Consider the following 57671-nt stretch of genomic DNA (forward strand, 5'->3'; position numbering starts at 1 on the left):
CGATGAGGTCTCTTCTGATTTGTTAGCGCAACCAGTAGATCACACTTCATCGTGCTTTTCATTTTTCTGGGGAACCCTCAGCCCGGTGGGAGAGGGTCAGGGTGAGGGCATCAGGCCGCACGAAACTTACCTCGTCACAGCCTCTTCAACCGGCGGCTTCGCCAGCAGCGCCAGCATCGTATTCGCAATTTCGCGCTCACCCATCACCACCTGATTCGCACCCCGTTCGGTGATGTAATCCACCTCGTCGTCGTAATGGGCGCGGGCAATGATCTCAATCGTTGGGCATTTCTCCCGTGCAGTGGCCACAATCTCACCCGCTTCGTAGCCGTTTGGAATGGTCAGCAGCAGCCAGCGGGCGCAGTCCAGATGCGCCAGGTTCATAATTTCTTCGTTCGCCGCATTGCCCAGCACCGCGCGGATACCGCGCTCGCGCAGCTCATCGACGCGGGTACGCGAGGTTTCAATCACCACCAGCGGGATCCCCTGCGCCATCAGCTTCTCGCCGAGCAGGCTTCCCACGCGGCCAAAGCCGACCAGCAGGGCGTGGTTGCAAATATCCACCGGGATCTGCTTCTCTTCTTCAATGGCCTCTTCGAGCGTCTGCTCTTCAAGGGTTTCTGTTTTATCGAGATATTTTTCCAGCAGCGCGAACAGCACCGGGTTCAGCATAATCGAGAGGATCGCTCCCGCCAGCACCAGGTTCTGCCCGGCCTGCGGCAGCAGGTTGAGCGCCATCCCCAGACCCGCCAGAATAAAGGCGAACTCACCAATCTGTGCCAGGCTTGCGGCGATGGTAAGAGCGGTACGCGGCGAGTGGCCGAACATTCGCACCAGGAAAAAGGCGGCGACCGACTTACCAAAGATGATAATCGCCAGCGTCCCCAGTACGGCCAGCGGCTGCTGAACCAGAATCATCGGATCAAACAGCATCCCGACGGAGACAAAGAACAGCACCGCGAAGGCATCACGCAGGGGGAGGGTGTCGTGCGCCGCTCGGTGGCTCAGTTCGGATTCGTTCAGCACCATCCCGGCGAAGAACGCGCCAAGGGCAAAGGAGACGTCAAAGAGCTCCACTGCGCCAAAGGCAATCCCCAGCGCCAGCGCAAGGACGGAAAGGGTGAACAGTTCACGCGAGCCGGTGGCCGCGCTGCGCGACATGATCCACGGCACCAGACGGCGGCCTACCAGCATCATGATGGCGATAAACGCCACCACTTTTCCGATGGTGATGCTCATATCCAGCGCCAGCGAGGCAAAGCCGAGGGTGTCTTTTTCCATCATTCCGGCGACGGCAGGCAGCAGGACCAGCGTCAGCACCATCACCAGATCTTCAACAATCAGCCAGCCGATTGCGATTTGTCCGCGCTGGCTGTCTATCAACTGCCTCTCTTCAAGCGCGCGCAGCAGCACCACGGTACTGGCGGTTGAGAGACACAGCCCAAATACGATGCCGGTCATTAACGACCAGCCCAGTACGGCTGAAAGCGCCATGCCCAGCAGCGTCGCCACCCCTATCTGGGCGATCGCTCCCGGTATGGCGATAGACTTTACCGCCATCAGGTCCTTCAGGGAAAAATGCAGCCCCACGCCAAACATCAGCAGAATCACGCCCAGTTCCGCCAGTTCAGGTGCCAGTTTGGTATCCGCAACGAAGCCAGGCGTAAACGGTCCCGCCAGTACCCCGGCTAACAGATAGCCCACAAGAGGGGAAATACGCAGTTTATTGGCAATCATGCCGAGAATAAAAGCGAGCACAAGTCCACCAACAATGGTGGTGATAAGCGGTGTGGCGTGGTGCATTCCGTCTCCTTTCGTTGTGGGTGTTCCATTTTGGTGAAAACCAAAAACCGAGTAATAGTTTATGACAATTTTTACCCTTGTGTTTATGAATAATTGTTGAAGTTTGAATAAAACGGCAATATGCCTCAGAAAAGGCAGGTTTTGATAAATTCAGAGAAGGGATGAACAGGAAAGCCTTATGCCATCAGGGCATCAGGCTGCCAAAGTTACACTTTGGCAGCCATGAAATTACGCTTTATGACGATTATCAGGCAGGAATATGGTCAACATCCCCAGAAGTGGCAGGAAAGCGCAGATTTTATAAACCAGGAAGATACTGGTGTGGTCGGCAACCATACCTAACACGGCTGCACCAAGGCCGCCCATGCCAAAGGCGAAACCAAAGAAGAGCCCGGAAACCATACCGATACGCCCCGGTAACAACTCCTGCGCATACACCAGGATAGCCGAGAACGCCGAGGCCAGAATAAAACCAATAATCACCGTTAAAATGCCCGTCCATTCAAGGCTGGCGTAAGGCAAAATAAGGGTAAAGGGGGCAACACCAAGGATAGAGCCCCAAATAACATATTTACGGCCAATTTTATCCCCGACTGGCCCGCCAATCACCGTCCCTGCTGCGACGGCAAACAGGAAAGCAAACAGGTGGAACTGCGCGTTTTGTACCGATAATCCGAATTTTTGCATCAGGTAAAAGGTGTAATAGCTGCTGATGCTCGCCATATAGAAATATTTCGAGAAAATCAGCACCAGCAGCACGGACACGGCCAGGATCACCTTATTGCGTGGAAGGGGATTGATAACCTTCACTTTTGGTTTGCCTTTGTTTACGCGGTGCTGTGCGGCATACCAGCGGCTGATCTGGGCGAGCACAACGATCGCCAGCAGGGCGGCCAGCACAAACCAGGCGACGTTACCCTTGCCGTAGGGGGCGATGATCACTGCCGCCAGTAGCGGGCCGAGGGAACTGCCAAAATTACCGCCCACCTGGAAGAGTGATTGCGCCAGCCCGTGGCGCCCGCCGGAGGCCATACGTGCCACGCGGGAGGACTCCGGATGGAAGACCGACGAGCCGGTTCCCACCAGTGCGGCGGCAAGCAGCACCGCTTCAAAACTCCCCGCCATAGCCAGCAGCACCAGCCCGCTCAGGGTGAAGCACATGCCAATCGGCAGCGACCACGGCATCGGATATTTATCCGTCCAGTAACCGACGATAGGTTGCAGTAGCGAAGAGGCCAGCTGGAAGGTCAGGGTGATCATCCCGATCTGCACGAAGGTTAATGAAAACTCGGATTGCAGCAGCGGGTAAATCGCCAGGATCAGCGACTGGATCATGTCGTTGAGCAGATGGGAGAGGCTAATAGCGCCTAAGACTTTAAATGAGGTGCGCGAGGGTGGCGGCGACGCCGGCGCGCCCGAAACGGGCTGGGTTGATTCACTGATTGCCATAAATACCACGTCGTTAGTGATGAAAAATGCAGGGGGTAATTATTATCCAACTAACATACCTGCCAGCGACATTTGAAGAAAGTCGCAATTATGAAAACTTATTTGTCTATTCTTGTTACTCACTGTAATTTTTGCGTTTGTCTATTGGTCAGGGAGAGAGAAGATGAAGTTAATGAAGCATGGCGTCGCGTTGGCGCTGCTCGCCGCCTGGGGTCTGGCAAGCCTGCCCGCACAGGCGTATGAAAAAGACAAAACGTATAAAATTACGATCCTGCATACCAACGATCACCACGGCCATTTCTGGCGCAGCGAGTACGGCGAATATGGTCTCTCCGCGCAAAAAACGCTGGTGGATGGCATTCGTAAAGAGGTTGCCGCCGAAGGGGGCAGCGTGCTGCTGTTATCGGGGGGCGATATCAATACCGGCGTGCCGGAGTCCGATTTACAGGATGCTGAGCCTGATTTTCGTGGCATGAATTTAATCGGTTACGATGCGATGGCCGTCGGAAACCATGAGTTTGATAACCCGCTGAGCGTGCTGCGCCAGCAGGAAAAATGGTCCAAATTCCCGTTCCTCTCCGCCAATATCTATCAGAAAAGTACCGGTGAACGCCTGTTTAAACCGTGGGCGCTGTTTAAGCGTCAGGATCTGAAAATCGCGGTGATTGGCCTCACCACGGACGATACGGCAAAAATTGGCAACCCGGAGTTCTTTACCGATATCGAATTCCGTAAACCGGCAGACGAAGCGAAGCTGGTGATTCAGGAGTTGCAGCAAAACGAAAAACCGGACGTGATCATCGCCACCACCCATATGGGACATTACGACAACGGCGAGCATGGTTCTAACGCACCGGGCGACGTTGAAATGGCGCGCAGCCTCCCTGCGGGCTCGCTGGCAATGATTGTGGGTGGTCACTCACAAGATCCGGTGTGCATGGCCTCGGAGAATAAAAAGCAGGTGGATTATGTTCCGGGCACGCCGTGTGCACCAGACCGTCAGAACGGGATCTGGATTGTGCAGGCGCACGAGTGGGGGAAATACGTTGGCCGTGCCGACTTTGAGTTCCGTAACGGCGAGATGAAACTGGTGCATTATCAGCTCATCCCGGTCAACCTGAAGAAAAAAGTGACCTATCCGGACGGGAAAAGTGAGCGCGTACTCTACACCCCGGAAATCCCCGAGAACCCACAGATGCTCTCCCTGTTAACCCCGTTCCAGAATAAAGGCAAAGCGCAGCTGGACGTGAAAATCGGTACGCTGAACGGGCGTCTGGAAGGGGACCGCAGCAAAGTCCGTTTCGTACAGACCAATATGGGTCACCTGGTGCTGGCGGCACAAATCGCGCGCACCGGCGCTGATTTTGGTGTGATGAGCGGCGGCGGGATCCGTGATTCCATCGAAGGCGGGAATATCACCTATAAAGATGTGCTGAAGGTGCAGCCGTTTGGCAACGTGGTGGTTTATGCCGATATGAGCGGGAAAGAGGTGATTGAGTACCTTACCGCCGTGGCGCAGATGAAGCCGGACTCCGGCGCCTATCCGCAATTCGCTAACGTCAGCTTTGTGGCCAAAGACGGCAAGCTCAACGATCTCAAAATCAAGGGTGAGCCGGTTGATCCCGCGAAAACCTACCGTCTGGCAACCTTAAGCTTTAACGCCACGGGCGGCGACGGTTATCCGCACATCGATAATAAACCGGGCTATGTGAATACCGGCTTTATTGATGCCGAGGTTCTGAAGCAGTTTATCGAGCAGAATTCACCGATCGACGTGAATGCGTATGAGCCGAAAGGCGAGGTGAGCTGGCAGTAACGTTGTGCGGCCTGATGCCCTCACCCCAACCCTCTCCCACCGGGAGAGGGCGCGAACACAAAAAACGGTAACGTCTGTTACCGTTTTGCTTTTACCTCGCAGCCGCCACCCGGCTTTTTCTTTTAATCCCTGCGCGCAATATCCGCAAACTTCGCATCCAGCATTTTGGCCAGATCGCCTGCGGCCAGTTCGATATCCAGCCCGCGCTTGCCGCCGGAAATATAGATGGTTTCAAATTCCTGAGAAGGGGCGTCAATCAGCGTTGGCAGACGTTTTTTCTGCCCGAGCGGGCTGATCCCGCCCACCAGATAACCCGTGGTGCGTTGCGCAACCATTGGGTCTGCCATATCTACCTTTTTCGCTCCCAGCGCTTTGGCCACTTTCTTCAGATCCAGTTGACCAGCCACGGGCGTGACCGCGACGGCGAGATGCTTCATATCGCCATTCACGGCCACCAGCAGCGTTTTATAGACCTGGTCGGCGTTCAGCCCCAGTTTGCGCACCACTTCATCACCAAAATTGGTTTCGTTCGGATCGTGATCGTAAGTGTGGATCCGGAAAGAAATTTTGTTTTTTTCGAGTAATTTAACGGCGGGAGTCATAGCTATCCTTCTTACGACAGACAATTCATGCTGACAGCATACGCCTGACGTTTGTCTAAAAAATAGCACCATCTTGCGCAATAGTATTGGCAGTGATGGTCACTTTGAGCGACAATCGGCTCAACCGAAGGTCTCCTTCGGCATAATAAAAACGATGAAATTCCTCTTTGACGGGCCAATAGAAATATTGGCCATTTTTTTATTTCAGCAGCGACGGCAAATTCCCTTCTCCGTACAAATGTAATGCCCCCACCGCAACCACGTAATGCCCGGCAGGTAACGCATGCAGCGTCTGCCGCCATGCCGCATTGCGTGCGTTCATCAGCACATCATACAGCGATTCACTGAACGTTGACGGCAGCGTTAATTTCCCCTCAGCAGGCGGGGCATCCAGCCACCAGCCAATCATGGTTTGCAGCAGACGGGCGTTGGTATGCCAGTGCGTCAGTGTATCATCAAGAAGAATGAGACCGTCATCAGGCAGCTGGCGAAGGAGGGCAATCTGACTATCGGTACCTTCCAGCTCAATGATCGGCAGACGGCGTGCCCGGGCCGCATTCAGCAGCTGGTAATCAATACCGTAATCACCGCGCAGACCCAGACGCTGCGCCTGCGTCGCCTGTAATATCATGGCAATTTGCCAGAGCGGCAGGGTGTCCAGCATCGAGAGCGAAACGCCGGTTTCATCCGCCACGCGCGTCAGTTCGGCGAGCTGAGCCTCGTCCAGACGGTCGGCCAGGGTCAAATCGCTCTCCAGCCCGGCAAAGGGAGACTCGTGGCCTGAAATATCCGCCTCAACCACCAGCGCATCGGCCTGCTTCAGGAGGGATAACAGACCAGAGGGCAGCGGGGACATATCCTGCGTGCCCATATGTATGCTGCCCACCAGGTGCAGATGCTGACCGCCGGGGAGCGAAATATCCATTCCGGGCCAGGTATAACGGCGGGGGAAGAGGGCGCGAAACGATGTTTTTATACGGCGAAACAGACTCATACGCGCTCCATAAACGGAAAGGTTCATGCTAACGCGTGGGGCAGGGCGGCGCAACAGGTGAACGTCGGCACGTTTCGTAGGCCTGATAAGCGCAGCGCCATCAGGCAAAAAAGCCGGGTGGCGCTGCGCTTCCCCGGCCTACAACGTATTACGCTTTCGGTTTAAAGCGCAGCAGACGGTTGGCGTTGCTCACCACGGTAATGGAGGAGAGCGCCATCGCTGCACCTGCGACCACCGGGTTAAGCAGCGTACCGGTCAGGGGCCACAGAATGCCGGCAGCAATCGGGATACCGAGCGAGTTATAGATAAACGCACCCAGCAGGTTCTGCTTCATGTTGCGCAACGTGGCTTTCGAAATCGCCAGCGCATCGGCAACACCCATCAGGCTGTGTCGCATCAGTGTGATGGCTGCCGTCTCAATGGCAACGTCGCTCCCGCTTCCCATGGCAATCCCCACTTCTGCCTGTGCCAGCGCCGGCGCATCGTTAATACCGTCGCCAACCATCGCGACCTGGCGCCCCTGCTGTTGCAGCGTCTTAATGGCATCCGCTTTGCCGTCCGGCAGGACACTAGCAATGACTTCATCGATCCCCGCCTCTCTGGCGATGGCGTTGGCCGTGGTTGGGTTATCGCCGGTTAACATCACCAGACGGTAGCCCGCGCGGTGCAGTCGTTGTAAGGCATCCACACTGTCCTGACGTAACGGATCGCGCACGGCCAGCAGTGCCGCAATATGACCGTCCACCGCAAGCAGGACAGGGGTTGCGCCCTGTGATGCCTGGGCATTCAGTTCACTTTCCAGCGCTGAAGTTGCTATGCCGTTTTCATTCATCAGGGCCTGGTTACCCAGCAGCAGTGTGTGCCCTTCGGCCTCACCGCTGACGCCTAATCCGCGCAGGGTGCGGAAGTTGTTCACCTGCGGCAGGCTGGCCTCACCGGCTTTCTCAATGATGGCTCGCGCCAGCGGGTGGCTGGAGCCTTGTTCCAGGGCCGCGGCGAGACGCAGCGCATCTGCCTCCGCGAAGCCTGAGGTATGCACGGATACAACCTGCGGTTTACCTTCGGTCAGGGTACCGGTTTTATCAAAGACCAGCGTGTCGAGAGTGCTGGCGCGTTGCAGGGCGTCGGCATCACGTACCAGCACGCCAAACTCGGCGGCGCGACCCACGCCGGAGATAATCGACATCGGCGTCGCAAGGCCGAGCGCGCAAGGACACGCGATAATCAGTACCGTGGTGGCGATCACCAGGGTATAGACAATTTGCGGCGCCGGGCCGAAGAAATACCAGATAGCCGCGCTCAGCAGCGCGATGCCCACTACTACCGGCACAAAAATGGCGGAGATTTTATCGGCCAGCTGACCTATTTCAGGCTTACTGCTCTGTGCCTGGCGCACCATGCGGATAATACGGGACAGCGTGGTGTGACTTCCCACCGCACTGGCGGTGAACAGCACGCTGCCGTCCTGCACCACCGTACCGGCATGCACGCCATCACCCTGTGATTTCTGCTGCGGAATGGGTTCCCCGGTGAGCATCGCTTCGTCAAACCAGGCTTCGCCCTGCGTAATGTCTCCGTCCACGGGAACGCGGTCACCGGTGGTCAGACGCAGCGTCATACCGGGCTGAACCTCGGCCAGCGGAACGCTTTTTTCTCCGTCGTCAGTGACCACGCGGGCGGTCGGGGGGGTTAAATCCAGCAGCCGTTCCAGCGCCTTTGAGGAGCGCTGACGGGCACGCGCTTCCAGCATATGGCCCAGGTTAATCAGGCCGATGATCATCGCGCTCGCTTCATAATAGAGATGGCGGGCTTCCATCGGGAACCACTGTGGCCAGACGTTCACGCTCATGGAGTAGAGCCATGCCGCACCCGTGCCGAGTGCCACCAGCGTATCCATGGTTGCGGTGCGGTTTTTCAGGCTTTTCCAGGCGCTGGAGTAGAAATGTCCGCCTGCAAATACCATTACACCAAGCGTAATAATACCAATGACCAGCCACAGCGTGCGGTTATCGTCGGTGACCATCATGTTGTCACCGATCATGCCCCACACCATCACCGGGATCCCGACCAGCAGTGCAACAATGGCCTGCCAGCGGAAGCGTTTCATGGTGGCGATAGCCGTTTCCTGCTGGCGTTCGCGGCGTTTGGCATCATCTTCGATGGCCTCTGCGCCATAGCCCGCTTTTTCAACGGCCTGCACTAATTCTGCGGCGGAGGCACTGCCCATGACCAGCGCAGTACGCTCCGCAAGATTGACCCGTGCCTGCGCGACTCCGGGTACCGCCTGCAAGGCATTTTGCACCCGGGAGACGCAGCTGGCGCAGCTCATGCCGTTGATCAGCAGCTGTTGGCTGTCATCGATATCATCAGCTGCCGGAAGCTCAGGAGTGGCCGCTGTCAGTGCTTCCGACGGGGATGATGACTCTGCCAGCGGTTTAGCCTTTGGGTGGCTCAGCTCCGCCCCATAACCTGCCTGTTTGATGGTATCAATCAGCGCTTGCGCACTGGCGCTGCCGGTGACGGCGGCGTGATCGATAGTGACGTCAGCGCTTTCGACATCAGGACGCTGTTCCAGACTTTCTTTTACGCGTTTGACACAGTGGCCGCAGGAGAGGCCGTCCAGTGTCAGGTCAATTGTGTGAGACATAACAAAACTCCCGTATAATGAACTGGTCAGTTGTTGACCGGAGTAACGCTTTTCGCTAACTGTTATGAAGGTTAAACCTTCCATCAAGGGGAAGGTCAAGGGGGAAATGTGAATATCAGCGATGTTGCGAAAAAAACCGGATTGACCAGCAAAGCAATCCGCTTTTATGAAGAGAAGGGGCTGGTGACGCCGCCGCTGCGCAGCGAAAACGGCTACCGTAGCTACACGCAACTGCATCTGGACGAGCTGACCTTACTGCGTCAGGCGCGTCAGGTGGGTTTTAACCTTGAAGAGTGCGGTGAGCTGGTGAATCTGTTCAACGATCCAAAACGCCACAGCGCAGATGTAAAAAAACGGACGCTGGAAAAAGTGGCGGAGATTGAACGGCACATTACGGAACTGGAAGCGATGCGCAAGCAGCTGCTGGCGCTGGCGGAATCCTGTCCGGGAGATGACAGCGCCGACTGCCCGATTATCGATAATCTTGCCGGCTGCTGTCATCGTAAGGCGCAGGCTTAGCAGGCTTTCACCCGAAGCGTAATCCCTTCCACCGCGATGACCTCAACCCGCGTCCCGGCGCTGAGGTCATCGTCGGCCACCACCGGCCAGGAGCTATCGCCCACGCGCATATGTCCGCGGCCGTTCACCAGCGCAGTCTCAAGCGTAAAGCGCTGGCCGACGATCTGCTGTCCACGCTGATTGAGATGGGTATCCAGCGGTTTTTGCTCGTTAACCTGACGGTTCAGCCAGCGCCACCACAGCCAGGCGGCCACCAGCGTCAGCACGGCAAACAGCGCGCCCTGCCACGCCCAGTCCAGGGGGAGCAGCCAGACCAGCAGCCCGGTAATCACTGCGGCCACACCGCTCCAGAGCAGATAACCGTTGCCACCAAGCATCTCTGCGGCCAGCAGTAAGCCACCCAGGCTTAGCCAGAAAGCATGAGGATGTGCGACGATCAGCTCAATCATTTTTTGCGCTCGTTTCCGCTGTCTTTGATAAGTTCAGCAATCCCGGCGATGGAGCCCATCAGACTACTGGCATCCAGCGGCATCATCACCACTTTGCTGTTATTTGCCGAGCCGATCTCTTTCAGCGCATCGGTATATTTTTGCGCGACAAAGTAGTTCACGGCCTGGATGTCACCGGCGGCAATGGCCTCGGATACCATCTGGGTTGCGCGGGCTTCCGCTTCGGCAGAACGTTCACGCGCCTCTGCCTGCAAGAAGGCAGACTGGCGATCCCCTTCCGCTTTCAGAATTTGCGACTGTTTTTCCCCTTCGGCTTTCAGGATCTCCGCCTGACGCACCCCTTCGGCTTCCAGAATATAGGCGCGCTTGGTTCGTTCTGCCTTCATCTGGGCGTTCATCGAAGCGATAAGCTCCGCAGGTGGGCGAACGTCCCGGATTTCAATGCGGGTGACTTTAATGCCCCACGGGTTTGTCGCTTCATCAACAATGTGCAGCAGACGGGTGTTGATGCTGTCACGCTGAGAGAGCATTTCGTCCAGCTCCATAGAGCCGAGTACCGTACGGATGTTGGTCATCGTCAGATTAACAATCGCCAGCTCCAGGTTGCTCACCTCATAGGCGGCTTTGGGCGCATCAATTACCTGAATAAAACAGACGGCATCGATGGTGACGTTGGCGTTATCCTTCGAAATAACTTCCTGCGAGGGGATATCCAACACTTGTTCCATCATGTTGATCTTGCGACCAATTCTGTCCATGAAGGGAACAATCAGGCTCAAACCTGGCTGGAGTGTATTGGTGTAGCGGCCGAAGCGTTCAACGGTCCACTGATATCCCTGCGGGACAATTTTGACCCCGGCGCCCACAATAACCAGCGCAACGAATATAAGGACAGGAACAACGATAAGCATAAAAACCTCCTGTTTTGCATGCTGTTGATGAGTAAAAATGCATGTTTATTGTTCATCAGTATATCGGCTATCGGGCTGAAATTCGCCTCTGAAAATAGGCTGGGAAGGGACAAAGGATTATGCTACAGACGATTTTTACCAGAAGCGGTTAACGGAAGCGGAATGAACGATCAAAAAAACATATTACATCTCAGGGATGTCGGGTTTCGTGTTGGGGGGAATACGATCCTTCAGCACGTCGAATTTTGCCTTTCACCGGGCGAGTTTAAATTAATCACCGGGCCGTCAGGCTGCGGCAAAAGCACGTTGCTGAAAATTGTGGCTTCACTGCTAAGTCCTACGGAGGGAACCGTTCTGTTTGAGGGCAACGATATTGCGACCCTCTCCCCGGAACGCTATCGCCAGCAGGTCTCTTATTGTGTACAGACCCCTTCACTGTTCGGCGAAACGGTCTATGACAACCTGATCTTCCCGTGGCAGATTCGCCAGCAAACGCCGGAGCCGAATAAATTTATCGCTGACCTGGCCCGTTTTGGCCTGGCGCAGGAGACATTGACCAAATCCATTAATGAGCTCTCCGGGGGCGAAAAGCAGCGCGTTTCGCTGATTCGTAACCTGCAGTTTTTACCTAAGGTGCTGCTGCTGGACGAGATCACCAGCGCGCTGGATGAGGCCAATAAGCGCAACGTGAACGACATCATCCATCGCTACGCCAGTGAACAGAATATTGCCGTGCTGTGGGTGACGCACGACGCAAATGAAATTGCCCATGCGGATGATGTCATCACGCTGCAGCCGCAGGGTGGGAAATGGCAGGAGGCAAACCATGGGTGAGCATAATATCACCAACGCATCGCTGGCGTTTTCGATGGTGCTGGTACTGGTGGCGATTTTAGTGAGCTACCGGGAAAAGCTGGGGCTGGAGAAAGATATCCTCTGGAGCATCTGCCGCGCGGTGATTCAGCTCATCATCGTTGGCTATGTGCTGAAGTACATCTTTAACGTCAACCACGCGGTGCTGACGCTGCTGATGGTGCTGTTTATCTGCTTCAACGCAGCGTGGAATGCGCAGAAGCGCAGCAAATATATCGATAAGGCGTTTGTCTCGTCATTTATTGCCATTACGACCGGGACCGCGCTGACGCTGGCGGTGCTGGTGCTATCTGGCTCTATTGAGTTTACGCCGATGCAGGTGATCCCCATCTCCGGGATGATCGCCGGGAACGCCATGGTGGCGGTAGGGCTGTGCTACAACAACCTTGGCCAGCGCTTCAACAGTGAGCAACAGAAGCTGCAGGAGAAGTTAAGCCTGGGGGCAACGCCAAAAGTGGCGTCGGCGCGGCTGATTCGTGAGAGTATCCGCGCGTCGCTGATCCCCACGGTGGATTCGGCGAAAACGGTGGGGCTGGTGAGTCTGCCGGGGATGATGTCAGGGCTGATCTTCGCTGGCATTGATCCGGTGAAAGCGATCAAATATCAGATCATGGTGACCTTTATGCTGCTCTCCACGGCGAGCCTGTCGACCATCATTGCCTGTTATCTGACGTATAGGAAGTTCTACAACGCGCGCCACCAGCTGGTGGTCACACAGCTAAAAAAAGCGGATTAAGCCTGTTTGTGTAGGCCCGGTAAGCGTGAGCGCCACCGGGCATTTTTTTAGTACAGCAGCGCGTACAGCTGACGACGGTACTTCGAGGCCAGCGCATCGCCGGTACCCAGCGCGGCCAGGATCTCCTGGAACATTTTCCGCGCCTGACCGTCTGCGGCAGCCAGATCGTTTTGCAGGTGGCTGAACAGCAGTTCCAGTGCCTCTTCGTTTCGACCCACCTGATGCAGCTGGAGTGCCAGCTGGCTTGCCAGCGCTGCGTCGGCCGGGTTATCGGCAACCTGCTGCTGGAGTTGCTGGATTTCCGGGGTATCCGCCGCCTGTTTCAGCAGATCAATTTGCGCCACCAGGCCCTGATAGCGGGTGTCCTGATCCTGCAACGGGATCGTTTTTAGCACGGCTTCAGCATCTTCTGAGCGGTGCAGGGCAATCTGCGTTTCAGCCAGCAGCAGGCCAATCTGGCTGTTCTGCTTAGAGAGCTGCCAGGCGTCTTTCAACAGCGGCAGGGCTTCGTCGTATTTACCTTCCTGCATCAGCGCCATGGCTTCCTGCGCTTTTAGCTCCTCCTCACGCGGCAGCACTTTATCCAGCAGGGCGCGGATCGCCTCTTCAGGCTGTGGTCCCTGGAAGCCATCAACAGGCTGTCCATTCTGGAAAAGATAGACCGTGGGGATGGCGCGCAGGCCAAACTGAGAGGCCACCATGGGTTCTGCATCACAGTCCAGTTTGGCGAGAATGAACTGGCCATTGTATTGCGCGGCAAGGCTTTCGAGGACCGGCGTCAGCTGCAGACAGTGTTGGCTGCGTTCAGACCAGAAGTAGAACAGTACCGGTTTAACCATCGACTGTTCGAGGACCTGTTGCAGGTTTGCTTCAGTAATATTGACGATATTCTGTACGGACATGCGGCATTCTCTTTTATCGGTTTGTTATTTACATGGGGGTGAGCGTCGTCGCTTCAACTCAACCGTGTAAAATTTTGTCCATCATACGGCCCGGCAGCAGACGTTTTAACCAGCCTACGGCATGGGTGACCAGCGTTACCGGATAGCGCATTTTTGGGTTATCGCTCTCAAAAGCATGGCGCACTTTCGCGACAACCGCTTCCGGCCCAAGGGTAAAACGTGCGGCGATGCCGGGGTTTTCGACCGGTTTGTCCGCCTGCGTCTGGTTGACGTTATCCGTAAAACGGGTGCGGATGGGGCCGGGTTCAATCAGGCTCACCTTAATCCCGCTGTGACGCAACTCCATGCGTAGGGCGTCCGACCATGCTTCCAGCGCATATTTGCTGGCAGCATACGCGCCGCGGCCGGGGGTAGAAATCAGCCCCATCACCGAGGAGGTCATCACGATACGCCCTTCACCGTGAGGCAGCATCGCCGGAAGCAGGCGCATGGTGAGTTGATGCACACCGAAAAAGTTGCTGGAAAACTGTTGTTCAAGCTGTTCGCGGGAGATCGTATTCAGCGGGCCATAGAGACCGTAACCGGCATTATTGAACAGACCGTACAGACGGTTGCCGGTAAGGGCGATCACCTCATCGGCGGCGCGTTCAACGCTGTCCGGTGAGTCCAGATCCAGCAACACGCTGGTGAACCCCATCCCGTTGAGGCGTTCCACATCGTCAGGTTTACGGCAGGCCGCCAGCACCTGAAATCCCTGACGCTTTAATTCGAGCGCGCTTTCAAGACCAATTCCGCTGGAACATCCTGTAATTAAGACCGATTTTTGCATAACTTTACCTGTCAGGATCTCCGCTTAATCAGGAGTCATGGTTAACTAAAGGAGCCAGCCGCGTTGCCATCCAGTCGGCAATAAACGGCTGTGCATCGCGATTGGGGTGGATCCCGTCATCCTGCATCCAGTTGGGTTTGAGATAGACCTCTTCCATGAAAAATGGCAGCAGCGGAATATCAAACTCGTTGGCAAGCTTAGGGTAGATCGCGCTAAAGGCTTCATTATACCGACGACCGTAGTTGGCGGGCAGGCGAATTTGCATCAGCAGCGGCTGGGCGTTCGCCGCTTTAATGTCCTTCAGGATGGTGCGCAGGGTTTGTTCCGTTTGCTGAGGCTGGAAGCCACGCAATCCGTCGTTACCGCCCAGCTCCACCAGTACCCATCGCGGTTGATGCTGTTTGAGCAAAGCCGGCAGACGCGACAAGCCCTGCTGCGAGGTATCACCGCTGATGCTGGCGTTGATAACAGACGTTTTGCTCTGCCATTTTTCGTTGAGCAGAGCCGGCCAGGCCGCACTGGCCGCCATACGATAGCCTGCGCTGAGGCTGTCGCCGAGAACCAGTAACGTGTCCGCTGCCGCCGCGCGGAAAGTCATCAGAATCAAAAACAGGAAGGGCAAATGCCAGCGGAAAACATTGTTGAAGTTCATCGTCTTAAGAAGTCCGTCGGTCAGGGGGAACACGAGCTTTCCATCCTCACCGGAGTTGAACTCGTTGTCAAACCTGCCGAAACCATTGCGCTGATTGGCGAATCCGGTTCCGGTAAGTCCACGCTGCTGGCTATTCTGGCCGGACTGGACGACGGCAGCAGCGGCGAGGTTAACCTGGTCGGACAGCCGCTGCATCAGCTTGATGAAGAGGCGCGTGCCGCGCTACGTGCCCGTCACATCGGCTTTGTGTTTCAGTCCTTCATGCTGATCCCCACCCTGAACGCGCTGGAAAATGTTGAATTGCCCGCGCTGCTGCGCGGAGAAAGCAGCCGTGAAAGCCGCGATCATGCGAAGGCATTGCTGGAACAGCTGGGGCTGGGGAAACGCCTTGACCATCTTCCGGCGCAGCTTTCCGGTGGAGAGCAGCAACGCGTGGCGCTGGCCCGCGCATTTAATGGTCGCCCGGAGGTGCTGTTTGCCGATGAACCCACCGGGAACCTGGACCGTAAAACCGGCGATAAGATTGCCGATCTGCTGTTCTCGCTCAACCGGGAACATGGCACCACGCTGATTCTGGTCACGCACGATCCGCAGTTGGCCGCCCGCTGCGATCGCCGCCTGCGGCTGGTCAACGGTGAATTGCAGGAGGAAGCATGATTGCCCGCTGGTTCTGGCGCGAGTGGCGCTCGCCTTCGCTGCTGATCGTCTGGCTGGCGTTAAGCCTGGCGGTGGCCTGCGTGCTGGCGCTGGGCAGCGTCAGCGATCGCATGGAGAAAGGGCTTAGCCAGCAAAGCCGCGAATTTATGGCGGGCGACAGGGCGCTGCAAAGCTCGCGCGCCGTCCCGCCGGGCTGGATCGACGAAGCGCGCAAGCGGGGGCTCAAGGTCGGGGAGCAGATAAGCTTCCAGACCATGACCTTCGCCGGTGACACGCCGCAGCTGGCCAGCGTCAAAGCCGTGGATGATATCTACCCGATGTACGGTGAACTGCAGACCAGCCCGCCAGGCGTCAAGCCGAAACCCGGTACGGTGCTGCTGGCACCGCGACTGATGGCGCTACTGAACCTGAAAACAGGTGACAGCATCGACGTGGGGGACGCGACGCTGACCATTACCGGGGAGGTGGTTCAGGAACCCGATTCCGGCTTCAACCCGTTCCAGCTCGCCCCACGCTTGCTGATGAACACCGCAGACGTGGCGAAAACCAACGCCGTCCAGCCGGGGAGCCGCGTCACCTGGCGCTATAAGTTTGGCGGCACGCCTGCGCAGCTGGAGGCGTATGAAAAATGGCTTCTGCCGCAGTTAAAACCGGAGCACCGCTGGTACGGGCTTGAGCAGGATGAGGGCGCGCTCGGCAAGTCTCTTGAACGCTCTCAGCAGTTCCTGCTGCTCTCGGCACTGTTAACCCTGCTGCTGGCCGTCGCGGCGGTTGCCGTGGCGATGGGACACTACTGCCGCAGCCGTTACGATCTGGTGGCGATCCTCAAAACCCTTGGCGCGGGCAGAGCGCAATTGCGGAGGCTGATTGTCGGCCAGTGGCTGATGGTGCTGGCGCTGTCGGCCGTCACCGGTGGGGCGACAGGTCTGCTGTTTGAAAAGCTGCTGATGATGCTCCTGAAACCGGTACTGCCTGCCGCGCTGCCGCCAGCAAGCCTCTGGCCATGGCTGTGGGCGATTGGCGCGATGACCGTGATTTCATTGCTGGTGGGGTTGCGCCCGTACCGGCTCCTGCTCGCCACCCAGCCGCTGCGCGTGCTGCGCCGCGATGTGGTGGCCAGCGTCTGGCCGCTTAAATACTACCTGCCGGTGATGATAGCCGTGGTGATCGGGCTCCTTGCCTGGCTGATGGGCGGGAGTACCCTGCTGTGGGCCGTGCTGGTCGGGGCGGTGGTTCTGGCGCTGCTGTGTGGCGTGCTGGGCTGGATGTTGCTCACTGTTCTGAAAAGGATGACGATTAAATCCCTTCCCGTGCGGCTGGCGGTGAACCGTCTGCTGCATCAGCCGTGGTCAACGCTGAGCCAGCTTTCGGCGTTTTCGCTCTCGTTTATGCTGCTGGCGCTTTTGCTGGTGCTGCGCGGCGATCTGCTGGATCGCTGGCAACAGCAGCTTCCGCCGGAAAGCCCGAACTATTTTCTGATCAATATTGCTCCAGAACAGGTGACACCACTGAAGGGTTTTCTCTCTGAGCATCACATTATTCCCGAGTCGTTCTATCCGATCGTGCGTGCGCGCCTGACGCAGATCAACGGTCAGTCGACGGAGGGGAATAAAGATGAGTCGCTCAACCGTGAGCTAAACCTGACCTGGCAGGAGAAGCGCCCGGATCACAACCCGATCACCGCCGGAAGCTGGCCGCCAAAGGCCGGGGAAGTGTCGATGGAAGAGGGGCTGGCAAAGCGTCTGAATGTGAAGCTGGGAGATAGCGTGACCTTTACCGGCGACACGCAGGATTTCAGCGCCAGAGTGACCAGCCTGCGCAAAGTGGACTGGGAAAGCCTGCGGCCAAACTTCTTCTTTATCTTCCCTGTCGGGGCGCTGGATGGACAGCCGCAGAGCTGGCTCACCAGCTTCCGCTGGGAAAACGGCAACGGCATGTTGACGCAGCTCAACCGGGAATTCCCGACGGTTAGCCTGCTGGACATCGGCGCGATACTGAAACAGGTCGGTCAGGTGCTGGAGCAGGTCAGCCGCGCGCTGGAGGTGATGGTGGTACTGGTGACGATTTGCGGCGTGCTGTTGCTGCTGGCACAGGTGCAGGTTGGCATGCGTCAGCGTCATCAGGAGCTGGTGGTCTACCGTACGCTGGGAGCCGGCAAGCGCCTGCTGAGGGCTACGCTGTGGAGCGAGTTCGCCCTGCTGGGGCTGGTGGCAGGCCTGGTGGCCGCCATTGGCGCAGAGGCGGCGCTGGCAGTGCTGCAGTCGAAAGTCTTCGACTTCCCGTGGGAGCCAGACTGGCGCCTGTGGCTGACGCTGCCGGTGTGCGGTGCGCTTTTGCTTTCACTTTGCGGCGGCTGGCTCGGAACGCGGCTGTTAAAAGGCAAAGCACTTTTCCGCCAGTTTGTCAGTTAGTTCACAGACGTGATGGTTGCGTGCCGGTTTAAATGCTGGTACGCAGCCCGTTAACAGCACAAATCGATAATACCCACTCATTTAGTAGCACAAAACATTAAAAACCCGCCCACACAGCCCGATTATTTCCAGTTAATATTCACACGCTAAATATTTAGCAGCGTGTCTATTAAGGAAAAATAATGACTATAAAAACAACCGCGCTGGCGACAGCTATTGGCGCAGCAGTGGCATTAACCTCCTTCGCATCTCAGGCGGAAATCACGGTTCTTAAGCAAGATCCTCAGGCGGGTAACCCGCTGAGCCGTCTGAACTTTACCGTTGGCGGCAGTATTCGTCCTCAGTTCCAGAACATGACGGGCGACGACGGTAAAAACAGCTACAAACGTAACGGCTTCGACGGCGGCACCCGTTTCCGTTTTGCGGCAGATTACTATCTGTTCGACGACATCAGCTGGATCAGCTACTACGAACTGGGTGTGAATATCCCTGCCCAGTTCAACTGGGATCATCACTATGCCGAAGGTGCTCACGACACCACGCGCCGTATGCTCTACACCGGCCTGAAGAGCGACACCTGGGGTACGCTGACCTTCGGTCAACAGAACAGCGTGTACTATGATGTGGTGGGTGTGAAAACCGATATCTGGGACTACGACATGATCGGTCAGGCACCAGGTAACGGTATCAATGGCGACTACGATGGCTCTTATCGTTCACGCAATATGCTGAAATATAAGAAAACCGTTGGCGATGCTGATATCTACGCCTCTTACCTGTTTGAAGACAGCGAATACCTGCCGGGCAACGGTCTGCGCTACAAGCGTAAAGGCGGCGGTTCCCTGGGTATCGATTACCACCTGACCACCGATCTGACCTGGGGCGCGGCATGGAACTACACCCGTGCAGATATGCGTAACCCGGACAACGGCGACAGCAAAACCTATGACCAGAACATCCTCGGTACCGCGCTCAGCTGGACACCGGATAACTGGACCTTCTCTGCTGGCGGCGGCTGGTACCAGAACTTCCTGACCACCAAAAAAGTGTCTGTTAACGACTACTTTGCCGGTGACGCATGGGGTATCGAATACTTCGCAGGGTACAAATTCCCAATCAATCAGTATGCGGTTAAATCCATTCAGCCATACTTCATGGGTGACCGTATCGAGTACGTGAACGGCCGTAACTACCAGCGCATCGACAACGGTGTGGGTATTAGCTTCCAGCTGGACTACGGTTTCCGTGTGGATTACGAACACGTGTTCACCTCCAGCACCGACAACCTGGGCGATATGAACCTGGTGCGTCTGCGTTACGACTTCTAAGGTCGAAGCACAGGGTGCGGTCTGATGCCCTCACCCTGACCCTCTCCCACAGGGAGAGGGTACAAACATTAAAAACGGCAACCAGGTTGCCGTTTTGCTTTTACCTCGCCACCCGGCTTTCTTTCAGCGATCAAGCCAGTCAGCGACCTCGCCATACGTCCCGCGATATACAATCTTCTCCGCTTTCTTCTCCAGCTGATAGCCGTACATCGGGTCGTAATAATCTCTGAGCAGCGGCGCAAGCCAGCTAAAGTGTGCGTCAGTGCTGCCAGAGCGTTGTTGTTCCAGCAGTGCGGAATCTAACAGCGCGGTGAATTCCGCATAACGCTGCAGCCCCAGACGGCGGCGAATGGCGAACAGACCGTGGTGCAGGTACTCGCTATACTCCTTCCAGCCTGCCTCTTCGCCGTAGGCGGCAGAAAAATCGGCCCACATATGGTCGAAATACTCTTCGCGCAGGCGCTCAAGACGAATGTCAAACGGATCCTCTACCACCACGATAGGGGCTTCGGCCATCCGGTCGCGCAGGCATTCCGGCAGATGGTTAGAGCCAATCATCCTGCCCTCATCCTCCAGCACCCAACGTGCGGCATCTTTTTTCAACAGCTCGACGGCCAGATGATTTTCAAAGCTTGCCTGGGAATGCTGTGGCGTCAGCGTGCGGCCAAACGATGAGCCGCGATGGTGGGCCAGCCCTTCCAGATCGATCCCCTGCGCGTGTTGCTTCACCAGCAACGTTTTACCGTTTCCGGTACAGCCGCCGATAAGCACCATCGGTTTTTGTGACTGCTCAATAGTGACCTGAATCGCCGTCTGACGCAGGGCTTTATAGCCGCCGCGGATCAGCGGGTAATCCACGCCCGCCTCTTTAAGCCAGGCCTGCGTGATATGCGAGCGCTGTCCGCCGCGCGCGCAGCAGATAAAGCCCTCAGGACGAGCAAGACAGGCTTCGCGCCAGGCGTTGATCCGGGCCTCCCGCGTGTCGCCGTTCACCAGACTATGGCCGAGCGCCAGCGCAGCGTCGGGCCCCTGGCGTTTGTAGCAGGTCCCCACGGCGGCGCGTTCGTCGTCGTTCATCAAAGGCAGGTTGATTGCCGCAGGCATCGCACCTTGCGCAAATTCGATCGGCGCGCGAACGTCAATCAAAGGGGTATCGGACGCGAGTATCGCGCGATAATCCGTTCCATCGTTCATGGTTATTCCAGAAATCAAAACAGCAATGGAGGGGGATTTTACGCGCGTGAGGAGAGGCCGGGGAAGGGGAAGATCAACTCCCCGGCAATTATCGCTTATTTGAGCTTTGATTGCGCCCAGACAATCCCGCTTGCGTATTCCGGCGGCAGGAGAGGAATCATCGCTTCCAGGGTAGCGCTCAGGCGGCCTGCGTCGCTGTCGTTCAGGTTCAGGTGACCCACTTTACGCCCCGGACGAACCTCTTTGTCGTACCAGTGCAGGTGCACCAGCGGCAGCTTCAGCCAGTCGTAGTTCAGATCGGTACCGATCAGGTTGATCATCACTGAAGGGCTATTAACCACCGGCTGCGGCAACGGCAGGTCAGTAATGGCGCGCAGGTGCAGCTCAAACTGGCTGATTGATGCGCCGTTTTGCGTCCAGTGACCGCTGTTGTGAACGCGCGGTGCCAGTTCGTTGATCAGCAGACCAGATGGCGTTACAAAACACTCCATCGCCATCACGCCCACATAACCCAGTTCATGCATAATGGCCGAGAGCATCTCTTCCGCCTGCGCCTGCTGTTCAGCATTGGCCTGCGGGAAGGCGACGCTGGTGCGTAAGATCCCGTCCTGATGCAGGTTATGGGTCAGAGGATAAAATACGGTACGCCCGTCGTGGCCGCGAGCGCCAACCAGCGACACTTCACCGCTGAAGTTGATGCCCTGCTCAACGATGCACTCTCCGTAGCACTCTTCCGGCAGTTCGGCGGTTTCGTGTGCGCGCAAACGCCACTGTCCGCGGCCGTCATAACCGCCGACGCGACGCTTTACAATCGCCAGTTCGCCCAGCATAGCGAAGACATCGTTCCACTCGCTTTTATCAGACAGCAACTGCCACGGCGCGGTCGCCAGTCCGAGCTTGTCGAACAGCTGTTTTTGCGTCAGACGGTCAGCAATGATTGGGAACACGTCGCGGTTCACAAAAGCGTTATGGCGCGCCAGTTCACGGGTCAGCGCGGTTTCCGGCCAGCGTTCAATCTCAGCGGTAATGACGCTCTGGTGGAACGGCACGGCTTCGGGTTCGGCATCCAGACCGACCGGCCAGACGGCAATGCCCAGCGGTTCACCGGCCTGGCGCAGCATGCGGCCTAACTGACCGTTACCGAGGACGCAAACCTGCTTCATGCCGCACCCCGCGGGTCCGGGTTGTCCAGCACTTCGTCGGTCTGGGCTTTACGCCAGTCCGCCAGACGCTGAAGTAAGGCTTTATCGTGCGTCGCCAGGATCTGCGCTGCCAGCAGAGCCGCGTTTGCCGCGCCCGCTTTGCCGATGGCCAGCGTACCCACAGGAATGCCACGCGGCATCTGCACGATGGAGTAAAGGCTGTCGACACCGCTCAGTGCGGCGCTCTGCACCGGAACACCCAGTACCGGCACCAGCGTTTTGGCGGCAATCATGCCCGGCAGATGTGCTGCGCCACCCGCACCGGCAATGATCACCTCGTAACCGTTCTCTTGCGCGCTTTCGGCAAAGCTGAACAGTTTATCCGGCGTGCGGTGTGCGGAAACCACTTCAACGTGGTGAGGAACATTCAGGATTTCAAAGATTTCGGCGGCGAACTGCATGGTAGCCCAGTCGCTTTTGGACCCCATCACGATGGCGACACGCGCCGGATTATTGCGGGAAGACATGCGTCTTAAAACTCCTGTGGTGCGAAACACACTGCTTTCGAGGGCACAGAGAATAGCATGTAATACGGGCAAGGAAAACGGTTGCGCGGTTAAAAACCGAGCCGTTGTGGTGCGCGGGAATAACAAAACAGACCGCATTCAGGCGGTCTGTTTTGAGAGGTTACTGAAGATCCCCTGCGGTCAGGTTCTCTTTGTCGAATGCGTGGCTGACATCAATATGATTCACCATGCTGGTGTCGATATTCGAGCCGGCTTCCGGTACACAGAAGCCATTCTCTGCTGCCATCGCGCCAGTGGACAGTCCAGCGGCCAGCAGCAGGGCACTTACGATGCTGATTTTTTTCATTCTCTTTCCTTCCTCATCGTCTTGTCGCTGTCGCGGATCTACTGGCGGCACGGCAAACGGCGATCTTATTTAGTCAGTTCCGCAGTCATGTGCACGCGGTTATTGAACTGTGCGCTGGTGATTTTGTAAGACGCGCCCTGTTCAGCAGCCTGAGCGGCAATTTTCGCTTCTGCACGATCCAGGGTTGAGGCTGTCGCGCTAACGCTTTGTGCGAAAGAACCGAAAGAGATCAGAGACAGAGCGGCAATTGCAACGAAAGTTTTGATAGATTTCATGGTCGTAATCCTTAAGTGTTTTGTTTGGGATAGGGCGTGTTGCCCTGATGTGATAAATGATAGGCCGACCACGGGCTGATTAAAATCGAAACAATTTGCCGATATCTTTCAAAAAAATAGAATGAGTTTTGCGGGAGAAATTAAAACGGGAAAGCGATCAGTTCCACACCTTCAGGCGTGACTTTCACCATCGATCCTTCGCTGTGCCACGCGCCCAGTACCACACGGCGAGCCGGTTCGCCGTTGGCGACCAACGTATGCACGTCGGGACGGTGGGTATGACCGTGGATCAACCACTGGACGTGGTGTTTCTCCATCACGTTGACCACTGCCTGCGGGTTGACGTCCATGATGGTCATCGACTTACTGCTGTTGGCGGCTTTACTGCCCGCGCGCATTCTGGCGGCGATACGGTTCCGGATAAACAGCGGCAGGGCAAGGAACACCTTTTGGATCCACGGGGTGTGGACCTTCGCGCGAAACGCCTGATAGCCGGTATCGTCCGTACAGAGCGTGTCACCGTGCATGATCAGGACTTTTCGACCATAGAGGTCAAGCACCTGTTCTTCTGGCAGCAGCGTCATGCCGCTTTCTCGGGCGTAGCGAGGGCCGACCAGAAAATCGCGGTTGCCGTGAATGAAGTAGCAGGGAACGCCGGAGGTGACCAGCGCGTGAATGGCGGCAGCCATTTCACGGTGCAGCGGGTTGGGGTCGTCGTCGCCGATCCAGGCTTCAAACAGGTCGCCAAGGATGTAAAGCGCGTCGGCGTGTCTGGCTTCACCCGCTAAAAAACGCAGAAAACCGGCGGTGATCGCCGGTTCTTCTGTTTGCAGGTGCAAATCTGCAATAAAGAGTGTCGCCACGAATTACTCGCTGACGGTCACGCTGGTAATCACAACGTCTTCTTTTGGAACGTCCTGATGCATGCCGCTGCGGCCGGTGGAAACGGCTTTGATCTTGTCGACCACGTCCATGCCTTCAACCACTTCTGCGAATACGCAGTAGCCCCAACCCTGCAGGCTTTCGCCGGAGAAGTTCAGGAAGTCGTTGTCAGCCACGTTGATGAAGAACTGCGCGGTGGCAGAGTGAGGTGCCTGAGTACGCGCCATCGCCAGCGTGCCGCGGGTATTTTTCAGGCCGTTATTGGCTTCGTTTTTGATCGCTTCTTTTGTTTCTTTCTGCTTCATACCCGGTTCAAAACCGCCGCCCTGAATCATAAAGCCGTTGATCACACGGTGGAAAATGGTGTTGTTGTAGAAACCTTCGCGGCAGTAGTCCAGGAAGTTTTTAACTGTTTCAGGCGCTTTGTCATCAAAGGTTTTGATTACGATATCGCCATGATTAGTGTGGAAAGTAACCATTTTTGCATCCTGTTCCGTTATTGTGGTACGTCGACCCGCGTTCGGGTCAGATATAGGGGCCTGTTATAGCATAACCACAGGATGCGATCACCTTGCATTGTGTGCTGCTTCGGGTTTGAATTACGGGTAGAATACCCGGTTTTCGTCCACACACGTGTTTACATGGAATCTTCGATGTTAAAAATCTTTAATACAATGACGCGCCAGAAAGAGGAATTTAAACCTATCCATGCCGGGGAAGTCGGCATGTACGTGTGTGGTATTACGGTTTACGATCTCTGTCATATCGGCCATGGCCGTACCTTTGTCGCATTCGATGTCGTGTCGCGTTACCTGCGTTTCCTCGGGTATAACCTGAAGTACGTGCGTAACATCACCGATATTGACGACAAAATCATCAAGCGCGCTAATGAAAATGGCGAAAGCTTTGTCGCGCTGGTGGATCGTATGATCGTTGAGATGCACAAGGATTTCGACGCGTTAAACATTTTGCGCCCGGACAGCGAGCCGCGTGCGACCCACCATATTCACGAAATTATCGAGATCACGGAAAAGCTGATTGAACGCGGCCACGCATACGTTGCGGACAATGGCGACGTGATGTTCTCAGTGCCAACCGATCCTACCTACGGCTCGCTTTCCCGTCAGGATCTTGACCAACTGCAGGCTGGCGCCCGCGTTGACGTGGTTGACGTGAAGCGTAACCCAATGGACTTCGTGCTGTGGAAGATGTCCAAAGAGGGCGAACCAAGCTGGCCATCTCCATGGGGAGAAGGGCGTCCGGGCTGGCACATTGAGTGCTCGGCGATGAACTGCAAACAGCTGGGCAAACATTTTGACATTCACGGCGGCGGTTCAGACCTCATGTTCCCGCACCACGAAAACGAAATCGCGCAGTCCACCTGTGCGCACGGCGGCGAGTATGTGAACTACTGGATGCACTCCGGGATGGTGATGGTTGACCGCGAGAAGATGTCTAAATCGCTGGGCAACTTCTTCACCGTGCGTGACGTGCTGAAGTATTACGATGCGGAAACCGTACGTTACTTCCTGATGTCAGGCCACTACCGCAGCCAGCTGAACTACAGTGAAGAGAATCTGAAACAGGCACGCTCTGCGCTGGAGCGTCTGTACACTGCGTTGCGCGGTACCGACAAGTCCGTGGAGGCCGCGGGCGGCGAGGCGTTTGAGGCCCGCTTTGTTGAGGTGATGAACGATGATTTCAACACCCCGGAAGCCTACTCGGTGCTGTTCGATATGGCGCGTGAAGTCAACCGTCTGAAGTCAGAAGATATGGCGGCGGCGAATGCGCTGGCTTCTCACCTGCGTAAACTCTCTTCCGTGCTTGGCCTGCTGGAACAGGAGCCGGATGCCTTCCTGCAGAGCGGTGCGCAGGCGGATGACGGCGAAGTGGCAGAGATTGAAGCGCTGATTAACGCGCGTCTCGAAGCCCGTCAGGCGAAAGACTGGGCGGCAGCGGATGCGGCGCGCAATCGCCTGACCGAGATGGGGATCATCCTGGAAGATGGCCCACAAGGGACCACCTGGCGCCGTAAGTAATTTTCCCCTCACCCTAACCCTCTCCCACAGGGAGAGGGGATTGTTAGGTGTTCTCCCTCTCCCTGTGGGAGAGCCACAACAACCCCATCAGCACCACTCCCGGCAGCCACACCCACAGCAGTTCAGAGATAATCACCTGATGCCCGTACGGCGTGGTTTAACGCGACAGGGCAAACGGGGCGACCTTAATCACCTGCCACGGCGCAAAGAAGCGTTCATCTGACCACGGCCACAGCCAGCCGACGCCCTTGCCGCCGGTGGTGACGGAATCCAGCAGGCTGTGCGACAGCAGCGACACGGTTAAAAACAGCCAGCAGCGCGTCAAACTTGCCCTGAACCATCGTCGCCCGACCAGTACGCAGAGTATCGGCACCACGAAGGCAAACAGCAGTGAATGGGTAAAGCCGCGATGACCGAAAACATTGCCGTAAGCAACGCCGAACTTAAACGCCAGCACGTCGGCATCGGGCAGCATCGCGAGCACGACACCGGCGAAAAGCAGGCGGGGAGGAATAACCCGGGTTCCCAGGCCTAAGCCCAGGCAAAGCGGAACAGCAGCGTGAGTGATAACGGTAGGCATCGTAATTTTCCATGACAAATCATGGGAATATAGCAGCGATTTCGCTGAAACTGACCTGTGCTAAATTCCGATTTTTACGCCGATTCCCGCGCGATAAGCTGGCCGGAGAGGGTAATGCGCTGCGTCTGCAGCTCTGGCTCTTTCAGCTTACGGATGATAAGACCCGCCGCCTGGCGGCCTGTCTCGTCACTGGCGGAGGAGACATAGGTAAACGACGGCGAGGTCAGGTTGACGTGCAGCATATCTTCAAAGCCCACCAGCGCGACCTGCTGCGTCAGAAATACATCTTTTCCCACGGTGCGGCCCACCTGATGAATGCCGCTAATGCAGCCGATCATCGCATCCGGTGAATGGCAGAGCAGGGCGGTGATGGTGTTGTTTTTTTCAAGCAGCTGGCGGGTCGCCATTGCGGCGGCTTGCGTGTCATCGCTGCAGGCCGGGGAGCTTTCATCACGCCACACCAGCCCGTTCTGGGTCATTGCGCTGCGAAATCCAAGCAGGCGCTGCTCGCGAATAAGGCAGCCTTCCCGTCCGCCAATGTAGGCGATGTTGCGGTGCCCGCGCTCGATAAGATAGCGCGCGGCCAGGTTTGCCGCCTGGCGGTTATCGCGCATCACCAGGTTGCATTTTTCATCCAGCAGAGACTGCGAGACCACCACCAGCGGCAGCGGGCACTGGCGGATCTGCTCCGGCAGGGTTGAGGAGCGCGTATCCGACGCGAGATAGATCACGCCCGCCACGCCCTGTTGCTTAAAGGAGAGCAGGGTGCGCTCTAAATGCTCCCGATCGTTCAGCGGCTGGCCGAGAAAAACCATATAGCCCTGCTTCTCCAGCTCCTGGACGATACTCGTCATGACTTTGATGGAAAAGCTGTCGCTAAAATCACGCAGGATCAGGCCGATCAGGTTGGAGGTGTTGGCGCGAAGGTTAGCAGCGGCAACGTTATGAACATAGCCCAGCGTCGTGATGGCGGCATTGACCTTCTCGATCGTTGCTTCGGAGATTTTCCCTTTCTGGCGCAGCACCAGCGATACGGTAGAGACCGACACACCCGCGTGCTTTGCGACATCAATGATGCTGACTTTCTTCAAAACCGCTCCCTGAAATTTACCGATTATCAGCCAGATACGACACGTCTCTCAGCCTACAGGAGACGTGTCGTTCCGGCATCTTATTATTTGCCAATCATGGTGGACATGGTCTGGGCGATAAACTGTGCTCTGGCACCGAAAATCACCTGAATTCCGTTATCACCCACGAAGACCACGCCGCGAGCGCCGAGTCCGTTCAGGCCATCTTTATCCACCGCATCACTTTTTGCCACTTCCAGGCGCAGACGGGTGATACAGGAGCCAACGGAGTCGATGTTGTGCGCACCGCCCAGCAGGGTAATGATTTCGGTGGCGAGTTCAGAATCGGATTTATCATCCGCGCTGGCGGTCACTTCGGTACGGCCCGGCGTTTTCACGTCAAAGCGACGGATCACGAAACGGAAGGTGAAGTAATAAATCATGCCCATCGGAATACCAATGATAATGGCATTGAGGAAGTTGGTCTGATAGCCGTTGAATGACGGCAGGATCCCGAACGACAGATAATCGATAAAGCCTGCCGAGAACGACTTGGCGATATGGGCGTGCAGCAGTTACATGGTCATGTACGCCAGGCCCGCCATAATGGCGTTAAAGACGTAGAGGATCGGCGCGACGAAGATGAAAGTGAACTCCACCGGCTCGGTGATCCCCGTCAGGAAGCAGGTGAGTGCCGCAGAGAACAGAATACCGGCCGCGATTTTTTTATTTTTGGTATGCGCTTCATGATACATCGCCAGACACGCCGCAGGCAGGGCAAACAGCATCAGCGGGAATTCACCCTGCATGAACTTACCGGCGTTCTGGTAGGTGTCGCTGCTGAAGGATTTCACACCTTCTTCCAGCATCTTGAACCAGATGGTCTGGTCGCCGTGGATCACCTGGCCCGCCTGAGTGGTGTAATCACCAAATGAATACCAGAAAGAGGGATACCAGATATGGTGCAGACCGAGCGGGATGAGGGCGCGTTCGACCAGACCGAAGATAAAGGTTGAGGCGGCCTGATTATCGCCGTTCACCACCACGGAGAGCGCGTCGATGCCTGCCTGAATGTGTTGCCAGACGTAGGGCAGCAGCAGACCGAGCAGGAACGAGAGAAACGCCGTGGCAATCGCCACAAAGCGTTTGCCGGAGAAGAAGCCAAGGAACTCCGGCAGCTGCATGGTGTGGAAACGGTTATAGCACCACGCCGCCAGAATACCGCAGATAAGCCCGCCAAAGACGCCCATCTGCAGCGTCGGGATGCCGACCACCATGGCGTATTTGCCGCCCTGAGAGGCCATTTCCGGCGTAATGCTCAGCACGGTACTGATGGTGATATTGGTAACAAACACCGAGACGGCGGCAGACAGTGCGGCAATGCCGGATTCCGATGCCAGACCCACGGCGGAGCCAATGGCAAACAGCATGGGCAGGTTATCAAAGATAACCCCACCCGCGTTCATCATCAGCGGCAGGTGAAACTTATCGCCAAAGGCCAGCAGCAGGCCCGCAGCGGGAAGCAGTGAAATTGGCAGCATTAAGGCGCGACCAATCATCGATAACTTAGACAGCGATTTAACAAACCCTGATATCAGACTCATGCTGATTTCCCCCGAGAAGCGCTTTTTTTGGCGCTGTTATTGTAAGTAGAACGTTTTAGTAGAACGTTCTACTTATCGTGGGCAAAGCGTGAAAAACGCGCAACACAATTTTCACTTTTCAACAGATGAAATAGTGATTATTTGAAGTTGATCGATAATTAACCGTGATAGGTGTGCGGGGATTGTTATCCCCTCTCCCGGCCGGGAGAGGGTTAGGGTTAGGGTTAGGGTGAGGGCATCAGACGGCTCAGGCCGTAACGGTCACGCTCTGACCTTCAAAGCTGACGGTCTGACCGGCAACAATCTTGCAGCGCTTACGCGTTTCTACCACGCCGTCGACGAAAACCAGCCCGTCGGCAATGGCAATCTTGGCCTGCGCACCGCTCTCGCTCCAGCCTTCCAGCTTCAGCAGATCGCACAGCTCAACGTGTGGATGTTTACCTAATGAAAATGTCGCCATGTTACGCGTCCTCTACGTCGTGATACTCCTCGCATGCCTGCAAGGTATTCTGAATCAGGGTTGCTACGGTCATCGGGCCTACGCCGCCCGGTACCGGGGTGATGTAAGAGGCACGCGCTGCGGCATCTTCATAAACCACGTCGCCAACCACTTTGCCGTTTTCCAGACGGTTAATCCCGACGTCCACGACAATCGCCCCTTCCTTAATCCATTCCCCGGGAATGAAGCCCGGCTTACCGACCGCGACGATCAGCAGATCGGCATTCTCGACGTGATGACGCAGGTTTTTGGTGAAGCGGTGGGTCACGGTGGTGGTGCAACCGGCCAGCAGCAGCTCCATGCTCATCGGACGGCCCACGATGTTGGAGGCGCCAATCACTACGGCGTTCAGTCCGTAGGTGTCGATGTTATAACGCTCCAGCAGCGTCACGATGCCGCGTGGGGTGCAGGGACGCAGGCGCGGCGCGCGCTGGCACAGACGGCCAACGTTATACGGGTGGAAACCGTCCACGTCTTTATCCGGCGCGATACGCTCCAGTACCTTCACGTTGTCGATGCCTGCCGGCAGCGGCAGCTGGACCAGAATACCGTCGATCTCTTTATCGGCATTCAGGGTGTCAATAAGTTCCAGCAGTTCTGCTTCGGTGGTGGTTTCCGGCAAATCGTAAGAGCGGGAGACGAACCCCACTTCTTCACACGCTTTGCGTTTGCTGCCGACATAAATCTGCGATGCCGGGTTGCTACCAACCAGCACAACGGCAAGCCCTGGTGCGCGAAAACCAGCCGCTTTACGCGCCTTCACTTTTTCCGCGACCTCAGAGCGCACCTGCTGCGCAATCGTTTTACCGTCAATAATCTTTGCTGCCATCAGAGAGAAGATTCCGTCTGTAACGTTTGAAAGGGGGGATGGCCTGTATTTTGTCAGAAGCGAGCGCCGCTGTCAGTCACCCTTTGCGAGTTTTCCTCCGGCGGGCGTAAAGACCCTTCTCGGGTGATGGTCAATTTCTTAGGCAGGATTAGGATGTGACCTGGTAAAATGGCAGCGTTTTGACATATTTAAAAATAGTTTCCTGAGCTACTTTGTCTCCTCCGAAATAAGCTTTCAATTTTTCAATTGAACATATTTCTTATTCCCGATAATTCGCGGGAAGGGTTATTTACATTTTAAAGGAATAGACATGAAACTCAGCAACATTGCTTCTACTGTTATTGCTTCACTGGCCCTGGTCGCGGGTGCCGCTCACGCTGCCGATCCGGTTACGCCAGTTTCCGTAAATGGCGGTACCGTGCATTTTAAAGGTGAACTGGTTAATGCTGCATGTTCAGTAAATACCGATTCTTCTGAGCAGACTGTTAATCTCGGTCAGTACCGTACCGCGAAATTCACCAAAGTGGGTGATACCACCACCAATATTCCATTCACCATCGAACTGAACGATTGCGATCCGCTGGTGGCGAAAACGACTGCTGTGGCGTTCACCGGTCAGATCGACGCAACTGACAAAACCCTGCTGGCAGTGACTTCCGGTAGCAACGACAACACCGCGAAAGGTGTTGGTATCGAGATCCTCGACAGCAAATCCAGCGTTCTGACGCCAGACGGTGCCACCTTCTCTGCTGCGCAGAACCTGATCCAGGGCACCAACACCCTGAACTTCAGCGCGCGTTATAAAGCCACTGCTGCGACCACTGAACCAGGCCAGGCAAACGCTGACGCCACTTTCGTTATGAAATACGAATAATTCCTCCGTACAGGGATGTTTTGGCCTCAGGGATGAGGCCCGTCATACGCTCAGGCCAGGAACGAAGGATGACAAGGACAGGAACACTACTGCTGTTAACCCTTGCGATGGCTTCCCAGGCATTCGCCCATACGGTGGTGATTGACGGCGGCAAAGTACACCTCCGGGGTGAACTGGTGAACGGTGGCTGCGCCGTGGCGCCAGACAGCCAGAATATGCGCATCGATATGGGACAATACCGGACCAACTCGTTTTCCGGGGTGGGCAGTTTTTCCACCGTTAATGTGCCTTTTACCGTGCGGCTGCTGGATTGCAGCGTGGATGTCTCACGCACCGTCGGGATCCAGTTCCAGGGCATCACGCCCGCGGAAGACCCGCAGGTTTTTCTGGCAACATCGCGCCCCGGTGAAACACCCATCAGCAGCGGGGTGGGGCTGGCTCTCTTTGACGAACAGCAGCGTCAGATAATCCCCAACGCCACGGCGGTCAGCTGGCTGCCCATTGATACCCGCGAGCTTGCGTTTCATTTTAGCGCCCGATATCGGGCTATTTCCGAACACCTTGTGCCAGGCAATATTCAGTCGGATGTCTGGTTTACGTTGATTTATCCATAACACCTGCGAACACATTATTAAAGGTACGGTTTTGATGAATACCCTAATTAAACCAGGACTGATTTTATCGTTTATTTTAATGATGGTTTCTGCAAGCGCGAATGCGTCCGGCGGTATTGCACTTGGAGCCACGCGCGTTATTTATCCGGCAGATGCTAAACAAACTTCACTGGCGATCACCAACAGTAACAAGCAAGAACGCTATTTAATTAACGCGTGGATCGAAAACGCAAACGGGCAAAAAGAAAAAACCTTTGCCGTCACGCCACCGCTGTTTGTCAGCGAGCCGGACAGCGAAAACACGCTGCGCATTATTTACGCCGGGCCTGCTTTGCCTGCCGATCGTGAATCGCTGTTTTACATGAACGTGAAAGCGATCCCGTCAGTGAACAAAGCCAAAACCGAAAACAACAACGTGCTGCAACTGGCCATCCTGTCGCGTATCAAGCTTTTTGTGCGCCCGAATAACCTGGCAATGCAGCCGGAAGAGGCGCTCTCTCAGCTGCGCTTTGAGCGCGTTGGCTCGCATCTGAAGATCAGCAACGCCTCACCGTATTACATCACGCTGGTCAATCTGAAGCTGGGCGGACAGACGCTGGATAACATCATGATTGCGCCAAAAAATTCGGCACAGCAGGCGCTGCCGGCTGGTGCGGGCGGTACGCTCTCCTGGCAGAGCGTCAATGACTACGGTGCCATTACTCCGGCGCGTAGCGTCAACCTGTGAGCAGAGTCAGGGCGATGAATAATCATCAATGGCGTTACTGCCCGGTTGCACTGGCGCTGATGGCAACGCTCTGGCCGCAGTCGGGCTGGAGCGAAAGCTACTTTAACCCGGCCTTTTTGTCCGACGATACCGCCAGCGTGGCGGATTTATCGCGTTTTGAACAAGGTCACCAGCAGGCACCCGGCGTGTATCGCGTGGATATCTGGCGTAACGATGAGTTTATCGCGACCCAGGACGTGCGCTTTGAGCAGGCCGACGATACGCCACCGGTGGCGGGCGGACTGGCGCCGTGCATCACGCGTAAAATGCTGGAACGGTTTGGCGTTAACCTCGCCGCGTTTCCCGAGCTGGTAAAGGTGCAGGACGACACCTGTGTCCCGCTGGCGACAGCGATCCCCGGCAGCCTGGTCGCATTTAACTTCGCCTCGCAGCGTCTGAATATCAGCCTGCCGCAGGTGGCGATGCAGAACAGTGCCCGTGGCTATATCCCGCCTGAACAGTGGGATGAAGGGATCCCCGCCGCGCTGTTGAACTACAGCTTTACCGGCAACCGGGGAAGCGAGGATGACAGCTACTATCTGAACCTGCAGAGCGGGCTGAACTATGGCGCCTGGCGTTTACGCAATAACGGCGCCTGGCGTTATACGCAAAACAACGGCCAGCGGCACAGTAACTGGCAGAACATTGGCACCTGGGCGCAGCGCACCGTCATTCCGCTCAAAAGCGAGCTGGTGCTGGGCGACAGCAATACCGGCAATGATGTCTTTGACAGCGTCGGTTTCCGCGGCGGGCGGCTTTTCTCGTCCGACAGCATGTACCCGGACAGCCTGCAGGGCTACGCGCCAACCGTGCGCGGTATCGCCCGTACCCCGGCCAAAGTGGTTGTTCGCCAGAACGGCTATGTTATCTACCAGAGCTATGTCCAGCCTGGCGCGTTTGCCATTACCGATCTGAACCCTACCTCTTCAAGCGGCGATCTGGAAGTGACCGTAGAAGAGAAGGACGGCAGTCAGCAACGCTATACCGTGCCGTACTCCACCGTGCCGCTGTTGCAGCGTGAAGGTCGCTGGAAGTATGACCTCGTGGCCGGGGATTACCGCAGCGGTAACAGCGATCAGGACACGCCGTTCTTCACCCAGGGCACGCTGATTACCGGTCTGGCCAATGGTTACACGCTCTACGGCGGTACGCAGCTGGCGTCGCGCTATACTGCGGTGGCCATTGGCGCCGGGAAAAACCTCGGTGACTGGGGGGCTGTGTCGGTCGATATCACCCATGCCCGCAGCCAGCTGGCGGACGACAGCCGCCATGAGGGCCAGTCCCTGCGTTTCCTGTATGCAAAATCACTCAACGGATTCGGCACCAACTTCCAGCTGCTGGGCTATCGCTACTCCACGAAAGGGTTTTACACCCTGGATGATGTGGCCTGGCGTTCGATGGAAGGCTATCAGTATGCCGACAGCAAGGATGATGACGGCGTGCCGGACGTGCAGAGCTATCACAACCTGACGTGGAACAAAAAAGGGCGCTTCCAGCTCAATATCTCTCAGTCGCTGGGTGATTACGGCTCAGTCTATGTCTCCGGCAGCGAGCAGACCTACTGGGGCACCAGCCAGTCGAACCTCTGGTATCAGCTCGGCTATGCCGGAGGTGTAAAAGGGATCAACTACTCCCTGTCATGGTCGTGGAACAAGTCCGTCGGGATAGAGGGAACGGACCGGATCGCGTCCTTTAACGTCTCGGTGCCGTTCAGCCTCTTTACCCGTCAGGGATATCGCCGGGACAGCGCCATCGACCGCGCTTACGCCACGGCCTCAGCCAGCCGCAACAGCGACGGTGATACCAGCTGGCAAACCGGGGTCAGCGGCACCCTGCTGGAAGATCGCAACCTGAACTACAGCGTTACGCAGGGGCACACCAGCACCAACGGCTCAAGCGGTAGCGCCAGCGCAAACTGGCAGGCGACCTACGGCACGCTGGGGGTGGGCTACAACTACGCGCGCGATCAGCACGATCTCAACTGGCAGCTCTCCGGTGGGGTGGTGGGCCATGCCGACGGCGTCACCTTCAGCCAGCCGCTGGGCGACACTAACGTCCTGATCAAAGCGCCGGGAGCCTCGGGCGTCAGCGTGGAAAACCAGACCGGGGTGAAAACCGACTGGCGAGGCTACGCGGTCATGCCGTATGCCACCGTCTACCGCTATAACCGCGTGGCGCTGGATACCAACTCCATGAGTAACAACACCGACATCGAAAATAACGTCAGCAGCGTAGTACCGACCAAAGGTGCGCTGGTGCGCGCCAGCTTCGATACCCGTATCGGCGTACGTGCCCTGCTGACCGTGACCCGCGGCAACCAGCCTGTGCCGTTTGGTGCCGTGGTCCGTGAAACCCAGAGCGGGGTCACCAGTATGGTGGGCGATGACGGGCAGATTTACCTGAGCGGGCTGCCGCTGGAAGGGGAGCTGCTTATTCAGTGGGGCAATGGGATGCAGTCCCAGTGTCGTGCGCACTATCGTTTATCGCCTGAAAGCCAAAACCAGGCCATTACCATGGCGGGGGCAAGCTGTGACCGTTAACAGGAACCCAAAGATGCGCAGTTTACGCAATGTGTTTAGCTTAGCGCTGCTCTGCAGCACGATGCCCGCGTGGGCGACGGTTTGCCAGAACGCCACGGGCGTGCCGAAGGATATCTCATACGATCTTTCAAACGTCTTTAACAGTTCCAATAACAAACCGGGGCAGATTGTGACCCTTGCGCAAAAATCCGGGCTGGTGGGCGTGAACGCCATTTGCCCTAAAGGAACAACCGGAAAGTCCACGATGCGTAGTTATGTCACCAGCCTGCCGATAACGACGGTAATTGATGGCTATAAGTATGTGAAGCTGAATGACTACCTTGATGGCGCAATGCAGATCCACGATGACTACGCGGGCACCTTCTATCCACCGTCAGACTACATTCAGATGGGGCAGCACCCTAACGTTCCGAACAACAAAGCGTTTCCTGTCACCGATTCGAAGCTGGTCTTTCGTCTGCGGGTCACACGGCGGTTTATCAACATGGTGGTGATCCCCCAGCAGACCATGTTCACCGTCTATGTCACTACCACGTCATCCGATCCGCTGAATACGCCGGTCTATACCATCAGCTACAGCGGCACCATTCAGGTACCACAAAGCTGTGCGATTAACGCCGGGCAGGTGGTGGAGTTTGATTTTGGTGATATTGGCGCGTCGTTGTTCAGCCAGGCGGGGGCCGGCAATCGTCCTCAGAACGTCTCACCACAAAGCAAAACCATTGCCATTAAGTGCACCAATGTGGAGGCCAATGCGTATCTGACGATGCGCATCGAGGCGGAAAAAATCTCGGGCAATGCGCTGGTTTCCGATAACCCGGATTTAGGGTTTGTCGTGGCGAACGATAGCGGTACGCCTCTGACGCCTAACAACCTGAACAGCAAAATTCCGTTCCGTCTGGATGACAGCGCGCAGGCGCAGGTGGGGATCCGGGTCTGGCCGGTGAGCATTACGGGGAATAAGCCAGCAGAAGGCCGGTTCACCTCTCGCGGCTATCTGCGCGTGGATTACGATTAAGGGGAAGAGATGGGGAACTGGAAATGGCCTTTCGCTGCGCTGGCCCTGACGATGTGTCAGGCAAACGCGTGGTCAGCCACAGCGCTGGGCGAGATCAATATTCAGATGTACGGCAATATCGTTGATTTTACCTGCGTGGCAGAGGGCAGCGACAGCGACAAGACCGTCACACTGGGCACCTGGCCGACGAAGCAGCTCAGCACCACGGGGAGCCGCACGCAGCCCATGCCCTTTACGCTGAAGCTGACTGGCTGTCCGCCAGGCTCGGCATCAATTACGTTTTCCGGGAAAACTGACGGGAGTGACAGCGGATTGCTGGCGTTGAATGACGCCAGTACGGCGAATAACGTCGCGGTGGAGATCAGGGATGCGGATAAAACGCGTCTTGCGTTACAGCAGGCCAGCCAGCCGGTAGCGGTAGATGCGCAGGGTAATGCCGTGCTGTCTTTCTATGCTAATTATATTGCCACAGCGGATAACCCCCGACCCGGACGCGCCGATGCGGATGCCACATTTATGATTAATTATAATTAGCGCTGACCGCACTCCCTGCAACTCAGATAAACTGCAGGGAGTGAATTCAGGTTATAGCAGTTCGTGTGCCTTGGCGTAATCAATTAATTCCACAATGCTTTGCACACCGAGCTTGGAATAAATATTGGATTTGTGCGCGCTAATGGTTTTGTTGCTTAATAGCAGCTGTTCGGCAATTTCCTTATTCGATAAGCCATTCGCCAGATACCGCAGTACGGTGACCTCACGGTTCGATAATGGCATATCGGATGCCATCCCTTTCCCTGAGCCCAGGTGATTAATAAAGTTCAACGTTTCCGACGGGAAAAAAGAATAGCCCATCAGAATCATTTCCACGGCGTTGTAGATCTCACCTAAATCTTTTCGTTTACTGACAAACCCATTTGCCCCGGCGCGGATGGCGCGGCCCGCGTAAAAGGACTCCGATTTGGAAGAGAGGAACAGGACCTTTATGTCTTTGTTTAAGTTTCTGATTCTTTTCAATAAAGCGAAGCCATCGGTGCCCGTAAGTTCAATGTCCAGGATCACCAGATCGATGGCGTGATTGCGGATACAGTCGAGAACTTCATGGCTGTCGCCAGACTTCAGTTTGACTGTGATATTTTTATTTTTCTGTAGCAGGACTTCTATCGACATTCTGACGATAGGATGTTCGTCCATAATGATAACGGATGCCGGTTTCATTTTTTATGCCTCAGATTGTTAAAAGCGTTATGCTGAGTTTGGTTCAAACTCTCGAAATGCCGGAAGGATAAATTTGCAGATCCTTATAGGGTGGTATTTCCCTGGAAAGAGCGAAAGCATCCTTGTTAACGTAGTGGTAATGTCATTGCCTCAGCGCGGTCATCTCATTTGGCTGGTGGCGGCAAAAAGGTTTTTCTTATTCATAATTGGTACGCGTCTTATTATACCGTGTAAGTTTTCTCCGAAAAGCCTGCAGATTAATTCATGATTATTGATTTGTATTATCTTCTGGATCTGAATGGCTATTTTTTTAAATTTAGCGGAAATGTCCTGTTATTCCATTTACCGCATCTTTTCATCTTTATGTAATAACAAAAAATAACAGATACCACTATATGTTGCAAAATTGTTAATGAAATGACGGGGCAGTAAAACGTCTCACCTGCTGCTGAAGTGGCGTGAATTTGCACAGATAGCGCGTCTCATCCTCATCCCGATACCTCTCCCCGATATCAGAAAAATACTATGCCGGAAGAGCAAAATCTTCTGCGGCCTTCGCTTTAAGCGCCAGGGGCGTACAACCAAATTACTTGTTTTTACATCATTATCATCCTGTTAACGGAACCATCAATCCCTTAACGCATGGATGAAAGTGCTGCGCTTTACTTATTCTTTAATATTTCACGTGGTTCAGAGTCAGAAATTAGGAATAGTTGTAATTTCGAGATTTATGTTAACAATTAACATAAAATTAACATTTTCAGTAAGTAACTTCCTAAAGATCTTTAGGAAATAAGGGGTTAGGTTAAGAGTAAAACGGGCAGTCGGAGAGATTATTGAGAAGATGCAACAGTTCCTGGCGATGGCTAAGCCCGAGCTTCACCAGAATGCAGCTCAGGCGATAGATAATGCGGCTGTAGGGGCGATTCTGCAGCAGGGCGATCTGACGTAGTGACTTCCCCCGCGACAGCTCCTGTAAAATGGGCCACTCGCCGCGAGAGAACCACTCTTTACTGGAGCCCTGTGGAGGGTTGATGTCCATCAGGCTGTGCTGGAGTGCCGCCGCCGTTGACTGGCGTTCAAGGACATGAAACGGCCCCGCCGCTTTACAGAACAGACGGGTGTCGTAATTATCCGCCCTGACCAACAGATACGGCGTGAGAAAGGGCGGATACAGACTGTGTCTTCTCAACTGATCCAGCTTTTCTATAAGCGCCGTGGTACGGCTTTCAATATCTACCACCAGACGGGCTGCAGGCCACTGGTTGAGCGCCTGAAAGGCTTCGTCCAGCGTCGGGTAGTCGCTACAGCTGCTCAGGGGAAACTGGCCGTTCAGAAAACCGGTGCGCAGGAACTGATCTTCCGTAACCAGAATAATAAAGGGCGCGTCTGTTTTGCGATGTTGGTGGATGGACTGGCTCAAAAATTCGAGCCGGTCGAAAAAGGGGGGAGCAAAAGGCGAGTGCGTAAATCCCAGTGCATCACTTCCTGTACGCCGCCGCCGGTAACGGCGCACTGTCATTCGCATGGCTTCCCTCCTGGAAATGGCTTTTTATTCCTCCGGCCATGTCCAGGACGGCCAGTAGTACCCCTGGCCGAATCCTGCTCCTGCCTGTCGTGCCCGGCTATGATCCTTTTCAGTCTCAATACCTTCAATAAGCACGTTGTCGGCAAGCTGAAAGCAACGTGTCACCAGTTGCCCGAGCGCAGGGGTGGCGCGTAAACGCCAGAATGCTTCCTTGTCGATTTTTATGCCGGTTAACGGCAGCCGGCAGGACAAAAACGGTTGGACGATCGCTTCATCAATATCATCCAGCCAGATACCGTGGCCTTGTCTTCTGAGCTGCAGCAGGCGCTGGTGAACGTCCTGCCGTTTTGTGTCAGACAGCGCCAGAAAGCGTGCCGGGTCGACAATTTCTATATTCAGCGGTGCGGCAGGCAGCCGGAGGAGCCGCAGAAAGGTGTCCGGCTGCGTTAATACGGTTATCGGCAGATTGACGTAAAGATTATGACAGTGCGGGGTATTTTTTAGCGCGACAAGTTGCGCTTCAAGCAGCGTAAGTGACCACTCCGCAGACCGATCGTTGAAAAATGCTTCGCTTTGCTCTCTTGCTGACAGAACGCTCAGCACTTCCACCCCAACCTGGCGCTGCGAGGAGAGGGCGATGATAGGCTCAAGTTTGATGCCCGCGATATCGTGAGAGAGGTGCTGTAAGCTGGGGGACGTATCGATCAGGTTTTGCGCTGTCACTCCATTGTCCTGTTGTCTGTCAGCCTCCAGGCGGCCGGGATACTTCACACTAGTGTGACGAGCTGACGCTCAGGAAAACAGCAGGCGTTACTTAAATGCAGCTAAGCCTTTTCGCAGCGCTAAATTCTACGAAAGAAAAGCCGGGAATGTTGAAAAAACAGCCATATTTACAATCAGCTAGCCCTAATCGGGGGGGAAAACGGAAAAGGCATTGACTCACCTGCCATTGACCGTATAATTCTTCGCGTTTCACCACCGCGAAGTTCACTCTTCTCAGTGCGCCCTTAGCTCAGTTGGATAGAGCAACGGCCTTCTAAGCCGTAGGTCGTAGGTTCGAATCCTACAGGGCGTGCCATTTAGTCTCAGCGCTTAATCCAGCCCACTCTTCCCCAGACCGACCAACCGCTACCGATCCTTCACTCTGTGCCAGCTTTTAACCGTCTGATTTGCGTGGTTAATTCCAGATGTGTATCATTCTGACCCCGGCTCTGTAGCCTGTCGGTCAGAACGTTTGTTCCGCCATCGACCGGTCATTGGCGTAGTTCCAGTCAGGGCCACCATACCGCCACTAGCTCATCGGGAAGAGCGACAACCAGGATGTTGTAGTACGGGGTTCGAGGCTCCGGTGGCGGACCAACGCCGACTTAGCTCAGTAGGTAGAGCAACTGACGTGTAATCCGTAGGTCACCCGTTCGATACCGGTAGTCGGCACCCTATTTATGGCTTCCCCGCGGGATGCCTCCGGCACGACATTCGTTTCACTGTTGTACATGCCAATCATGAAGGACATTTATGTGGTATCTACTCGCAACTTCGCTTGCCGCACTTTCCCTGAATAAAAGCCTGGCTTACCTGATGCTGGGGTTAACGGCATTTCTCGGCTGGAAACAGAGCATTCTTGACGCCCCGGCGCTGCTGGTGATTGCATTAATCGTTATTGGCTGGTCTGTTGTTGAATGGCTACGTAATAAAAATAATAAATATACTTATCTGGTCGAGGGCTTGTGCGTAGTCATCGCCGTTGCCCTGGTTTTACATGCGATCCCTGGCTTCCATAACCCGAAGGTACTGGACGCTGTCGTTGTTGGTCCGCAAAGCATGCCGTTCAGTATGTACTTTAATATGGACAAGGCAGTGGTGCCGTTCTTTTTAATTACGTGCATGCCAACGTTATTCGTAGCAAAACCCCTTTATAAAGCTGGCAAGATCGGCTGGGGAATATTGGTATTGGCGATACCCGCGCTGTTACTTCTGGCTGTTGCGTTGGGCGGGCTGAGAATTGAGCCGCATGCGCCAGAATGGTTTGCTCAATTTGCCCTTGCGAATATTTTCTTCGTCTCTTTAGCCGAGGAAGCCTTGTTCAGAGGCTATCTGCAGCAGCGCTTGTCCCGGGTTGTGCATCCTGTTGTAGCACTGTTGATTGCCTCACTCATTTTTGGGCTAATGCATTATAGCGGCGGTTTACTGCTGATTATTTTTGCCAGCCTCTCCGGTATTATTTACGGCCTGGCGTGGATGTGGAGCGGCAGGCTCTGGGTTGCAACGTTCTTCCATTTTGGGCTGAACTGCATGCATTTATTGTTCTTCACCTATCCGATGTATGCCCCTCACGCGTCGGTGTGATGCTTTTTAAAATAGTGGCCTTATAAATTTGGCTGCCTCCGGATAAGCATAAAAAGCCCCGAAGCATCGGGGCTTTTTTTATATATGCCGGGGGCATGAATAACACATTTACCTTCGCGTCAGAATAAATAGAAGGCTAATGAATTTCATTGTTGGCAGGCTTAAGGTTTTCTTAATCTAAAAATTATCTCGCATTAAAATTTGGGTTTTTATCATTCTAAAATCTGCTAAAAACGAATTTTACACTTTTACGCCTAAACTCGATTGATAGTAATTATCATTAGCGTTGTTGTATGCTTTAATCCTGTCCCACACAGCCCTTTGTTGTTTATCACGTTGGTCTATTAAGGATATGTTCATGAATTCTCGCCTGCTGTCATGCTTCTCGCTTGCCCTGTTGTCTTCATCACTTTTCCTTTCAACTCAATCGGTTGCTGCTGATAACAACGAAGGTATCGTTGTTTATAACGCGCAGCATGAAAATCTGGTGAAGTCGTGGGTAGACGGTTTTACCAAAGAAACGGGTATTAAGGTCACGCTGCGTAATGGTGATGACAGCGAGCTGGGCAACCAGCTGGTGCAGGAAGGCAGCGCATCGCCTGCGGATGTATTTTTAACTGAAAACTCGCCGTCAATGGTGCTGGTTGATAACGCCAAACTGTTTGCGCCATTAGATGCAGAGACATTAAAGCAGGTACCGGCGGAGTATCGTCCGGCACACGGCCGCTGGATCGGGATCGCCGCTCGCAGCACGGTGTTTGTCTATAACCCGGAAAAACTGAGCGAGCAGCAGCTGCCAAAATCGCTGATGGATCTGGCTAAACCCGAGTGGAAAGGCCGCTGGGCTGCCTCTCCGTCAGGAGCCGATTTCCAGGCGATCGTCAGCGCAATGCTGGCTCTGAAAGGCGAGCAGGCCACCCTTGAGTGGCTCAAAGCGATGAAAGCCAATTTCGTTGCCTATAAAGGCAACAGCACCGTGATGAAAGCCGTTAACGCCGGTCAGATTGATGGCGGGGTGATTTATCACTACTACCGTTTTGTCGATCAGTCCAAAACGGGTGAAAACAGCAAAAACACTAAGCTCTACTACTTCAAACATCAGGATCCGGGCGCCTTTGTTAGCCTCTCCGGCGGCGGCGTGCTGGCGTCCAGCAAACACAAAGCGCAGGCACAGGCCTTCATTAAATACATCACCGGCAAAGAAGGGCAGGATAGCCTGCGCACCAATAACGCCTTTGAATATGCGGTGGGCGTGAACGCGGCCTCTAACCCGAAACTGGTGCCGCTGAACGAGCTGGATGCACCGAAAGTGGAACCTTCCACGCTTAACAGTAAAAAAGTCATCGAGCTGATGACGCAAGCTGGCCTGCTGTGATCCTGAGAGTAAAGTGAACGTCCTATGTCTGGTCTGAGTCTCGACATCGGCAAAAACAGAGTGCGGGAGCCTGCCCGAAGGCGTCCTGCGCTGCCGATGGTTGCGTTAGCTGTCCTGTTTTCATTAATGGCGCTTCTGCCTTTGGGCTTTATCATTGCCATAGGCATTGAGACGGGCTGGGAAACCATTAAGGCGTTGGTGTTTCGCCCGCGTGTTGCTGAGCTGCTCAGCAATACGCTGTGGCTGACGGCCTTAGCGGTGCCACTCTGTATCGTCACCGGCGTGGCGATAGCCTGGCTGACGGAACGTACTCAGCTGGCCGGGCGGGGGATCTGGTCTGCGCTGGCGGTGGCCCCGCTGGCCATCCCCGCGTTCGTGCAAAGCTACGCCTGGGTGAGTGTGGTGCCTTCCATGCACGGGCTTTCTGCGGGCGTGTTTCTCTCCGTGTTAGCCTACTACCCGTTTATCTATATGCCCGTGGCGGCGGTGCTGCGTCGTCTGGATCCAACGCTTGAAGATGTTGCCGCTTCGCTCGGCACGCCGCCGTGGCGGGTCTTTTTTCGCGTGGTGTTACCGCAGCTTAAGCTCGCGATTTGCGGCGGCGCGCTGCTGGTGGCCCTGCATCTGCTGGCGGAATATGGCCTGTACGTGATGATCCGCTTTGATACCTTCACCACCGCCATTTACGACCAGTTCCAGTCGACATTCAGTGGCCCGGCGGCAAATATGCTGGCGGGTGTGCTGGCGCTATGCTGTCTGGCCATCTTGCTGCTGGAAGGGGTCACCCGCGGGAAAGCCCGTTATGCGCGCATCGGCGCAGGGGCGGCACGTGAACAGACGCGCTGGCCGCTAAAGCCTGTTGCAGCGGTGTTGGGCCAGCTGTTTTTCCTCGTGCTGATTGTGCTGGCGCTGGGCGTACCGCTCATTGTGCTGTGTCGCTGGATATGGCTTGGCGGCGTACAGAACTGGATGAGCGCCGATCTCTGGCACTCGCTGCGCCAGACGCTGATGCTCGGTGTGGGCGGCGCGCTGCTGACCACCGCCTGTGTCATTCCCATCGCCTGGCTCGGTATCCGTTATCCGCACCGCATCTTCCGGATGCTGGAAGGGTGCATTTACATCACCAGCTCTCTGCCGGGGATCGTCACCGCCCTCGCGCTGGTCACGGTCACCATTCACTATGCACGTCCGATTTATCAGACCGAAATTACGCTGTTCCTGGCTTATCTGCTGATGTTTATGCCCCGTGCGCTCATTAACCTGCGGGCCGGGATTGCCCAGGCGCCGGTGGAGCTCGAAAACGTGGCGCGCAGTCTGGGCAGCACGCCCGCGAAGGCATTGTGGAGCGTCACCATGCGATTGGCCGCGCCCGGTGCGGCGGCAGGGGCGGCGCTGGTCTTCCTTGGCGTCAGTAACGAACTGACGGCGACGCTGCTGCTCTCCCCGCTGGGAACGCGCACGCTGTCCACCGGTTTCTGGGCGCTGACCAGCGAGATCGATTATGTTGCCGCTGCGCCTTACGCCATGCTGATGATTTTGATTTCACTTCCGCTGACCGCCATTCTTTATATGCAGTCCAAAAAAATTGCAGGGCTATGAGATGCTTGAATTAACGTCCATTTCTAAATCGTTTTCCGATGCGCAGGTGCTCGACAGCTTAAACCTGAGCGTCGCGCCGGGAAGCCGGACGGCGATTGTCGGGCCGTCAGGGTCGGGTAAAACCACGCTGCTGCGTATCCTTGCCGGGTTCGAAACGCCGGATAGCGGACGGATCGTGATGCAGGGCCGAACCCTGTTCGACCAGAACAACTTTATTCCCGCGCATCTGCGTAAAATTGGCTTTGTACCTCAGGAGGGGGCGCTCTTCCCGCATCTTAATGTGGCAGACAACATTGCCTGGGGATTAGACGGTACCCGCCACGAGAAGCGCCAGCGCGTGGAAGTACTGATGGAGATGGTCTCGCTTGACAGACAACTCGCCACGCACTGGCCGCATGAGATTTCCGGCGGCCAGCAGCAGCGCGTGGCGCTTGCCCGCGCGCTGGCGCAGCGTCCTTCCCTGATGCTGCTGGATGAACCCTTCTCGGCGCTGGATACCGGCCTGCGCGCCATGACGCGTAAGGCCACGGCTGACCTGCTGGCGGAAGCGGGCGTGGCCTCGATCCTGGTTACTCACGATCAAAACGAAGCGTTGTCCTTTGCCACGCAGGTGGCGGTCATGCGATCCGGACGTTTCACTCAGGTCGGCACGCCTTATCAGGTCTATAGCCAGCCCGTGGATGAAGAGACGGCGCTGTTCCTGGGGGATGCGGTGATCCTGCCTGCTCAGCTCGCCAGCGGCTATGCGCTCTGCGCGCTGGGCGAGGTGCCCACGGATAACGCCCAGGCGACGGGGCAGGGCAGAGTGATGTTGCGCCCTGAGCAACTGCACGTGACGGCATGCGCGGCGCACGAAAGCCCGGTGTCGATTGTTGATGTGGATTTCACCGGCCAGCTCTCCACGCTGACGCTGGCGTTAGCCGGACAAACGGAGCCGATTATCCTGAAAACCGTCAGTCAGCCTGGATGGCACCCGGGGGCGGCGGTGCGTATTGATATTGCTGGTACGGCGCGCGTTTTTGAATATTCTTAATGTTCGTTAGTAATTTAATCCAACGGGTTGTTATAAAAGAATTTTCCTTAACGTGTGGCATTTCCTGAGATTCTCTACCATGCTCATAAAACCTCACCATCATGTGTGAGGTTTTTCGTAGTTGCTGATTAATCTCAAGGAAAAAAGGTTATGAAAAAGACGACTGCTATTTTGCTGGGAACGGCGTTTCTGTTTACCACCAATACCTTTGCGGCTGAACTGCTGACGAAAAATGAATTCGAGAAAGTCGAATCGCAGTATGAAAAAATCGGTACGGTAAGCACTTCAAATGAAGTCTCTATTGATGATGCAAAGAAAGAATTGATTGAAAAAGCAGATAAAGAAGGTGCCGACGTACTGGTGCTCACGTCAGGTAATACCAACAACAAAATTCACGGCACGGCCGATATTTACAAGAAAAAATAATGTCCTGCAGCCATCCCGGATCCGGGGTGGCTGTGCGTCACGCTTTCCCTCTATAACATCTCTCTCTTCCCCGGCTTCATTTAACCCCCTGTCCTCAGGCCGAAACGCGCGGTTACACTTGCTAACGCAGATATAATGCGTATAGTTCTCATTTGCATTACACATAAACTTTTCTAAGGCCCGACAACGGGCCATTTTTGCGCGCACATTTAATGAGTCCATTATGAACAACACCAGAATGCATAAAACACTGCTGGCGCTCGCCATTGGCGCAGTGACCCACGCTGCCCTTGCGGCAGAGGCAAAGCCAGAAGACACCATGGTCGTCCAGTCTGCCACCGGGCCTGATTTCACTCCCGGCGGCGACCAGCTGGTACCCGCCTTTCTGGATGGACAGGTGGCAAACGGCGGCCGTCTGGGGATGCTCGGCCAGCAGAATGCCATGGACGTGCCGTTTAATATCATCAGCTACACCTCGAAGCTGGTGGAAGATCAGCAGGCGAAAACCATTGCTGATGTGGTTGCCAACGATGCGGGCGTGCAGTTTGTTCAGGGTTACGGTAACAGCGCCGAAACCTTCCGTATTCGTGGCCTGAAGTTTGACGGCGATGACATGACCTTTGGTGGCCTGTCCGGCGTGCTGCCGCGTCAGGTGGTGGATGCCCAGATGGTCGATCGCATTGAAATTTTCAAAGGGGCAAACTCGCTGATGAACGGCGCGGCAAGCTCCGGCGTGGGCGGGATGATTAACCTTGAGCCAAAACATGCGGGCGACGTCCCGCAGGCGAAAGTGGGCGTGGACTACACCTCCGACTCACAGATTGGCACCACGCTCGATGCTGGCCGACGCTTTGGCGACAACGACCAGTTCGGCGCGCGCGTGAACCTGGTTCACCGGGAAGGGGAAACCGGCGTGCCGAACGACCGCCGCCGCACCACGCTGCTCTCCACCGGTCTGGATTACAAAGGCGACAATTTCCGCACTTCGCTGGATCTGGGCTATCAGAAGAAAACCTTCCACGGCAGCCCGACCAGCGTCAACATTTCCGCCGTGGACTTTGTGCCAGAGCCGCCGAAAAACGATCGTAACTTCTCGCAGAAATGGGCCTACAGTGACATTGAAAACGAGTTCGGGATGTGGCGCAGCGAGTACGACATCACTGACAACTGGACGGCCTATACCGGTCTCGGCGCGCAGCACGCGCACGAAGAGGGGATCTACAGTGCACCGAAGCTGGTGGACAAGAGCGGTAAGGCCACGGTCAGCCGTCTTGATACCAACCGTATCAGCGATTCCGTCAGCGGTATGGCGGGGATACGCGGTCACTTCACTACCGGCTTTGTCTCGCACAAGGTCAACGTGGGGTACTCCGCGATGACCAAAAACGAAAAAATCGCCTGGAAAATGTCGGCGACGGCGGATAACCCAACCACCAACATTTACCACAACACCGGCGTCGCGATGCCGGACAGCTCCAATTTCAACGGCTCTGGCGGCAAATACAGCGATCCGCTGACCAGCGGGCGCACCCGCACTCAGGGCTGGCTGCTGAGTGATACCCTGGGCGTGCTGGATGACAAGCTGCTGTTTACCGCCGGCGCGCGTCATCAGAAAGTGGTCATTCGCGGGTACAACAAAATTACCGGTGCGGAAAACGACGCGGACGGTTTTGACGGCAGCCGCTGGATGCCAACCTACGGTGTGGTTTATAAACCGTGGGAGGAAATTTCGCTTTACGCCAACCACACCGAAGCGCTGCAGCCGGGTAAAACCGCGCCCAACACGGCCACCAACTACGGCCAGAGCACCGGTATCGTTCACTCTAAGCAGAATGAAGTGGGCGTGAAGGCGGACTTTGGTCGCGTGGGCGGCTCCCTGGCGCTGTTTGAGATCAAAATGCCGTCGGCGATCCTCGACGACAGCGGTCACTACGGCCTGGACGCTGAGCAGCGTAACCGTGGCGTAGAGCTGAACGTCTTTGGCGAGCCAATGCTCGGGATGCGCCTGAACGCCAGCGCCACCTGGCTGCAGGCCGAGCTGACCAAAACCAAAAACGGCGTGAATCAGGGTAACGATGCCATTGGTGTCCCGAACTTCTACGCCGTGCTGGGCGCAGAGTACGACATCAAACCGATTGAGGGCCTGACGGCTACCGCCCGCGTCAACCACTCCGGCACGCAGTACGCCGACCTCGCGAACAGCAAAAAGCTCGACAGCTATACCACGCTGGATCTGGGCATGCGCTATCGCTTCGCGGTGAACCACAATGAAAACCAGATGACGGTGCGCGCGGGCATCGACAACGTGACCAACGAAAACTACTGGTCCAGCGTTGACGATTCCGGCACCTACATCACGCAGGGCGAACCGCGTACCTTTAAGGTCTCGGTTGGCTACGAGTTCTAAGCGTTCCACCTCGTTATCCGGGGCAGGGATGCCCCCATCCTTCCGTACCTTGTTATAAAATTGTAATAAAAGCTTCTTACACTGGCCTCCAGACCTTTACCTCTTGGCCAATGACAGGAAGCCGCTATGGGCAGACCCCTCAAATCCGTATTTAAAAAAGAACATCGCGACGATATCACTAACCGCAGCGCTAACCCGGTATTCTCCGAGGTTGCGAAGGTATTCCTCTCCCGCCGCCGTTTTTTACAGATGGGCGCCGTGGCGGGTGCTGCCGCTTCATTCCCTTTTCTGATCAAACCTGAAAGCGCCATTGCCGCAGTATCAAAGCCTTCTGCACTGGCAAAAGCGGTTTCCCTGGGCTTTACCAGCATCGACGTATCCACGGAAGATACGGTCAGGGTGCCGGAAGGCTATATCGCCCGTCCGTTTTATCGCTGGGGTGACCCGACGGGGATCAAGAACAACATGCCGGCGTTTAAACAGGATGCCAGCAACACCACCGACGAACAGGCCGTGCAGGCGGGCATGCACCACGACGGGATGGCGTGGTTTAGCCTGCCGCAAGGGAAACAAAACCCGGAACATGGCCTGCTGGCGCTGAATCATGAGTACATCGATAACGGGATGCTGTTTACCGACGGCACGGCCAACTGGAATCTCGACAAGGCCCGCAAGGGGCAGAACGCGATGGGCGTGTCGGTGGTGGAAGTGAAAAAATCGGGCAGCGACTGGCAGGTGGTTCGCCCGTCTTCGTATGCCCGCCGCATTACCGTCAATACGCCGATGCAGCTTACCGGCCCGGCACGGCATCAGGACTTAATGAAAACCGCCGCTGACCCGCAGGGGGAACGCGTGCTGGGCACCATGCAAAACTGCGCCAACGGCCATACGCCGTGGGGCACCTATCTCACCTGCGAGGAGAACTGGTCGGATATTTTTGTCAAAAAAGCCGATCTTAATCCGCTGGAAAAACGCTACGGCATCAGCGACAGCGATGAATCCTACCGCTGGAACGAGGTGGATGACCGCTTCAGCGTCGATAAAACCCCTAACGAACCCAACCGTTTCGGCTGGGTGGTGGAGATTGATCCCTACGATCCCACCTCCACGCCGCGCAAGCACACCGCTCTGGGCCGCTTCAAGCATGAAGGCGCCGCCGTCACGCTCGCCGCCGATAACCGCGTGGTGGTCTATATGGGGGACGACCAGAAGTTTGAGTACATCTATAAATTCGTCTCGGACAAAAAATACGATCCTGCCAACCGTGAAGCCAATATGCAGCTGCTGACGTCCGGCACGCTGTACGTTGCCCGGTTCAACGAGGAGGGGAGCGGCGACTGGCTGCCGCTGATCTTCGGGCAGAATCGCCTGGATAAAAGCAACGGTTTCGAAAGCCAGGGCGATCTGCTGATCAAAACCCGTCTGGCGGCCGACGTGGTGGGGGCGACGAAAATGGATCGTCCAGAGTGGATTGCGGTCGATCCGCACGCCAGCGGCAGCGTCTACTGTACGCTCACCAACAACAGCGATCGCGGTAAAGAGGGTAAGGCGCCGGTCGATGCCGCCAACCCGCGTGCCAACAACGTGTTTGGTCATATTATGCACTGGCACGAAGAGGGAGCCGATCCGGCCGCCGCTCGCTTTAAGTGGGATATTCTGGTGATGGCCGGGCGTACCGACAGCGACGATCCGAAGGCCAAAGGCTCCATGCAGGGGGCAGCATTCGGCAGCCCGGATGGCCTGTCGTTCGATCACCAGGGCGTGCTGTGGATCCAGACCGATGTCTCTTCCAGCACCATTAATAAGAAAGCGTACGAAGGGATGGGCAATAACCAGATGGTGGCTACCATTCCGGGCACCAATGAGTATCGCCGTTTCCTGACCGGCCCACGCGGGTGTGAAATCACCGGGATTGCGTTTACGCCGGACAACCGCACGCTGTTTATTAACATTCAGCATCCGGGAGAGGGCGGGGATGATATTACCGACCCGGCCAATCCGCGTGCTGTTTCCAACTGGCCAGACGCGAACCCGAACGGACGTCCGCGTTCGTCGACGGTGGTGATCACCAAAGCGGACGGTGGGATCATCGGTTCGTGACGTTTATCCGCCGGGTGCACGCAGTGGCCCGGCGTTAAACTTGCTACCACCAGCATGAAGTGTTAAAACGTGCCCCTTCTAAAAAAGAGACAGGGGTAGGACGTGAAAGACGCGTCATCCGCTTCAGGCAACGGTAGCGCTGAAGCTTCGTCGGAACAGAACCCGACGCTGCAACGTGGTTTGCAAAATCGACATATTCAGTTAATTGCCCTTGGCGGCGCGATCGGTACCGGGCTGTTCCTGGGTATCGGCCCCGCCATTCAGATGGCTGGCCCGGCGGTCCTGCTGGGGTACGGTATCGCCGGGGTTATCGCCTTCCTGATCATGCGCCAGCTCGGCGAGATGGTCGTCGAAGAGCCGGTGTCAGGCTCGTTCGCTCACTTTGCCTATAAATACTGGGGCCCGTTCGCAGGCTTCCTCTCCGGCTGGAACTACTGGGTGATGTTTGTGCTGGTGGGAATGGCCGAACTGACCGCCGCAGGCATCTATATGCAGTACTGGCTGCCCGAGGTGCCAACGTGGGTCTGGGCTGCGGCCTTCTTTATTATCATCAACGCCGTTAACCTCGTGAACGTGCGCCTGTATGGTGAAACCGAGTTCTGGTTCGCGCTGATCAAGGTGCTGGCGATTATCGGCATGATCGGCTTTGGTCTGTGGCTGCTGTTCTCCGGCCACGGCGGCGAGCGGGCCACTCTCGACAACCTCTGGCAGCACGGCGGCTTCCTGGCGACGGGCTGGAAGGGGCTGATCCTGTCGCTGGCGGTGATTATGTTCTCGTTCGGCGGGCTGGAGCTGATTGGGATCACCGCGGCCGAAGCGCGCGATCCGCATAAAAGCATTCCAAAAGCGGTTAACCAGGTGGTGTACCGTATTCTGCTGTTCTACATCGGCTCGCTGGTGGTACTGCTGGCGCTCTACCCGTGGGTGGAAGTGAAGTCCGACAGCAGTCCGTTTGTGATGATTTTCCACGATCTGAACAGCAACGTGGTGGCGTCGGCGCTGAACTTCGTCATTCTGGTGGCGTCGCTGTCGGTCTATAACAGCGGGGTTTACTCCAACAGCCGCATGCTGTTTGGCCTTTCGGTGCAGGGGAACGCCCCGAAATTCCTCACCCGCGTCAGCCGCCGCGGCGTGCCGGTCAACTCTCTGCTGCTTTCCGGGGCCATTACGTCGCTGGTGGTGCTGATCAACTACCTGCTGCCGAAATCCGCCTTTGGTCTGTTGATGGCGCTGGTTGTCGCCACGCTGCTGCTGAACTGGATCATGATCTGCCTGGCGCACCTGCGTTTTCGCGCCGCGATGCGCCGCAAGGGGCGTGAGACGCAGTTTAAGGCGCTGCTCTATCCGGCAGGCAACTACATCTGTATTGCGTTCCTGGCGATGATCCTGGTGCTGATGTGCACCATCGACGACATGCGCCTGTCCGCGATGCTGCTGCCGGTGTGGGTGGTGTTCCTGTTTATCGCGTTTAAGCTCTCACGCAAAAAGTAGCCCGTTTTTCTCCCTCTCCCTGTGGGTGTTCGGTCCGGGGTGAGGGCAACAGACCGCACTAAACCAGACCGCACCTGCCTTCACGCCCGGTGGCGCTGCGCTTACCGGGCCTACATGTTGCAATTTTAAATCTCAAACGCTATCCGTTTCCCGTTTGGTAACGTCACATCGATGCTTAGCTCCCCTCCAAGCGCACTCACATAGCGTTTGAGCGTTGAAAGTCGGGGGTCGTTTCCCGGCTGTTCGATTTTCGCCACCGTGGGTTGTTTTACCCCCATTGCCGCGGCCAGTTCTGTCTGCGAAATATTGAGCTCTTCCCGCAGTTGGTTCAGCGCAACAATTCTGCGCATTACTTCAACTTTCGCCGCAATGCGCTCCTGACTTTCCGCGCTCTGTTGTGCCATAAGTTCTTTTAGCGTTGCCATATGGCCTCCTTATTCGCCAGATGTCTGTGATACTCAACGTCAGCCAGCGCTATCATCTCTTTATAAAACCGTTTTTGGTTGCAACCGGTTTTGTCCCCGGCACAGAGCACAATTGCTTTGCGGTCAGGATCAAAAGCAAAAAAGGCCCTGATGGGATTTCCTCTGTGCTGAATTCGTAACTCTTTCATGTTCCCAAAGGCTGAATCCTTCACGGTGTCTACAAACGGCCGCCCAAGTTGCGGACCAAACTCAGAAAGAATATGCATTGCTGCCAGCACATCTTCTTTTAACGCTGTTGTTTGTTCAAAGAACCATTCGTCAAATCTGTCTGTTGTCTCGACGTTCCACATCGTTTCTCCTGTAGCTTCCTCGCCTAATTATTTTATAGCCTATTGGCTATAATTCCAATCAGAACACATCTGTTTATCAGGCAAGCCTCTTTATCGTGACCCCCCTCCCAAATCTTCTACGATCCACAGGATCTTTATTTTGTAATCGATTACTTTTTTGTTTGAACTGTTTTGTAATCGATTACTTTTGAGGGTGAGGCTTATCATGGTGTCAACAACTGAAAGTAGTGGAAAGGCGATAGCACCGCACCGGCTGCTGGTGCCGCGTCTGTCGCTGATGATGTTTCTGCAGTTTTTTATCTGGGGAAGCTGGTCGGTCACGCTGGGTCTGGTGATGACCCAGCACAACATGTCGTTGCTGATTGGCGATGCGTTCTCCGCCGGGCCTATCGCCTCTATTTTGTCGCCGTTTGTGCTCGGCATGCTGGTGGATCGCTTCTTCGCCTCGCAAAAGGTGATGGCGGTGATGCATCTGGCCGGGGCAGCAATCCTCTGGTTTGTGCCGGGCGCGCTGATTGCGGAAAACGGTGCGCTGCTGATCGGCCTGCTGTTTGGTTATACGCTCTGCTATATGCCGACGCTGGCGCTGACCAACAATATCGCCTTTCACAGCCTGGCGAACGTGGATAAAACCTTCCCGGTGGTGCGCGTGTTCGGCACTATCGGCTGGATTGTGGCGGGCATTTTCATCGGCGTCACCGGCGTGGCGGCAAACGTCACCATCTTCCAGGTGGCGGCAATCAGCTCCGTGCTGCTGGCTCTCTACAGCCTGACGCTACCGCACACGCCTGCTCCCGCGAAAGGGCTGCCGGTGCAGGTTCGCGATCTCTTCTGCGCGGATGCCTTTGCGCTGCTTAAAACCCGCCACTTTTTCGTCTTTTCCGTCTGCGCGATGCTGATCTCCGTCCCGCTGGGGACCTACTACGCCTACACCGCCTCGTATCTGGCGGATGCGGGTATTGCGGATGTCAGTACCGCCATGTCGTTCGGGCAGATGTCTGAGATCGTCTTCATGCTGGTCATTCCGCTGCTGTTCCGCCGTCTGGGCGTGAAAATCATGCTGCTGATCGGCATGCTGGCGTGGTTTGTGCGCTACGCCATGTTTGCGCTGGGCGTGAGTGAAGAGGGGCGCATCCTGCTCTATCTCGGCATTCTGCTGCACGGCGTCTGCTACGATTTCTTCTTTGTTGTCGGCTTTATCTATACCGACCGGGTCGCAGGCGAAAAGGTCAAAGGTCAGGCGCAGAGCATGATCGTGATGTTCACCTACGGCATCGGCATGCTGCTTGGCTCGCAGATATCCGGCGCGCTCTATAACCGCCTGGTGGCCGGGCAGGCCGTTCCGCAGGCGTGGGTCACGTTCTGGTGGATCCCGGCGGTGGCTGCCGCGGCGATCGCGCTGATTTTCCTTCTCACGTTTAAGTATGACGATGACAAGGCGTAATGTTCTGGAGGTGGTATGAGAACGATTAAGGGACCGGGTATTTTTCTGTCGCAGTTTATTGGTGTAAATGCACCGTTCAACACGCTCGACGGGCTGGCGGGCTGGGCGGCAGCGATGGGCTATAAGGCGGTGCAGATCCCCTGTAACCATCCGGCTATTTTTGATGTGCAGAAAGCGGCTGAAAGCCAGACCTATTGTGATGACCTCACCGGCACGCTGGCGGAGCACGGGCTGGTGATCAGCGAGCTGTCGACCCATCTGGAAGGCCAGCTTGTGGCGGTAAACCCGGTGTACAGTGACGCGTTTGACCACTTCGCCCCTGCAGCCGTGCGCGGCAATGAGGCTGCCCGGCAGGCGTGGGCCACAGAAAAACTGAAACAGGCCGCTGTGGCCTCGGCGAGATTAGGCCTGAAGGCGCACGCCACCTTCTCCGGCTCGCTGGCATGGCCGTTTTTCTACCCGTGGCCGCCGCACAATGAGCAGCGTTTTCAGGCGGCGTTCCAGGAACTGGCAACCCGCTGGCGCCCGATTCTGGACGCCTTTGACGAGCAGGGCGTGAACGTCTGCTTTGAGCTGCATCCGGGGGAAGATCTGCACGATGGAGTGACCTTTGAGCGTTTTCTGGCGCTTGTTGATAACCACCCGCGCTGCAACATTCTCTACGACCCAAGCCATATGCTGCTCCAGCAGATGGACTACCTGACCTTTATCGACATCTACCATGCGCGTATTAAAGCGTTTCACGTGAAGGATGCCGAGTTTCGCCCCAACGGGCGCAGCGGCGTCTACGGTGGCTACCAGCCGTGGCTCAACCGGGCCGGGCGGTTCCGCTCACTGGGGGACGGGCAGATCGACTTCAAAGGCATCTTCAGCAAGCTGACCCAGTACGACTACGACGGCTGGGCGGTGCTGGAGTGGGAGTGCTGCCTGAAGGATGGTGATACCGGCGCGAGGGAAGGCAGCGAGTTTATCCGCCGCCACATCATTCCGGTCTCCGGACGTGCGTTTGATGATTTTGCCGCAGGGGGTAACGATGATTAACGTCGGCATTATCGGCAGCGGGTTTATCGGCCCGGCGCATATCGAGGCGCTTCGGCGTCTCGGGTTTGTGCAGGTGGTGGCGCTCTGCGACGGTACGTTTGCCGAGGCGCAGGCAAAAGCGCGTCAGCTTAACGTGCCGCACGCCTTCGACAGCGTGGAGGCGTTGCTTGCACATCCGGATTTACACGTGGTGCACAACTGCACGCCAAACCATCTGCACGCGGAGATTAACCGCCAGATCCTGCGCGCGGGAAAGCACGTCTTTTCCGAGAAGCCGCTGTGCATGACCCCGGACGAAGCGCGTGAGCTGGTAGCGCTGGCGGAGCAGGCAGGGGTGATCCACGGCGTCAGCTTTGTCTATCGCCAGTTTGCCATGGTGCGCCAGGCCGCAAGCATGATGAGGGCGGGTAGCATCGGTCGGATCTTCGCCGCGCACGGCAGCTATTTGCAGGACTGGATGCTGCTGGAAACGGACTACAACTGGCGGGTGGATGCGGCCCTGGGCGGTGCGTCGCGCGCGGTGGCGGATATCGGCTCGCACTGGTGCGACACGGTGCAGTTTGTTACCGGGCGGCGCATCATAGAGGTGATGGCCGATTTATCCATCGTCTGGCCGACGCGCAAGGCAAACGTGGCAGGCAATCACACCTTCACTCATGACGAAAACGCGCAGTATGAAGACAAGCGGGTCACCACCGAAGACGTTGGCTCAGTCCTGTTCCGCTTTGACGACGGCAGCAAAGGCTGCTTTAGCGTTTCGCAGGTGAGCGCCGGGCGCAAAAACCGTCTGACGTTTGAAATCAACGGCAGCGAACGGTCGGTGGCATGGGATCAGGAGGTGCCGCAACAGCTGTGGATTGGCCATCGTGCACAGGCCAATCAGACGCTCAGTGACGATCCGGGTCTGATGAACCACGATGTGGCCGACAGCGCTCACTTCCCCGGCGGGCACATCGAAGGCTGGCCCGATGCGTTTAAAAACATGATGGCGCAGTTTTACCGTGCCGTGCAGGCCGGCGTGATGCCCGAACGGCCCGAGTTTGCGACGTTCCACGACGGGGCGAACGTGATGTATATCATTGATGCCATTGTGAAAAGCCATCAGCAGCAGCGCTGGGTTCGTGTGCAAGCGTAACGCGTTGCCCGGTTCGCCGGGCAACGAATTTATGGTAGCCTGCATAAAACGTTAACCGCAGGAAGTGCCGTCGCTATGTCAATTCAGAAAATCGCTCAGCTTGCCGGGGTGTCCGTGGCAACGGTCTCGCGCGTGCTTAACAACAGCGATACCGTGAAGGCGAAAAACCGCGAGCGCGTCCTGCAGGCCATCAAAGAGAGCAATTACCAGCCCAACCTGCTGGCACGCCAGCTGCGCACCGCGCGCAGCTATATGATCCTGGTGATGGTCTCGAATATCGCCAACCCGTTCTGTGCCGAAGTGGTGAAGGGCATTGAAGAGGAAGCCGAGAAGAACGGCTACCGTATTTTGCTGTGCAATTCCGGGTCTGATATCGAACGCTCCCGCTCGGGGTTAAGCCTGCTGTCGGGCAAAATCGTCGACGGCATTATCACCATGGATGCCTTCTCAAAATTGCCTGAACTTGCCGCCCTGATCGGCTCCGCGCCGTGGGTGCAGTGCGCCGAATATGCCGATGCCGGAACGGTCTCCTGCGTGGGCATCAATGATGTGGACGCGTCACAGCATGCCATCAGCCAGCTTGCCGACGGCGGACGCAAACGTATCGCGATGATCAATCACGATCTCAGCTACAAATATGCCCGCCTGCGCGAACGCGGCTACAAAAGCGTGCTCCACCTGCGGGATCTGGATTATCAGGCGGTGGAATATGCCCGCGATCTCAGCTCCAGCGCGGGCATGGCGGCGATGCAAAATCTGCTGAAGGACAACCCGCCGGACGCGGTATTTGCCGTGTCCGATACCCTTGCGGCAGGGGCGCTGCGTGCCATACAGCAGGTGGGGCTGCGCGTGCCGGAGGATATCGCGGTGGTAGGGTTTGACGGTACGGAGCTGGCGGAGATGATCTCGCTGACCACCATTGAACAGCCTTCGCGGGATATCGGGCGCAAGGCAGTCGATCTGCTGTTGAATAAAATCGACAACCCGGATGCGTCCACGGAGAGGGTGATGCTGGACTGGCGCTTTATTTCCCGCGCCAGTACCTGATTATTGTGCGATGCCGCCCGCCAGGGAGCGAATATCGTTCCCGGTGGGGGACTGATGAATACGCAGACCAAATTCATCCACCACGGCAAAAATATGGTCGAAGATGTCAGCCTGAATCTCTTCATATTCCGCCCAGACCACCGTGTTGGTGAAGGCATATATTTCAATCGGCAGACCATTTGCGTCAGGCGCCAGCTGGCGCACCATCAGCGTCATATCTTTACGAATACGCGGGTGGTTACGCAGATATTCATTCAGATAGGCGCGGAAGGTGCCGATATTGGTCATCTTGCGCAGGTTTAATACCGATTCCCCTTCACCGTTTTGCT

Annotated in this window: 52 protein-coding genes, 2 tRNA genes and 2 pseudogenes (1 of these 56 running past the window's edge); 28 read left to right on the top strand and 28 right to left on the bottom strand. The window is 56.0% G+C overall.

Features of this window, described 5'->3' with window-relative positions; all coding sequences use genetic code 11:
* Positions 1–126: 126 nt before the first annotated feature.
* Together ybaL and AX755_RS08285 are read right to left on the bottom strand one after the other, a co-directional pair.
* Positions 127–1803: a YbaL family putative K(+) efflux transporter gene (gene ybaL / locus AX755_RS08280; protein ID WP_029882633.1), complete on the bottom strand. Its 1677-nt coding sequence runs from the start codon at positions 1801–1803 to the stop codon at positions 127–129.
* Between the two features lie 228 nt (positions 1804–2031).
* Positions 2032–3252 carry an MFS transporter gene (locus AX755_RS08285; protein ID WP_013095903.1) on the bottom strand — a complete coding sequence of 407 codons (1221 nt, stop codon included), beginning with the start codon at positions 3250–3252 and terminating at the stop codon, positions 2032–2034.
* A gap of 163 nt (positions 3253–3415) precedes the next feature.
* On the opposite strand from AX755_RS08285, the gene ushA reads away from it, so the two are divergent.
* Positions 3416–5068: a bifunctional UDP-sugar hydrolase/5'-nucleotidase UshA gene (ushA, locus tag AX755_RS08290; protein WP_013095904.1), complete on the top strand. Its 1653-nt coding sequence runs from the start codon at positions 3416–3418 to the stop codon at positions 5066–5068.
* Between the two features lie 122 nt (positions 5069–5190).
* Here ushA and ybaK read toward each other — a convergent pair whose 3' ends face one another.
* The 3 genes from ybaK to copA form a co-directional block, all read right to left on the bottom strand.
* Positions 5191–5670, bottom strand: a complete 480-nt coding sequence (gene ybaK / locus AX755_RS08295) for a Cys-tRNA(Pro)/Cys-tRNA(Cys) deacylase YbaK (protein ID WP_010428207.1) — start codon at positions 5668–5670, stop codon at positions 5191–5193.
* A 199-nt stretch (positions 5671–5869) separates the two neighbouring features.
* Complete coding sequence (locus tag AX755_RS08300) at positions 5870–6664, bottom strand: TraB/GumN family protein (protein ID WP_013095905.1); 795 nt, start codon at positions 6662–6664, stop codon at positions 5870–5872.
* Between the two features lie 148 nt (positions 6665–6812).
* Entirely contained in the window at positions 6813–9311 is a 2499-nt protein-coding gene (gene copA, locus AX755_RS08305) for a copper-exporting P-type ATPase CopA (protein WP_062856590.1), read from the bottom strand.
* Positions 9312–9419: 108 nt separating this feature from the next.
* Between copA and cueR the strand changes: the two genes are divergently transcribed.
* Positions 9420–9830 (top strand): Cu(I)-responsive transcriptional regulator, encoded by a 411-nt coding sequence (cueR, locus tag AX755_RS08310; RefSeq protein ID WP_013095907.1) that lies wholly within the window; start codon positions 9420–9422, stop codon positions 9828–9830.
* Here cueR and AX755_RS08315 read toward each other — a convergent pair.
* Complete coding sequence (locus AX755_RS08315; protein WP_020685017.1) at positions 9827–10279, bottom strand: NfeD family protein; 453 nt, start codon at positions 10277–10279, stop codon at positions 9827–9829. The two genes, cueR and AX755_RS08315, sit on opposite strands and share 4 nt — an antisense overlap.
* Positions 10276–11190, bottom strand: a complete 915-nt coding sequence (locus AX755_RS08320; RefSeq protein ID WP_008499312.1) for an SPFH domain-containing protein — start codon at positions 11188–11190, stop codon at positions 10276–10278. The genes AX755_RS08315 and AX755_RS08320 overlap by 4 nt, the downstream gene beginning before the upstream one ends.
* A 162-nt stretch (positions 11191–11352) precedes the next feature.
* Between AX755_RS08320 and fetA the strand changes: the two genes are divergently transcribed.
* Together fetA and fetB are read left to right on the top strand one after the other, a co-directional pair.
* Positions 11353–12024, top strand: coding sequence for an iron efflux ABC transporter ATP-binding subunit FetA (gene fetA, locus AX755_RS08325; RefSeq protein ID WP_038982815.1), 672 nt, complete (start codon positions 11353–11355; stop codon positions 12022–12024).
* Positions 12017–12799 carry an iron efflux ABC transporter permease subunit FetB gene (gene fetB / locus AX755_RS08330; protein ID WP_057071967.1) on the top strand — a complete coding sequence of 261 codons (783 nt, stop codon included), beginning with the start codon at positions 12017–12019 and terminating at the stop codon, positions 12797–12799. The genes fetA and fetB overlap by 8 nt, the downstream gene beginning before the upstream one ends.
* Before the next feature lie 47 nt (positions 12800–12846).
* Here the strand turns inward: fetB and AX755_RS08335 are convergent, their stop codons facing one another.
* Genes AX755_RS08335 through tesA form a run of 3 tightly spaced genes read right to left on the bottom strand, consistent with a single transcriptional unit; the run spans position 12847 to position 15182 of the window.
* The gene (locus AX755_RS08335) at positions 12847–13701 is read right to left on the bottom strand and encodes a co-chaperone YbbN (RefSeq protein ID WP_013095911.1); all 855 of its coding nucleotides are present in this window, start codon (positions 13699–13701) and stop codon (positions 12847–12849) included.
* A gap of 58 nt (positions 13702–13759) precedes the next feature.
* Positions 13760–14530 (bottom strand): SDR family oxidoreductase, encoded by a 771-nt coding sequence (locus AX755_RS08340; protein WP_062856591.1) that lies wholly within the window; start codon positions 14528–14530, stop codon positions 13760–13762.
* 28 nt (positions 14531–14558) lie between these two features.
* Positions 14559–15182, bottom strand: coding sequence for a multifunctional acyl-CoA thioesterase I/protease I/lysophospholipase L1 (gene tesA, locus AX755_RS08345; protein ID WP_013095913.1), 624 nt, complete (start codon positions 15180–15182; stop codon positions 14559–14561).
* Here tesA and ybbA point away from each other — a divergent pair.
* The 3 genes from ybbA (at position 15153) to AX755_RS08360 (ending at position 19578) form a co-directional block, all read left to right on the top strand.
* Positions 15153–15839 carry a putative ABC transporter ATP-binding protein YbbA gene (ybbA, locus tag AX755_RS08350; protein WP_013095914.1) on the top strand — a complete coding sequence of 229 codons (687 nt, stop codon included), beginning with the start codon at positions 15153–15155 and terminating at the stop codon, positions 15837–15839. The two genes, tesA and ybbA, sit on opposite strands and share 30 nt — an antisense overlap.
* A complete protein-coding gene (ybbP, locus tag AX755_RS08355) occupies positions 15836–18250 on the top strand; it encodes a putative ABC transporter permease subunit YbbP (RefSeq protein ID WP_062856592.1) in 2415 nt (804 codons plus the stop codon). The genes ybbA and ybbP overlap by 4 nt, the downstream gene beginning before the upstream one ends.
* Positions 18251–18432: 182 nt before the next feature.
* Complete coding sequence (locus AX755_RS08360; RefSeq protein WP_013095916.1) at positions 18433–19578, top strand: porin; 1146 nt, start codon at positions 18433–18435, stop codon at positions 19576–19578.
* A 123-nt stretch (positions 19579–19701) separates the two neighbouring features.
* Here AX755_RS08360 and mnmH read toward each other — a convergent pair whose 3' ends face one another.
* The 7 genes from mnmH to ppiB form a co-directional block, all read right to left on the bottom strand.
* On the bottom strand, positions 19702–20772 hold the full coding sequence (gene mnmH / locus AX755_RS08365) for a tRNA 2-selenouridine(34) synthase MnmH (RefSeq protein WP_062856593.1): 1071 nt from the start codon (positions 20770–20772) through the stop codon (positions 19702–19704).
* Between the two features lie 95 nt (positions 20773–20867).
* Positions 20868–21935, bottom strand: coding sequence for a 5-(carboxyamino)imidazole ribonucleotide synthase (gene purK, locus AX755_RS08370; protein WP_013095918.1), 1068 nt, complete (start codon positions 21933–21935; stop codon positions 20868–20870).
* Positions 21932–22441, bottom strand: coding sequence for a 5-(carboxyamino)imidazole ribonucleotide mutase (gene purE / locus AX755_RS08375; RefSeq protein WP_040021485.1), 510 nt, complete (start codon positions 22439–22441; stop codon positions 21932–21934). The genes purK and purE overlap by 4 nt, the downstream gene beginning before the upstream one ends.
* 160 nt (positions 22442–22601) lie before the next feature.
* Positions 22602–22787, bottom strand: coding sequence for a hypothetical protein (locus AX755_RS08380; protein WP_023620085.1), 186 nt, complete (start codon positions 22785–22787; stop codon positions 22602–22604).
* Positions 22788–22852: 65 nt separating this feature from the next.
* Positions 22853–23062 (bottom strand): YdgH/BhsA/McbA-like domain containing protein, encoded by a 210-nt coding sequence (locus tag AX755_RS08385; RefSeq protein ID WP_062856594.1) that lies wholly within the window; start codon positions 23060–23062, stop codon positions 22853–22855.
* 140 nt (positions 23063–23202) lie between these two features.
* Positions 23203–23925, bottom strand: a complete 723-nt coding sequence (gene lpxH / locus AX755_RS08390) for a UDP-2,3-diacylglucosamine diphosphatase (RefSeq protein WP_062856595.1) — start codon at positions 23923–23925, stop codon at positions 23203–23205.
* Positions 23926–23928: 3 nt separating this feature from the next.
* Positions 23929–24423, bottom strand: a complete 495-nt coding sequence (gene ppiB / locus AX755_RS08395; protein ID WP_020685026.1) for a peptidylprolyl isomerase B — start codon at positions 24421–24423, stop codon at positions 23929–23931.
* Positions 24424–24597: 174 nt separating this feature from the next.
* Here ppiB and cysS point away from each other — a divergent pair, with 174 nt between their 5' ends.
* The gene (cysS, locus tag AX755_RS08400; protein ID WP_020685027.1) at positions 24598–25983 is read left to right on the top strand and encodes a cysteine--tRNA ligase; all 1386 of its coding nucleotides are present in this window, start codon (positions 24598–24600) and stop codon (positions 25981–25983) included.
* Positions 25984–26026: 43 nt separating this feature from the next.
* On the opposite strand, the pseudogene AX755_RS08405 reads toward cysS, so the two are convergent.
* The 5 genes and pseudogenes from AX755_RS08405 to folD form a co-directional block, all read right to left on the bottom strand.
* Positions 26027–26563: pseudogene (locus AX755_RS08405) on the bottom strand (metal-dependent hydrolase).
* Positions 26564–26637: 74 nt separating this feature from the next.
* A complete protein-coding gene (gene malI / locus AX755_RS08410) occupies positions 26638–27654 on the bottom strand; it encodes a Mal regulon transcriptional regulator MalI (protein ID WP_062856596.1) in 1017 nt (338 codons plus the stop codon).
* Between the two features lie 83 nt (positions 27655–27737).
* Positions 27738–29237, bottom strand: a pseudogene (locus AX755_RS08415) (PTS transporter subunit EIIC).
* A 247-nt stretch (positions 29238–29484) separates the two neighbouring features.
* Positions 29485–29697, bottom strand: coding sequence for a ribosome-associated protein YbcJ (gene ybcJ, locus AX755_RS08420; RefSeq protein ID WP_013095928.1), 213 nt, complete (start codon positions 29695–29697; stop codon positions 29485–29487).
* A gap of 1 nt (position 29698) precedes the next feature.
* Positions 29699–30565 carry a bifunctional methylenetetrahydrofolate dehydrogenase/methenyltetrahydrofolate cyclohydrolase FolD gene (gene folD / locus AX755_RS08425; RefSeq protein ID WP_013095929.1) on the bottom strand — a complete coding sequence of 289 codons (867 nt, stop codon included), beginning with the start codon at positions 30563–30565 and terminating at the stop codon, positions 29699–29701.
* A 310-nt stretch (positions 30566–30875) separates the two neighbouring features.
* Here folD and fimA point away from each other — a divergent pair, with 310 nt between their 5' ends.
* From fimA to sfmF, 6 genes are all read left to right on the top strand, one after another.
* Positions 30876–31439, top strand: coding sequence for a type 1 fimbrial major subunit FimA (gene fimA, locus AX755_RS08430; RefSeq protein ID WP_062856597.1), 564 nt, complete (start codon positions 30876–30878; stop codon positions 31437–31439).
* A 68-nt stretch (positions 31440–31507) separates the two neighbouring features.
* A complete protein-coding gene (gene fimI / locus AX755_RS08435; RefSeq protein ID WP_013095931.1) occupies positions 31508–32053 on the top strand; it encodes a type 1 fimbrial protein subunit FimI in 546 nt (181 codons plus the stop codon).
* Positions 32054–32087: 34 nt separating this feature from the next.
* Entirely contained in the window at positions 32088–32780 is a 693-nt protein-coding gene (gene fimC / locus AX755_RS08440) for a type 1 fimbria chaperone FimC (RefSeq protein ID WP_013095932.1), read from the top strand.
* Positions 32781–32794: 14 nt separating this feature from the next.
* Positions 32795–35359: a fimbrial biogenesis usher protein gene (locus AX755_RS08445; RefSeq protein WP_013095933.1), complete on the top strand. Its 2565-nt coding sequence runs from the start codon at positions 32795–32797 to the stop codon at positions 35357–35359.
* Positions 35360–35372: 13 nt separating this feature from the next.
* Positions 35373–36377, top strand: a complete 1005-nt coding sequence (gene fimH / locus AX755_RS08450) for a type 1 fimbria D-mannose specific adhesin FimH (protein WP_020685033.1) — start codon at positions 35373–35375, stop codon at positions 36375–36377.
* Positions 36378–36386: 9 nt separating this feature from the next.
* Positions 36387–36911, top strand: coding sequence for a fimbria assembly protein (gene sfmF / locus AX755_RS08455; RefSeq protein ID WP_013095935.1), 525 nt, complete (start codon positions 36387–36389; stop codon positions 36909–36911).
* Positions 36912–36962: 51 nt separating this feature from the next.
* On the opposite strand, the gene fimZ is transcribed toward sfmF, so the two are convergent.
* From fimZ to AX755_RS08470, 3 genes are all read right to left on the bottom strand, one after another.
* Complete coding sequence (gene fimZ, locus AX755_RS08460; RefSeq protein WP_013095936.1) at positions 36963–37595, bottom strand: fimbria biosynthesis transcriptional regulator FimZ; 633 nt, start codon at positions 37593–37595, stop codon at positions 36963–36965.
* Between the two features lie 805 nt (positions 37596–38400).
* The gene (locus AX755_RS08465; RefSeq protein ID WP_062856598.1) at positions 38401–39123 is read right to left on the bottom strand and encodes a helix-turn-helix transcriptional regulator; all 723 of its coding nucleotides are present in this window, start codon (positions 39121–39123) and stop codon (positions 38401–38403) included.
* A gap of 24 nt (positions 39124–39147) precedes the next feature.
* The gene (locus AX755_RS08470; RefSeq protein WP_062856599.1) at positions 39148–39846 is read right to left on the bottom strand and encodes an EAL domain-containing protein; all 699 of its coding nucleotides are present in this window, start codon (positions 39844–39846) and stop codon (positions 39148–39150) included.
* 278 nt (positions 39847–40124) lie between these two features.
* On the opposite strand from AX755_RS08470, the gene AX755_RS08475 reads away from it, so the two are divergent.
* The 10 genes from AX755_RS08475 (at position 40125) to pheP (ending at position 51900) form a co-directional block, all read left to right on the top strand.
* Positions 40125–40201 (top strand) — tRNA-Arg (locus AX755_RS08475).
* Positions 40202–40484: 283 nt separating this feature from the next.
* Positions 40485–40557 (top strand) — tRNA-Thr (locus AX755_RS08480).
* 81 nt (positions 40558–40638) lie between these two features.
* Entirely contained in the window at positions 40639–41469 is an 831-nt protein-coding gene (locus AX755_RS08485) for a CPBP family intramembrane glutamic endopeptidase (protein ID WP_062856600.1), read from the top strand.
* A 358-nt stretch (positions 41470–41827) separates the two neighbouring features.
* Positions 41828–42844, top strand: coding sequence for an iron ABC transporter substrate-binding protein (locus AX755_RS08490; RefSeq protein WP_062856601.1), 1017 nt, complete (start codon positions 41828–41830; stop codon positions 42842–42844).
* A 24-nt stretch (positions 42845–42868) separates the two neighbouring features.
* The gene (locus tag AX755_RS08495; RefSeq protein ID WP_062856602.1) at positions 42869–44443 is read left to right on the top strand and encodes an ABC transporter permease; all 1575 of its coding nucleotides are present in this window, start codon (positions 42869–42871) and stop codon (positions 44441–44443) included.
* Between the two features lies 1 nt (position 44444).
* Complete coding sequence (locus AX755_RS08500; protein WP_062856603.1) at positions 44445–45476, top strand: ABC transporter ATP-binding protein; 1032 nt, start codon at positions 44445–44447, stop codon at positions 45474–45476.
* 150 nt (positions 45477–45626) lie between these two features.
* Positions 45627–45902: a DUF1471 family periplasmic protein YahO gene (yahO, locus tag AX755_RS08505; RefSeq protein WP_013097697.1), complete on the top strand. Its 276-nt coding sequence runs from the start codon at positions 45627–45629 to the stop codon at positions 45900–45902.
* A 223-nt stretch (positions 45903–46125) separates the two neighbouring features.
* Complete coding sequence (locus AX755_RS08510; RefSeq protein WP_058651674.1) at positions 46126–48309, top strand: TonB-dependent receptor; 2184 nt, start codon at positions 46126–46128, stop codon at positions 48307–48309.
* Between the two features lie 126 nt (positions 48310–48435).
* Positions 48436–50409: a PhoX family protein gene (locus AX755_RS08515; protein WP_062856604.1), complete on the top strand. Its 1974-nt coding sequence runs from the start codon at positions 48436–48438 to the stop codon at positions 50407–50409.
* A 102-nt stretch (positions 50410–50511) separates the two neighbouring features.
* Entirely contained in the window at positions 50512–51900 is a 1389-nt protein-coding gene (gene pheP / locus AX755_RS08520) for a phenylalanine transporter (protein WP_013097694.1), read from the top strand.
* A 125-nt stretch (positions 51901–52025) separates the two neighbouring features.
* Here the strand turns inward: pheP and AX755_RS08525 are convergent, their stop codons facing one another.
* Positions 52026–52325 carry a helix-turn-helix domain-containing protein gene (locus tag AX755_RS08525; RefSeq protein WP_013097693.1) on the bottom strand — a complete coding sequence of 100 codons (300 nt, stop codon included), beginning with the start codon at positions 52323–52325 and terminating at the stop codon, positions 52026–52028.
* Positions 52313–52675: a type II toxin-antitoxin system RelE/ParE family toxin gene (locus tag AX755_RS08530; RefSeq protein ID WP_029882614.1), complete on the bottom strand. Its 363-nt coding sequence runs from the start codon at positions 52673–52675 to the stop codon at positions 52313–52315. The genes AX755_RS08525 and AX755_RS08530 overlap by 13 nt, the downstream gene beginning before the upstream one ends.
* A 205-nt stretch (positions 52676–52880) precedes the next feature.
* Here AX755_RS08530 and AX755_RS08535 point away from each other — a divergent pair, with 205 nt between their 5' ends.
* The 4 genes from AX755_RS08535 (at position 52881) to AX755_RS08550 (ending at position 57342) form a co-directional block, all read left to right on the top strand.
* Positions 52881–54119 carry an MFS transporter gene (locus AX755_RS08535; RefSeq protein ID WP_062856605.1) on the top strand — a complete coding sequence of 413 codons (1239 nt, stop codon included), beginning with the start codon at positions 52881–52883 and terminating at the stop codon, positions 54117–54119.
* 15 nt (positions 54120–54134) lie between these two features.
* Positions 54135–55160 carry a sugar phosphate isomerase/epimerase family protein gene (locus AX755_RS08540; RefSeq protein WP_062856606.1) on the top strand — a complete coding sequence of 342 codons (1026 nt, stop codon included), beginning with the start codon at positions 54135–54137 and terminating at the stop codon, positions 55158–55160.
* Positions 55153–56295, top strand: a complete 1143-nt coding sequence (locus AX755_RS08545) for a Gfo/Idh/MocA family protein (RefSeq protein ID WP_062856607.1) — start codon at positions 55153–55155, stop codon at positions 56293–56295. Before AX755_RS08540 ends, AX755_RS08545 begins: the two co-directional genes overlap by 8 nt.
* A 75-nt stretch (positions 56296–56370) precedes the next feature.
* Complete coding sequence (locus tag AX755_RS08550; protein WP_062856608.1) at positions 56371–57342, top strand: LacI family DNA-binding transcriptional regulator; 972 nt, start codon at positions 56371–56373, stop codon at positions 57340–57342.
* Here AX755_RS08550 and AX755_RS08555 read toward each other — a convergent pair whose 3' ends face one another.
* On the bottom strand, positions 57343–57671 hold the 3' portion of the coding sequence (locus AX755_RS08555; protein WP_020689363.1) for a mechanosensitive ion channel family protein. It continues 916 nt past the right edge of the window; the window shows 329 of its 1245 coding nt (coding positions 917–1245); its start codon lies beyond the right edge, outside the window; its stop codon occupies positions 57343–57345.

The organism is Enterobacter sp. SENG-6, from assembly GCF_001605945.1.
Classification (GTDB): domain Bacteria; phylum Pseudomonadota; class Gammaproteobacteria; order Enterobacterales; family Enterobacteriaceae; genus Enterobacter; species Enterobacter cloacae.

What these genes read in the sequence shown, in the direction of transcription:
- AX755_RS08340 (WP_062856591.1), bottom strand. Translation starts at nt 14,530, where the DNA reads ATGCAAAAATCGGTCTTAATTACAGGATGTTCCAGCGGAATTGGTCTT.
- tesA (WP_013095913.1), bottom strand. Translation starts at nt 15,182, where the DNA reads ATGAACTTCAACAATGTTTTCCGCTGGCATTTGCCCTTCCTGTTTTTG.
- ybbA (WP_013095914.1), top strand. Translation starts at nt 15,153, where the DNA reads ATGCCAGCGGAAAACATTGTTGAAGTTCATCGTCTTAAGAAGTCCGTC.
- sfmF (WP_013095935.1), top strand. Translation starts at nt 36,387, where the DNA reads ATGGGGAACTGGAAATGGCCTTTCGCTGCGCTGGCCCTGACGATGTGT.
- fimH (WP_020685033.1), top strand. Translation starts at nt 35,373, where the DNA reads ATGCGCAGTTTACGCAATGTGTTTAGCTTAGCGCTGCTCTGCAGCACG.
- ybcJ (WP_013095928.1), bottom strand. Translation starts at nt 29,697, where the DNA reads ATGGCGACATTTTCATTAGGTAAACATCCACACGTTGAGCTGTGCGAT.
- ushA (WP_013095904.1), top strand. Translation starts at nt 3,416, where the DNA reads ATGAAGTTAATGAAGCATGGCGTCGCGTTGGCGCTGCTCGCCGCCTGG.
- AX755_RS08385 (WP_062856594.1), bottom strand. Translation starts at nt 23,062, where the DNA reads ATGAAATCTATCAAAACTTTCGTTGCAATTGCCGCTCTGTCTCTGATC.
- AX755_RS08485 (WP_062856600.1), top strand. Translation starts at nt 40,639, where the DNA reads ATGTGGTATCTACTCGCAACTTCGCTTGCCGCACTTTCCCTGAATAAA.
- AX755_RS08550 (WP_062856608.1), top strand. Translation starts at nt 56,371, where the DNA reads ATGTCAATTCAGAAAATCGCTCAGCTTGCCGGGGTGTCCGTGGCAACG.
- ybaK (WP_010428207.1), bottom strand. Translation starts at nt 5,670, where the DNA reads ATGACTCCCGCCGTTAAATTACTCGAAAAAAACAAAATTTCTTTCCGG.
- AX755_RS08360 (WP_013095916.1), top strand. Translation starts at nt 18,433, where the DNA reads ATGACTATAAAAACAACCGCGCTGGCGACAGCTATTGGCGCAGCAGTG.
- AX755_RS08335 (WP_013095911.1), bottom strand. Translation starts at nt 13,701, where the DNA reads ATGTCCGTACAGAATATCGTCAATATTACTGAAGCAAACCTGCAACAG.
- AX755_RS08540 (WP_062856606.1), top strand. Translation starts at nt 54,135, where the DNA reads ATGAGAACGATTAAGGGACCGGGTATTTTTCTGTCGCAGTTTATTGGT.
- AX755_RS08525 (WP_013097693.1), bottom strand. Translation starts at nt 52,325, where the DNA reads ATGGCAACGCTAAAAGAACTTATGGCACAACAGAGCGCGGAAAGTCAG.
- AX755_RS08500 (WP_062856603.1), top strand. Translation starts at nt 44,445, where the DNA reads ATGCTTGAATTAACGTCCATTTCTAAATCGTTTTCCGATGCGCAGGTG.
- fimI (WP_013095931.1), top strand. Translation starts at nt 31,508, where the DNA reads ATGACAAGGACAGGAACACTACTGCTGTTAACCCTTGCGATGGCTTCC.
- folD (WP_013095929.1), bottom strand. Translation starts at nt 30,565, where the DNA reads ATGGCAGCAAAGATTATTGACGGTAAAACGATTGCGCAGCAGGTGCGC.
- fetB (WP_057071967.1), top strand. Translation starts at nt 12,017, where the DNA reads ATGGGTGAGCATAATATCACCAACGCATCGCTGGCGTTTTCGATGGTG.
- purK (WP_013095918.1), bottom strand. Translation starts at nt 21,935, where the DNA reads ATGAAGCAGGTTTGCGTCCTCGGTAACGGTCAGTTAGGCCGCATGCTG.
- purE (WP_040021485.1), bottom strand. Translation starts at nt 22,441, where the DNA reads ATGTCTTCCCGCAATAATCCGGCGCGTGTCGCCATCGTGATGGGGTCC.
- AX755_RS08445 (WP_013095933.1), top strand. Translation starts at nt 32,795, where the DNA reads ATGAATAATCATCAATGGCGTTACTGCCCGGTTGCACTGGCGCTGATG.
- AX755_RS08535 (WP_062856605.1), top strand. Translation starts at nt 52,881, where the DNA reads ATGGTGTCAACAACTGAAAGTAGTGGAAAGGCGATAGCACCGCACCGG.
- ybbP (WP_062856592.1), top strand. Translation starts at nt 15,836, where the DNA reads ATGATTGCCCGCTGGTTCTGGCGCGAGTGGCGCTCGCCTTCGCTGCTG.
- ybaL (WP_029882633.1), bottom strand. Translation starts at nt 1,803, where the DNA reads ATGCACCACGCCACACCGCTTATCACCACCATTGTTGGTGGACTTGTG.
- mnmH (WP_062856593.1), bottom strand. Translation starts at nt 20,772, where the DNA reads ATGAACGATGGAACGGATTATCGCGCGATACTCGCGTCCGATACCCCT.
- AX755_RS08380 (WP_023620085.1), bottom strand. Translation starts at nt 22,787, where the DNA reads ATGAAAAAAATCAGCATCGTAAGTGCCCTGCTGCTGGCCGCTGGACTG.
- fetA (WP_038982815.1), top strand. Translation starts at nt 11,353, where the DNA reads ATGAACGATCAAAAAAACATATTACATCTCAGGGATGTCGGGTTTCGT.
- AX755_RS08495 (WP_062856602.1), top strand. Translation starts at nt 42,869, where the DNA reads ATGTCTGGTCTGAGTCTCGACATCGGCAAAAACAGAGTGCGGGAGCCT.
- AX755_RS08545 (WP_062856607.1), top strand. Translation starts at nt 55,153, where the DNA reads ATGATTAACGTCGGCATTATCGGCAGCGGGTTTATCGGCCCGGCGCAT.
- AX755_RS08320 (WP_008499312.1), bottom strand. Translation starts at nt 11,190, where the DNA reads ATGCTTATCGTTGTTCCTGTCCTTATATTCGTTGCGCTGGTTATTGTG.
- ppiB (WP_020685026.1), bottom strand. Translation starts at nt 24,423, where the DNA reads ATGGTTACTTTCCACACTAATCATGGCGATATCGTAATCAAAACCTTT.
- copA (WP_062856590.1), bottom strand. Translation starts at nt 9,311, where the DNA reads ATGTCTCACACAATTGACCTGACACTGGACGGCCTCTCCTGCGGCCAC.
- AX755_RS08465 (WP_062856598.1), bottom strand. Translation starts at nt 39,123, where the DNA reads ATGCGAATGACAGTGCGCCGTTACCGGCGGCGGCGTACAGGAAGTGAT.
- AX755_RS08510 (WP_058651674.1), top strand. Translation starts at nt 46,126, where the DNA reads ATGAACAACACCAGAATGCATAAAACACTGCTGGCGCTCGCCATTGGC.
- yahO (WP_013097697.1), top strand. Translation starts at nt 45,627, where the DNA reads ATGAAAAAGACGACTGCTATTTTGCTGGGAACGGCGTTTCTGTTTACC.
- AX755_RS08515 (WP_062856604.1), top strand. Translation starts at nt 48,436, where the DNA reads ATGGGCAGACCCCTCAAATCCGTATTTAAAAAAGAACATCGCGACGAT.
- AX755_RS08530 (WP_029882614.1), bottom strand. Translation starts at nt 52,675, where the DNA reads ATGTGGAACGTCGAGACAACAGACAGATTTGACGAATGGTTCTTTGAA.
- cysS (WP_020685027.1), top strand. Translation starts at nt 24,598, where the DNA reads ATGTTAAAAATCTTTAATACAATGACGCGCCAGAAAGAGGAATTTAAA.
- AX755_RS08300 (WP_013095905.1), bottom strand. Translation starts at nt 6,664, where the DNA reads ATGAGTCTGTTTCGCCGTATAAAAACATCGTTTCGCGCCCTCTTCCCC.
- AX755_RS08315 (WP_020685017.1), bottom strand. Translation starts at nt 10,279, where the DNA reads ATGATTGAGCTGATCGTCGCACATCCTCATGCTTTCTGGCTAAGCCTG.
- AX755_RS08490 (WP_062856601.1), top strand. Translation starts at nt 41,828, where the DNA reads ATGAATTCTCGCCTGCTGTCATGCTTCTCGCTTGCCCTGTTGTCTTCA.
- AX755_RS08285 (WP_013095903.1), bottom strand. Translation starts at nt 3,252, where the DNA reads ATGGCAATCAGTGAATCAACCCAGCCCGTTTCGGGCGCGCCGGCGTCG.
- fimZ (WP_013095936.1), bottom strand. Translation starts at nt 37,595, where the DNA reads ATGAAACCGGCATCCGTTATCATTATGGACGAACATCCTATCGTCAGA.
- fimC (WP_013095932.1), top strand. Translation starts at nt 32,088, where the DNA reads ATGAATACCCTAATTAAACCAGGACTGATTTTATCGTTTATTTTAATG.
- fimA (WP_062856597.1), top strand. Translation starts at nt 30,876, where the DNA reads ATGAAACTCAGCAACATTGCTTCTACTGTTATTGCTTCACTGGCCCTG.